Origin of the sequence: Bordetella genomosp. 5 (assembly GCF_002261315.1) — a bacterium.
Lineage (GTDB): Bacteria > Pseudomonadota > Gammaproteobacteria > Burkholderiales > Burkholderiaceae_B > Bordetella.
Genome location: NZ_NEVP01000011.1, coordinates 279511 through 337181, shown reverse-complemented (window position 1 = coordinate 337181; position 57671 = coordinate 279511). Strand labels below are relative to the sequence as shown.

General features: G+C 66.4%; 47 protein-coding genes and 1 tRNA gene (2 of these 48 only partly in view). 36 read left to right on the top strand and 12 right to left on the bottom strand.

Annotated features, from left to right (window positions below; genetic code table 11):
* The 7 genes from dnaX to CAL25_RS18640 all read left to right on the top strand — a co-directional run.
* Window positions 1-443 carry the end of a DNA polymerase III subunit gamma/tau gene (gene dnaX, locus CAL25_RS18670; RefSeq protein ID WP_094802757.1) on the top strand. It extends 1945 nt beyond the left edge of the window, so 443 of the gene's 2388 nt are visible here — the last part of the coding sequence; the start codon falls outside the window, past its left edge; it ends in the stop codon at window positions 441-443.
* A 39-nt stretch (window positions 444-482) separates the two neighbouring features.
* Entirely contained in the window at window positions 483-809 is a 327-nt protein-coding gene (locus CAL25_RS18665) for a YbaB/EbfC family nucleoid-associated protein (RefSeq protein WP_094802755.1), read from the top strand.
* Between the two features lie 64 nt (window positions 810-873).
* Complete coding sequence (gene recR, locus CAL25_RS18660; protein ID WP_094803285.1) at window positions 874-1485, top strand: recombination mediator RecR; 612 nt, start codon at window positions 874-876, stop codon at window positions 1483-1485.
* A gap of 187 nt (window positions 1486-1672) precedes the next feature.
* Window positions 1673-2953 (top strand): CaiB/BaiF CoA transferase family protein, encoded by a 1281-nt coding sequence (locus CAL25_RS18655; RefSeq protein ID WP_094802753.1) that lies wholly within the window; start codon window positions 1673-1675, stop codon window positions 2951-2953.
* Between the two features lie 111 nt (window positions 2954-3064).
* Window positions 3065-4105: an ABC transporter substrate-binding protein gene (locus CAL25_RS18650; protein ID WP_094802751.1), complete on the top strand. Its 1041-nt coding sequence runs from the start codon at window positions 3065-3067 to the stop codon at window positions 4103-4105.
* A complete protein-coding gene (locus CAL25_RS18645) occupies window positions 4098-4907 on the top strand; it encodes an ABC transporter ATP-binding protein (protein ID WP_094802749.1) in 810 nt (269 codons plus the stop codon). Before CAL25_RS18650 ends, CAL25_RS18645 begins: the two co-directional genes overlap by 8 nt.
* A 3-nt stretch (window positions 4908-4910) precedes the next feature.
* Window positions 4911-5705, top strand: coding sequence for an ABC transporter permease (locus tag CAL25_RS18640; RefSeq protein ID WP_094802747.1), 795 nt, complete (start codon window positions 4911-4913; stop codon window positions 5703-5705).
* Between the two features lie 93 nt (window positions 5706-5798).
* Here CAL25_RS18640 and CAL25_RS18635 read toward each other — a convergent pair whose 3' ends face one another.
* Window positions 5799-7298 (bottom strand): amino acid permease, encoded by a 1500-nt coding sequence (locus tag CAL25_RS18635; RefSeq protein WP_094802745.1) that lies wholly within the window; start codon window positions 7296-7298, stop codon window positions 5799-5801.
* Window positions 7299-7583: 285 nt separating this feature from the next.
* A complete protein-coding gene (gene tal / locus CAL25_RS18630) occupies window positions 7584-8543 on the bottom strand; it encodes a transaldolase (RefSeq protein ID WP_170948534.1) in 960 nt (319 codons plus the stop codon).
* A gap of 312 nt (window positions 8544-8855) precedes the next feature.
* Here tal and carA point away from each other — a divergent pair, with 312 nt between their 5' ends.
* The 4 genes from carA (at window position 8856) to CAL25_RS18610 (ending at window position 15089) form a co-directional block, all read left to right on the top strand.
* Window positions 8856-10010, top strand: coding sequence for a glutamine-hydrolyzing carbamoyl-phosphate synthase small subunit (gene carA, locus CAL25_RS18625; protein ID WP_170948533.1), 1155 nt, complete (start codon window positions 8856-8858; stop codon window positions 10008-10010).
* Window positions 10011-10020: 10 nt separating this feature from the next.
* Window positions 10021-13254, top strand: a complete 3234-nt coding sequence (gene carB, locus CAL25_RS18620) for a carbamoyl-phosphate synthase large subunit (RefSeq protein ID WP_094802739.1) — start codon at window positions 10021-10023, stop codon at window positions 13252-13254.
* A 68-nt stretch (window positions 13255-13322) separates the two neighbouring features.
* The gene (gene lpxO / locus CAL25_RS18615; protein ID WP_094802737.1) at window positions 13323-14219 is read left to right on the top strand and encodes a lipid A hydroxylase LpxO; all 897 of its coding nucleotides are present in this window, start codon (window positions 13323-13325) and stop codon (window positions 14217-14219) included.
* Window positions 14220-14321: 102 nt separating this feature from the next.
* Window positions 14322-15089: an SDR family oxidoreductase gene (locus tag CAL25_RS18610; protein WP_094803283.1), complete on the top strand. Its 768-nt coding sequence runs from the start codon at window positions 14322-14324 to the stop codon at window positions 15087-15089.
* 87 nt (window positions 15090-15176) lie between these two features.
* On the opposite strand, the gene CAL25_RS18605 is transcribed toward CAL25_RS18610, so the two are convergent.
* The 5 genes from CAL25_RS18605 to CAL25_RS18585 all read right to left on the bottom strand — a co-directional run bounded on the left by CAL25_RS18605 (window position 15177) and on the right by CAL25_RS18585 (window position 20990).
* Complete coding sequence (locus tag CAL25_RS18605; RefSeq protein ID WP_094802735.1) at window positions 15177-15818, bottom strand: histidine phosphatase family protein; 642 nt, start codon at window positions 15816-15818, stop codon at window positions 15177-15179.
* The gene (locus CAL25_RS18600; RefSeq protein WP_094802733.1) at window positions 15811-16728 is read right to left on the bottom strand and encodes a LysR family transcriptional regulator; all 918 of its coding nucleotides are present in this window, start codon (window positions 16726-16728) and stop codon (window positions 15811-15813) included. Before CAL25_RS18600 ends, CAL25_RS18605 begins: the two co-directional genes overlap by 8 nt.
* A gap of 55 nt (window positions 16729-16783) precedes the next feature.
* On the bottom strand, window positions 16784-17869 hold the full coding sequence (locus CAL25_RS18595) for an ABC transporter ATP-binding protein (RefSeq protein WP_094802731.1): 1086 nt from the start codon (window positions 17867-17869) through the stop codon (window positions 16784-16786).
* Window positions 17866-19575: an ABC transporter permease gene (locus CAL25_RS18590; RefSeq protein WP_094802729.1), complete on the bottom strand. Its 1710-nt coding sequence runs from the start codon at window positions 19573-19575 to the stop codon at window positions 17866-17868. The genes CAL25_RS18595 and CAL25_RS18590 overlap by 4 nt, the downstream gene beginning before the upstream one ends.
* Window positions 19576-19667: 92 nt before the next feature.
* On the bottom strand, window positions 19668-20990 hold the full coding sequence (locus CAL25_RS18585; RefSeq protein ID WP_094802727.1) for an ABC transporter substrate-binding protein: 1323 nt from the start codon (window positions 20988-20990) through the stop codon (window positions 19668-19670).
* 185 nt (window positions 20991-21175) lie between these two features.
* Between CAL25_RS18585 and CAL25_RS18580 the strand changes: the two genes are divergently transcribed.
* Together CAL25_RS18580 and greA are read left to right on the top strand one after the other, a co-directional pair.
* Window positions 21176-22501 carry a solute carrier family 23 protein gene (locus CAL25_RS18580; RefSeq protein ID WP_094802725.1) on the top strand — a complete coding sequence of 442 codons (1326 nt, stop codon included), beginning with the start codon at window positions 21176-21178 and terminating at the stop codon, window positions 22499-22501.
* Window positions 22502-22879: 378 nt separating this feature from the next.
* On the top strand, window positions 22880-23356 hold the full coding sequence (gene greA, locus CAL25_RS18575; RefSeq protein ID WP_094802723.1) for a transcription elongation factor GreA: 477 nt from the start codon (window positions 22880-22882) through the stop codon (window positions 23354-23356).
* 476 nt (window positions 23357-23832) lie between these two features.
* On the opposite strand, the gene CAL25_RS18570 is transcribed toward greA, so the two are convergent.
* Window positions 23833-24450 carry a YhbY family RNA-binding protein gene (locus CAL25_RS18570; RefSeq protein WP_094802721.1) on the bottom strand — a complete coding sequence of 206 codons (618 nt, stop codon included), beginning with the start codon at window positions 24448-24450 and terminating at the stop codon, window positions 23833-23835.
* Window positions 24451-24468: 18 nt separating this feature from the next.
* Here CAL25_RS18570 and CAL25_RS18565 point away from each other — a divergent pair, with 18 nt between their 5' ends.
* From CAL25_RS18565 to CAL25_RS18545, 5 genes are all read left to right on the top strand, one after another.
* The gene (locus tag CAL25_RS18565; RefSeq protein WP_094802719.1) at window positions 24469-25101 is read left to right on the top strand and encodes an RlmE family RNA methyltransferase; all 633 of its coding nucleotides are present in this window, start codon (window positions 24469-24471) and stop codon (window positions 25099-25101) included.
* A gap of 278 nt (window positions 25102-25379) precedes the next feature.
* Window positions 25380-27263 (top strand): ATP-dependent zinc metalloprotease FtsH, encoded by a 1884-nt coding sequence (ftsH, locus tag CAL25_RS18560; protein ID WP_094802717.1) that lies wholly within the window; start codon window positions 25380-25382, stop codon window positions 27261-27263.
* A 39-nt stretch (window positions 27264-27302) separates the two neighbouring features.
* Window positions 27303-28145, top strand: a complete 843-nt coding sequence (gene folP, locus CAL25_RS18555) for a dihydropteroate synthase (protein WP_094802715.1) — start codon at window positions 27303-27305, stop codon at window positions 28143-28145.
* Window positions 28142-29488 (top strand): phosphoglucosamine mutase, encoded by a 1347-nt coding sequence (glmM, locus tag CAL25_RS18550; protein ID WP_094802713.1) that lies wholly within the window; start codon window positions 28142-28144, stop codon window positions 29486-29488. The genes folP and glmM overlap by 4 nt, the downstream gene beginning before the upstream one ends.
* 231 nt (window positions 29489-29719) lie before the next feature.
* Window positions 29720-30541, top strand: a complete 822-nt coding sequence (locus tag CAL25_RS18545; RefSeq protein ID WP_094802672.1) for a GNAT family N-acetyltransferase — start codon at window positions 29720-29722, stop codon at window positions 30539-30541.
* Window positions 30542-30606: 65 nt separating this feature from the next.
* Here the strand turns inward: CAL25_RS18545 and ppx are convergent, their stop codons facing one another.
* Window positions 30607-32094, bottom strand: a complete 1488-nt coding sequence (gene ppx / locus CAL25_RS18540) for an exopolyphosphatase (protein ID WP_094802670.1) — start codon at window positions 32092-32094, stop codon at window positions 30607-30609.
* A gap of 257 nt (window positions 32095-32351) precedes the next feature.
* Here ppx and ppk1 point away from each other — a divergent pair, with 257 nt between their 5' ends.
* The 8 genes from ppk1 to CAL25_RS18500 all read left to right on the top strand — a co-directional run bounded on the left by ppk1 (window position 32352) and on the right by CAL25_RS18500 (window position 41981).
* Window positions 32352-34427: a polyphosphate kinase 1 gene (gene ppk1, locus CAL25_RS18535; protein ID WP_094802668.1), complete on the top strand. Its 2076-nt coding sequence runs from the start codon at window positions 32352-32354 to the stop codon at window positions 34425-34427.
* Between the two features lie 318 nt (window positions 34428-34745).
* Complete coding sequence (pstS, locus tag CAL25_RS18530; protein WP_094802666.1) at window positions 34746-35792, top strand: phosphate ABC transporter substrate-binding protein PstS; 1047 nt, start codon at window positions 34746-34748, stop codon at window positions 35790-35792.
* 141 nt (window positions 35793-35933) lie between these two features.
* Complete coding sequence (pstC, locus tag CAL25_RS18525) at window positions 35934-36944, top strand: phosphate ABC transporter permease subunit PstC (RefSeq protein ID WP_094802664.1); 1011 nt, start codon at window positions 35934-35936, stop codon at window positions 36942-36944.
* Between the two features lie 25 nt (window positions 36945-36969).
* Window positions 36970-37824, top strand: a complete 855-nt coding sequence (gene pstA / locus CAL25_RS18520; protein ID WP_094802662.1) for a phosphate ABC transporter permease PstA — start codon at window positions 36970-36972, stop codon at window positions 37822-37824.
* Between the two features lie 59 nt (window positions 37825-37883).
* Window positions 37884-38660 carry a phosphate ABC transporter ATP-binding protein PstB gene (gene pstB / locus CAL25_RS18515; protein ID WP_094802660.1) on the top strand — a complete coding sequence of 259 codons (777 nt, stop codon included), beginning with the start codon at window positions 37884-37886 and terminating at the stop codon, window positions 38658-38660.
* A 45-nt stretch (window positions 38661-38705) separates the two neighbouring features.
* Window positions 38706-38782 (top strand) — tRNA-Pro (locus tag CAL25_RS18510).
* Window positions 38783-39214: 432 nt separating this feature from the next.
* Complete coding sequence (locus CAL25_RS18505; RefSeq protein WP_094802658.1) at window positions 39215-40225, top strand: Bug family tripartite tricarboxylate transporter substrate binding protein; 1011 nt, start codon at window positions 39215-39217, stop codon at window positions 40223-40225.
* 19 nt (window positions 40226-40244) lie between these two features.
* A complete protein-coding gene (locus tag CAL25_RS18500; protein ID WP_094802656.1) occupies window positions 40245-41981 on the top strand; it encodes an IlvD/Edd family dehydratase in 1737 nt (578 codons plus the stop codon).
* 2 nt (window positions 41982-41983) lie between these two features.
* On the opposite strand, the gene CAL25_RS18495 is transcribed toward CAL25_RS18500, so the two are convergent.
* Both CAL25_RS18495 and CAL25_RS18490 read right to left on the bottom strand, forming a co-directional pair.
* A complete protein-coding gene (locus CAL25_RS18495) occupies window positions 41984-42877 on the bottom strand; it encodes a LysR family transcriptional regulator (RefSeq protein ID WP_094802654.1) in 894 nt (297 codons plus the stop codon).
* Between the two features lie 202 nt (window positions 42878-43079).
* Window positions 43080-44636 carry a sensor domain-containing diguanylate cyclase gene (locus tag CAL25_RS18490; protein WP_094802652.1) on the bottom strand — a complete coding sequence of 519 codons (1557 nt, stop codon included), beginning with the start codon at window positions 44634-44636 and terminating at the stop codon, window positions 43080-43082.
* A 254-nt stretch (window positions 44637-44890) separates the two neighbouring features.
* Between CAL25_RS18490 and CAL25_RS18485 the strand changes: the two genes are divergently transcribed.
* The 9 genes from CAL25_RS18485 (at window position 44891) to CAL25_RS18445 (ending at window position 55961) form a co-directional block, all read left to right on the top strand.
* The gene (locus CAL25_RS18485; protein WP_094802650.1) at window positions 44891-45397 is read left to right on the top strand and encodes a sigma-70 family RNA polymerase sigma factor; all 507 of its coding nucleotides are present in this window, start codon (window positions 44891-44893) and stop codon (window positions 45395-45397) included.
* The gene (locus tag CAL25_RS18480; protein ID WP_094802648.1) at window positions 45394-46374 is read left to right on the top strand and encodes a FecR domain-containing protein; all 981 of its coding nucleotides are present in this window, start codon (window positions 45394-45396) and stop codon (window positions 46372-46374) included. Before CAL25_RS18485 ends, CAL25_RS18480 begins: the two co-directional genes overlap by 4 nt.
* A 124-nt stretch (window positions 46375-46498) precedes the next feature.
* Entirely contained in the window at window positions 46499-48976 is a 2478-nt protein-coding gene (locus tag CAL25_RS18475) for a TonB-dependent siderophore receptor (RefSeq protein ID WP_094802646.1), read from the top strand.
* A 2-nt stretch (window positions 48977-48978) separates the two neighbouring features.
* The gene (locus CAL25_RS18470) at window positions 48979-50856 is read left to right on the top strand and encodes a PepSY-associated TM helix domain-containing protein (protein WP_094802644.1); all 1878 of its coding nucleotides are present in this window, start codon (window positions 48979-48981) and stop codon (window positions 50854-50856) included.
* Entirely contained in the window at window positions 50853-51212 is a 360-nt protein-coding gene (locus CAL25_RS18465; RefSeq protein ID WP_094802642.1) for a DUF3325 domain-containing protein, read from the top strand. Before CAL25_RS18470 ends, CAL25_RS18465 begins: the two co-directional genes overlap by 4 nt.
* 132 nt (window positions 51213-51344) lie before the next feature.
* Window positions 51345-52271 (top strand): DUF6963 family protein, encoded by a 927-nt coding sequence (locus tag CAL25_RS18460; RefSeq protein ID WP_094802640.1) that lies wholly within the window; start codon window positions 51345-51347, stop codon window positions 52269-52271.
* A complete protein-coding gene (locus CAL25_RS18455; RefSeq protein WP_094802638.1) occupies window positions 52258-52893 on the top strand; it encodes a TetR/AcrR family transcriptional regulator in 636 nt (211 codons plus the stop codon). Before CAL25_RS18460 ends, CAL25_RS18455 begins: the two co-directional genes overlap by 14 nt.
* 42 nt (window positions 52894-52935) lie before the next feature.
* Window positions 52936-54525, top strand: coding sequence for an ABC transporter substrate-binding protein (locus CAL25_RS18450; protein ID WP_094802636.1), 1590 nt, complete (start codon window positions 52936-52938; stop codon window positions 54523-54525).
* Window positions 54522-55961: an N-acyl-D-amino-acid deacylase family protein gene (locus CAL25_RS18445; RefSeq protein WP_094802634.1), complete on the top strand. Its 1440-nt coding sequence runs from the start codon at window positions 54522-54524 to the stop codon at window positions 55959-55961. The genes CAL25_RS18450 and CAL25_RS18445 overlap by 4 nt, the downstream gene beginning before the upstream one ends.
* Here the strand turns inward: CAL25_RS18445 and CAL25_RS18440 are convergent.
* Window positions 55958-57181 (bottom strand): MFS transporter, encoded by a 1224-nt coding sequence (locus CAL25_RS18440; protein WP_249279143.1) that lies wholly within the window; start codon window positions 57179-57181, stop codon window positions 55958-55960. The two genes, CAL25_RS18445 and CAL25_RS18440, sit on opposite strands and share 4 nt — an antisense overlap.
* A 94-nt stretch (window positions 57182-57275) precedes the next feature.
* Between CAL25_RS18440 and CAL25_RS18435 the strand changes: the two genes are divergently transcribed.
* A protein-coding gene (locus tag CAL25_RS18435; protein ID WP_094802632.1) for a helix-turn-helix transcriptional regulator crosses the window boundary here: on the top strand, window positions 57276-57671 show its 5' portion. 414 nt of this gene lie beyond the right edge of the window; only the first 396 of its 810 coding nucleotides appear in the window; it begins with the start codon at window positions 57276-57278; its stop codon lies beyond the right edge, outside the window.

Below are 57671 nucleotides of genomic sequence, written 5' to 3'. Positions count from 1 at the left end.
CGCCCGCGCCGCGCCGCGCGCGCGGGGGTTCGCGCACCCGCGTCACCGACATGTCGTCCGAGGCCTGGCCCGATCTCGCCGCCAAGCTGCCCGTCACCGGGCTGGCGGCCGAGCTCGCGCGCCAGAGCGAATGGGCGGGCGTGCAGGGCGACGCCGTGCTGCTGCGCGTGGCCGTGCGCACGCTGGCAGAGAGCGAGAGCCGTGTGCGCCTCCAGACCGTGCTGTGCGAGCACTTCGGCCAGGGCCTGCGCCTCGAGATCGAGGTGGGCGCCACCGGCGATGCCACGGCGCACGCCGTCGCACAGATCGAACGCGCGGCGCGCCAGCAGGCCGCCGAAGACGCGGTTCAGGTCGATCCTTTCGTACAAGCCCTGGTTGCCGATTTCGGCGGCCAGGTGGTGCCCGGCTCGGTGCGCCACGTCGACAATCCGCCGGCCGCCTGAGGCGCCGGCTTTTTCACCCGAACACAGGAAGACTCCATCATGATGAAAGGTCAATTGGCCGGCCTGATGCGCCAGGCGCAGCAGATGCAGGAAAACATGAAGAAGGCCCAGGAAGCCCTCTCCGAGGTCCTGGTCGAAGGCGAATCCGGTGGCGGCCTCGTCAAGGTCACCATGACCGCCCGCAACGACGTCAAGCGCGTCGCGATCGATCCCAGCCTGCTGGCCGACGACAAAGACATGCTCGAAGACCTGGTCGCCGCCGCGTTCAACGACGCGCTGCGCAAGGCCGAAGCCACCGCTCAGGAAAAGATGGCGGGCGTCACCGCCGGCATGCCGCTGCCCCCGGGCATGAAGCTGCCTTTCTGAGTCTGGCGTTTTTCGGCCGCCCGCGGGCGGCCGTCCTCAGCGCCCCTGGCGGCGCATGGTCACGATGGACAACTCGCTTCCCGAACCCGAACCGCTCGTCACGCTGATCGAGGCGTTGCGGCGCCTGCCCGGCGTCGGCGTGCGCTCGGCGCGCCGCATGGCCTATCACCTGCTGCAGCATGATCTGCAAGGGGCCGACATGCTCGGCCGCGCGCTCACCGGCGCCTTGCAGAACCTGCGGCATTGCGTGCGCTGCAACAGCTTCACCGAAGAAGAAATCTGCCACGTCTGCGCCAACCCCAAGCGCGATGGCGCGGTGCTCTGCATCGTCGAGACCCCGGCCGACCAGAACGTCATCGAATCCAGCCATGGCTATCGCGGGCTGTATTACGTGCTGATGGGCAGGCTGGCACCTCTCGAAGGCGTGGGGCCGCGCGAGCTGGATTTTCAGCGCGTGTTCGATCGCGCGAGCGATGGCGTGGTGCAGGAGGTCATCCTGGCCACCAACTTCACCGCCGAAGGCGAGACCACCGCGCACTTCCTGGGCGAAGCCCTGGCCGAGCGCGGCCTCAAGGTCACGCGTCTGGCGCGTGGCGTGCCGGCCGGCAGCGAGCTCGAATACGTCGATGCCGGCACGATCGCCTGGGCATTGATGGAGCGGCGCAGCGCCAGCTAGCCGCGGCGTCCAGGATCCGGTCACTCTCCCTGCATGCCCTGGGCGAGCCGCAAAAAAAGGCGTAGTCTGACGGCTCCTGGCGGGTTCGCCCTCGTGGCGCCGACCAGGATGCAGCCGTTGCGTCATCCGAGGGTTTCGAGTCCCGGCGCCGGCCGAGTCTAAAAAAGAAACTGGAGGAAGACTGCGCATGTCAGCCCTGAACGGTCTGAAAGTGCTGGAATTGGGCACGTTGATCGCCGGGCCGTTCGCGGCCCGCATGTTCGGCGAGTTCGGCGCCAGCGTCATCAAGGTCGAGACCCCGCATGGTCCCGACGGCAAGGGCGGCGGTGATCCGATCCGCAGTTGGCGCCACCTGCACGAGGGCAACTCGCTGTGGTGGACCGTCCAGGCCCGCAACAAACAATCCATCGCGCTCAACCTCAAGCATCCCGCAGGCCGCGAGATCGCGCGCAAGCTCGCGCTCGAAGCCGACGTGGTCGTCGAAAACTACCGGCCCGGCGTGCTCGAGAAGTGGGGCCTGGGCTACGAAGACCTGCGCGCCATCAACCCGGCCATCATCATGGTGCGGCTCTCCGGCTACGGCCAGACCGGCCCCATGCGCGATCAGCCCGGCTTCGGCGCCATCGGCGAATCCATGGGCGGCCTGCGCTACGTCTCGGGACATCCCGACCGGCCTCCCGTGCGCGTGGGCATCTCGATCGGCGACTCGATCGCCGCGCTGCACGGCGTGATCGGTGCCCTGATGGCGCTGCGCCATCGCGACGCCACCGGCGGACGCTGGAACGGCAAACTCGGCGCGGACTGCGTGGCGGGGCAGGGCCAGATGGTCGACGTCGCGCTGTACGAATCGGTGTTCAACCTCATGGAAAGCCTGGTGCCCGAGTACGACGTGGCCGGCGTGATCCGCGAGCGCACCGGCGGCGCGCTGCCCGGCATCGTGCCCTCCAACACCTACACCACCAACGACGGCCAGAACATCGTGATCGCCGGCAATGGCGATGCGATCTTCCATCGCCTGATGCTGGCCATGGGCCGCGATGACCTCGCCCACGATCCCGATCTGGTGCGCAACGACGGCCGGGCGCGCCGCGCGGCCGAGATCGACGGCGCGATCCAGGCCTGGTGCGACGGCCGCCCGATCGACGAGGCGCTCGCCACGCTGCGCGCCGCCGATGTGCCGGTGGGCAAGATCTACAGCGTGGCCGATATGTTCACCGACCCGCAGTTCATCGCGCGCGGCATGATCGAGCAGCACGCCTTCCCCGATGGCCGTCCGGTCAAGCTGCCGGCCGTGGTGCCCAAGCTCTCCGAGACCCCTGGCGGCACGCGCTGGCTGGGCCCGCGCTTAGGGGAACATACCGAGGAAGTCCTGAAAACGCTGGGGTATGATGCAGCGGCGATTGCGGAACTGGCTCAGACCGGCGCGATCAGCCTGGGGATCACACCAGAATCTTCGCCGCGCTCCTGAGGGGGCTGCCACAGGCAGTCCGGGAGCACGGCGTAATGCCTATTGCCGGCGCGGCGTCATGGTCCGCGCCGCCGACATTGCCGTCATTCGACGGCGCCAGAGGAGACACCCATGTCAGTCACGCGTCGTGATTTGCTCAAATTTGCCGGTGCCGCCGGTGCCCTGAGCATGGCCCCCGCCTTCGTGCGGGCACAGAAGCTCGAACGGGCCAAGGTCCAGATCGCCGTGGGCGGCAAGGCCCTGGTCTATTACCTTCCGCTGACCATCGCCGAAGTGAAGGGCTTCTTCAAGGACGAAGGCCTGGATGTTTCGATCGCCGACTTCGCGGGCGGCTCCAAGGCCCTGCAGGCCGTGGTGGGCGGCAGTGCCGACGTGGTGTCGGGCGCCTTCGAGCACACGCTCGCCATGCAAGGCAAGGGCCAGATGTACCGCGCCTTCGTGCTGCAAGGCCGCGCGCCGATGATCGGCGTGGGCGTGTCCAAGAAAAACATGCCCAACTACAAGGGCCCGGCCGACCTGAAGGGCAAGAAGATCGGCGTGACCGCGCCGGGATCGTCCACCAACATGGTGGTCAACTTCTTCCTGGCCAAGCACGGCCTCAAGCCCAGTGATGTGTCCATCATCGGCGTGGGCGCCGGCGCGGGCGCCGTGACCGCGCTGCGCAGCGGCCAGATCGACGCCATCTCCAATACCGACCCCGTCGTGTCGATGCTCGAGCTCGCCGGCGACATCCAGACCATCGTCGATACGCGCACCCTCAAAGACACGCTCGACATCTTCGGCGGCAACATGCCCGCCGGCTGCCTCTACGCGCCGCAGAAGTTCGTCGAAGCCAATCCCAACGTCGTGCAGGCCCTCACCAATGCCATGGTGCGCGCCGACAAGTGGATCCAGAAGGCCGGCGTCGACGAGATCGTGAAGGTCGTGCCCGAATCCTATCTGCTGGGCGATCCCACCGTGTACAAGGCCGCCATCGCCAAGAGCATGGAAGGCCTGTCGCCCGATGGCCTGATCCCCGACGACGGCGCCGCCACCGCGGTCAAGGCGCTGGCCGCATTCTCGGCCGAGTTCGATGCAGGCAAGATCGATCCGGCCAAGGCCTGGACCAACGACTTTGCGCGCCGCGCCAACGAGAAGTATCCCAATGTCTGAAGCTGCACTGACGCTGGAAAACATTACTTGCACGTTCGTCGCGCGCGACGATCGCAGCAAGCGCTACACCGCGGTGCAGGACACCACGCTGTCCATCGCGCCGGGCGAGTTCGTCTCCGTGGTCGGTCCGACCGGCTGCGGCAAGTCCACGCTGCTCAACGTGGGGGCCGGCCTGCTGTCCCCCTCGTCGGGGCAGGTCAAGGTGTTCGGTCAGCCGCTCACCGGCATCAACGAACGCGCCGGCTACATGTTCCAGGGCGAAGCGTTGCTGCCCTGGCGCAGTGCGCTCGAAAACGTGATGGCGGGTCTCGAGTTCGCGGGCGTTGCGCGCCCCGAACGCGAGGCCAATGCCCGCGAATGGATGCGCCGTGTGGGTCTGGGCGGTTTCGAAGATCGTTATCCGCACCAGATGTCCGGTGGCATGCGCAAGCGCGTGATGCTGGCCCAGACGCTGATCCGCGATCCCGACATCATTCTGATGGACGAGCCGTTCTCGGCACTCGACATCCAGACGCGCCAGCTCATGGAAAACGAAGTGCTCGAACTCTGGATGGCTAAGCGCAAGGCCGTGCTCTTCATCACGCACGATCTCGACGAAGCCATCGCCATGAGCGATCGCGTCGTGGTGCTGTCGGCCGGTCCGGGTACCCACCCGATCGGCGAGTTCCAGATCGATCTGCCGCGTCCGCGTGACGTGGCCGAGGTGCGCGTGCACCCGCGTTTCGTCGAGCTGCATGCCGCCATCTGGGGCGTGCTGCGCGAAGAAGTCCTGAAGGGCTATGCCCAGCAGAAGCGAGCCTGAACCATGTCGAAGCTGATCAAACCGGGCTCCGCGAGCCTGCGCCTGTGGCAATTGTTGCTGCTGGTCATCATCCTGGCCGTGTGGCACATCGCCACCCGTGATTCTCAAATTGCCTTCTTCTTTGGCGAGCCGCTCAAGGTGGCGGGCCGGATCTGGGCGTGGTTCGTCACCAACGGCGATATCTACGGCCATCTTTGGGTCACCCTCACCGAGACCGTGCTGGCGTTCGTGATCGGCACCGTCGCCGGCCTGGGCTTCGGCCTGTGGCTGGGGCTCTCGCCGGTGGCCAGCGCCATCCTCGATCCCTACATCAAGGCGGCCAACTCCATGCCGCGCGTGATTCTGGCGCCGATCTTCGGCATGTGGTTCGGCCTGGGCATCTGGTCCAAGGTCGCGCTGGCCGTCACGCTGGTGTTCTTCATCGTGTTCTTCAACGTCTACCAGGGCGTGCGCGAGGTGAGCCCCACGCTGCTCGACAACGCCCGCATGCTGGGCGCGCGCCGCCGTCAGTTGCTGCGCCACGTCTACCTGCCGTCGGCCACCAGCTGGGTGTTCTCCAGCCTCCACACCTCCGTCGGCCTGGCCTTCGTGGGTGCCGTGGTGGGCGAGTACCTGGGCTCGGCCAGCGGCGTGGGCTACTTGATCCTGCAGGCCGAAGGCACGTTCGACGTGAACACGGTGTTCGCGGGCATCGTGGTGCTGACCGCCTTCGCGCTCGTCCTCGATTACGTCGTGGGCGTGGGCGAAAAGCGCCTGATGAAGTGGCAGCCCAAATCGGGCGAGACCGAGAAGCTCTAGCGCGCCTTCGGGCTCCGCGGCTTCAAAAATAGAAGAGCCAGGGCGATGCCCTGGCTCTTCTGTTTTGTGCGCCCGGCGGGGCGTCGGCGATGCCTATCCGCCGTTGCGCGCGGGCTCGTGGCGGATCTCCGTGGGCTCGAAGCGCATGGCGTCGTACGGAACCCAGGTCGGGCCATTAATCAGCCGGTAGCCCAGCCACATCAGCAGGAACATCGGGATGCCGATGTAGGTCGCCGCCGCGCCGATCCAGTCGATCCGATCCTGCACGAAGGCCTGGTAGTTCTGGCCCAGCGTCACGACCAGGCACAGCACGAAGGCGAGAATCGGCGCCACCGGAAACGCGCCGGCGAGATAGGGCAGGCGCGCCAGGTCCAGGCCGTGGCGCACGTAGCCGCGGCGAAATCGATAATGGCTGACCACGATGCTCAGCCACACGATGAACTCCGTCATGCCGGCCAGATTCAGCAGCCAGATGTACACGGCGGCCGGGCTGTAGATCGCGCTCGCCAGGCACAGGCAGGCCAGCGCGGTGGTGCCCAGCAGCGCATAGAGCGGCACGCCCGCGCGCGTCACGCGCGCGAAGATGCGCGGCGCCTGGCCTTCGGTGGCCATGTTGTAGAGCATGCGCGTGGCCGCATACATACCGGAGTTGCCGGCCGACAGCACCGAGGTCAGGATCACCGCGTTCATGACCGAGGCGGCGGCCAGCAGGCCGGCGTGTTCGAACACCAGCGTGAACGGACTCACCGCGATGTCGCTGACCTTCGAGCGCAGCAGCTGCGGGTCGGTGTACGGGATCAGAAAGCCGATCACCACGATCGACAGCACATAGAACAGCAGGATGCGCCAGAACACCTGGCGGATCGCGCGCGGCACGTCGCGCTGCGGGTTCTCGGACTCGCCCGCCGCCACGCCGACCAGCTCGGTGCCCTGAAACGAATAGGCCACGATCATCGCCACGCCCACCAGCGTCGCGAGGTTGCCCACGATCGGCGCATCGCCCACGGTCCAGTTCTGGAAGCCCGGCATGTGGCCGGTGTGCAGAATGCCGGTGATGATGGCGACGCCGGTCACCAGAAAGCAGATGACGGCGATCACTTTGATCAGCGCGAACCAGTACTCGGACTCCGCGAAGCCCCTTGCCGAGAAGGCGTTGAGCCCGATCATCAGCAACAGAAACAGGCCGCTCCACAGGATGCCGGGTATATCGGGCAGCCAATATGCCATCACGATCTGGGCCGCGACCAGGTCCACGGCGACCACGATGGCCCAGCTGAACCAGAAGTTCCAGCCCAGCGCGAACCCGAAGCCGCGATCCACGTAGCGCGCCGCGTAAGTGGAGAACGACCCGGCCACCGGCATGAAGGCCGCCAGTTCGCCCAGGCTGGTCATGATGAAGTACACCATCAGTCCGATGACGAGGTAGGTGAGGAGCGCGCCGCCCGGCCCGGCCTGGGCGATGGCCGATCCCGATGCCACGAAGAGCCCGGTGCCGATGGCCCCGCCGATGGCGATCATGTTCAGGTGGCGGGTTTTCAGCACGCGGCGCAAGCCCTCGGGGGCGCCCTGCGTGGGGCCAGACGGTTCGGCCATGGATGTTCTCCTCAATTCGATAGCGGTGGTGCGGGCGTGGCGTGCGGGAGCATGCGATGCCCCGCGCGGTCCGCCGGGCGCAAGTGTACGACTCGCGCCCGCCCGGCCGCGGCGGGCGCGCCAACGCCGGGCGCCGGCTCACCGTGCGCGCGGGCGGGTCCGCCTCGGGCGCGTGGGTGGTGAGCACGTTCCATACCGGAAGCGCGCCACATCGGAAGAGAGGGAACAATAGGACAGCGGCGTGGGCCGCTCGGCCACGGCGGGGCGCCGTGGCCGGGGGCGGGCTCAGCGGCCGGCCTGTGCCTCGAGCAGGGCGTCGAGCTTGCGGCCATCGGCCACGAACGCGCGGATGCCTTCGGACAGCTTTTCGCTCGCCATCGCATCTTCGTTGAGCAGCGTGCGGAAGCTCACTTCGTCGGCGGGCACCACGGCCGGCACCTCCTGAGTGGCCTGCGCCGGGTCGAGGCGCGCGGGCGCGTCGCCCTGCGCCTGCGACAGTTCCGTGAGCAGCTCCGGACTGATGGTGAGCAGGTCGCAGCCCGAGAGCGCGAGGATCTGACCGCTGTTGCGGAAGCTGGCGCCCATGATCTCGGTGGCGATGCCGTGTGCCTTGTAGTAGCGGTAGATGCGCGCCACCGACAGCACGCCGGGATCACGCTCGCCGCTGTTCGAGGCTTCGTCCCAGGCGGTGCCGGCGCTCTTCTTGTACCAGTCGTAGATGCGGCCCACGAACGGCGAAATCAGTTGCACGCCGGCCTGCGCGCAGGCCACGGCCTGGGGCAGCGCGAACAACAGGGTGAGGTTGCAGCGGATGCCTTCCTGCTGCAGCACGCGGGCGGCTTCGATGCCTTCCCAGGTGGACGCGATCTTGATCAGGACGCGCTCGCGCGGCACGCCCGCCGCCTGATACAGGGCGATCAGCCCGCGGGCCCGCTCGACGGTGGCGCGCGTGTCGAACGACAGGCGCGCATCGACTTCGGTGGACACGCGGCCCGGCACGATGCCGAGGATCTCGCGGCCGAACGCGACCAGCAGCCGGTCGGTCTGCTCGGCCAGGCTGGCGCCGCGATGGTCGCGCACGGTCTGCTCGAGCAGCGGCCGGTAGGCGTCTTTCTGGACGGCCTTGAGAATCAGCGAGGGATTGGTGGTGGCGTCGGTGGGGCGCAACGCGCGCATCGTTTCGAAATCGCCGGTGTCGGCGACGACGGTGGTGTGGCGGCGCAGGGCATCGAGCTGACTGGTCATGACGGGACGGCGTGCCTTCAAAGGTTGGGAAGAGGAATCTCCCAAGCGTAGCATCGGCCCGGCGACAGCCGGCCCTGGCGGGCGGCTACAGAGCGCAACAATATGGGGACAAAAGATGCGGGGGGCGGGGCAGGCGCGGCGAGGCGGGCAGGGCGCGGAGGAGGAATCGGACCGAAACCTGGACGGCCGCGGGGTGGGTTCGCCCCCCCAAAACGGGCGTTTCAGCCTTTAACGGCGCGGTTTTTACGGGAAGATGACCGGTCGAGGTATAATCTGAAAGTTTGATTATCGATTCAGAAACCGGGGTTTACTGTGCTGCCGCAACTTTTTCCCGAGGGGATCAACCGCTTCCCTCCTGCAATTCTGGCTTTGGCGGACGGTACCATTTTTCGGGGCGTATCGATAGGCGCGCCGGGTCATACCGTGGCCGAGGTGGTGTTCAACACCTCCATGACGGGCTACCAGGAAATTCTCACTGATCCCAGCTACAGCGAACAGATCGTCACGCTGACCTATCCCCACATTGGCAATACCGGCGTCAACACCGAAGACGTCGAAGCCAACCGTGTGTACGCCTCCGGTCTGGTGGTGCGCGACTGTCCCGCCCGAGTGTCCAATTTCCGTTCCACCCAGTCCCTGCCCGAGTACCTCGCGGCCCAGGGCGTGGTCGCCATCGCGGGTATCGACACCCGCAAGCTCACCCGCATCCTGCGCGACAAGGGCGCCCAGGGCGGGTGCATCTTCGTTGGTGATGATGCCGAACGCGCCGTCGAGCTGGCGCGCAGCTTCCCGGGCATGTCCGGCCAGGATCTGGCCAAGGTCGTTTCCCAGAAAGACACCACCTCCTGGACCCAGGGAACCTGGGAGCTCGGCAGCGGTTTCTCCGCGCCGTCCCAGGACCAGTTCCATGTGGTCGCCTACGACTACGGCGTGAAGCAGAACATCCTGCGTCTGCTGGCCGACCGCGGCTGCCGCATCACGCTGGTGCCCGCCCAGACCAGCGCCGACGAGGTGCTCAAGCTCAATCCCGACGGTGTGTTCCTGTCCAATGGCCCCGGGGATCCCGAGCCCTGCGACTACGCCATCGCCGCGACCAAGGTGTTCCTCGAGCGCAAGCTGCCGGTTTTCGGCATCTGCCTGGGTCACCAGATCATGGGCCTGGCCGTCGGCGGCAAGACCGTCAAGATGAAGACCGGTCACCACGGTGCCAACCACCCGGTCCAGGACATGCAGTCCAAGCGCGTCTTCATCACCAGCCAGAACCACGGCTTCGCGGTCGACGCCGCCAGCCTGCCGGCCAACACCCGCGTGACCCACGTGTCGCTGTTCGACGGCACGCTGCAAGGCTTCGAACTCACCGACCGTCCCGCGTTCTGCTTCCAGGGCCACCCCGAAGCGAGCCCCGGTCCGCACGACATCATCGTGCTGTTCGACAAGTTCATCAGCCTGATGGCCGGCCAGAAATAAAGATTCCACCATGCCCAAGCGTACAGACATAAAGAGCATCCTCATCATCGGCGCCGGCCCGATCATCATCGGGCAGGCCTGCGAGTTCGACTATTCGGGCGCGCAGGCGTGCAAGGCGCTCAAGGCCGAGGGCTATCGCACCATTCTGGTCAACAGCAACCCGGCCACCATCATGACCGACCCGGAGACGGCCGATGTCACGTACATCGAGCCCATCACCTGGCAGGCGGTCGAGAAGATCATCGAGCGCGAGAAGCCCGATGCGCTGCTGCCCACGATGGGCGGCCAGACCGCGCTGAACTGCGCGCTCGACCTGGCCCACAACGGCGTGCTGGCCAAGCACAACGTCGAACTGATCGGCGCCAACGAGCATGCCATCGAGAAGGCCGAAGACCGCCAGAAGTTCAAGCAGGCCATGACCGACATCGGTCTCGAGTCGGCCAAGTCCGGCGTGGCGCACAGCATGGACGAAGCCTGGGAAGTGCAGCGCCGCATCGCGGCCGAAGTCGGCACCTCCGGCTTCCCGGCGGTGATCCGCCCCAGCTTCACGATGGGCGGTTCGGGCGGCGGTATCGCCTACAACGCCGAAGAATTCGAAACCATCTGCCGCCGCGGCCTCGAGGCTTCGCCGACCAGCGAACTGCTGATCGAAGAATCGCTGCTGGGCTGGAAGGAATTCGAGATGGAAGTGGTCCGCGACAAGGCGGACAACTGCATCATCGTCTGCTCGATCGAAAACCTCGATCCGATGGGCGTGCACACCGGTGACTCGATCACCGTGGCGCCGGCCCAGACGCTGACGGACAAGGAATACCAGATCATGCGTGACGCCTCCATCGCGGTGCTCCGCGAGATCGGCGTCGACACCGGCGGCTCGAACGTGCAGTTCGCGGTCAATCCGCAGAACGGCCGCATGATCGTCATCGAAATGAACCCGCGCGTGTCGCGTTCGTCGGCGCTGGCCTCCAAGGCCACCGGCTTCCCGATCGCCAAGGTCGCCGCGCGTCTGGCCGTGGGCTACACGCTCGACGAGCTCAAGAACGAAATCACCGGCGGCGCGACCCCGGCCTCGTTCGAGCCCACGATCGACTACGTCGTCACCAAGGTGCCGCGTTTCGCCTTCGAAAAATTCCCGCAGGCCGATGCGCGCCTGACCACCCAGATGAAGTCGGTGGGCGAAGTGATGGCGATCGGCCGCACGTTCCAGGAATCCTTCCAGAAGGCCCTGCGTGGCCTCGAGGTCGGCGTCGACGGCCTCAACCAGAAAACCACCGATCGCGAAAAGCTGCAGGTCGAACTGGGCGAGCCCGGTCCCGAGCGCATCTGGTACGTGGGCGATGCCTTCGCCCAGGGCTTCTCGCTCGACGAAGTGCACAACATCACGCACATCGATCCGTGGTTCCTGGCTCAGATCAAGGAAATCGTCGACATCGAGCTCGCGCTCGAACAAAAGACGCTGGCCGATCTCGACTACGCCACGCTGTTCGAACTCAAGCGCCGCGGCTTCTCCGATCGCCGTCTGGCCTTCCTGCTCGACTCGTCCGAGTCCGAAGTGCGCAAGCTGCGTCATCAGCTCAACGTGCGCCCGGTCTATAAGCGCGTCGACACCTGCGCCGCCGAGTTCGCCACCCGCACCGCGTACATGTACTCGACCTACGAGGAGGAGTGCGAGTCGCAGCCGACCGATCGCAAGAAGATCATCGTGCTGGGCGGTGGCCCCAACCGCATCGGCCAGGGCATCGAGTTCGACTACTGCTGCGTCCACGCCGCGCTGGCGCTGCGCGAAGATGGTTACGAAACCATCATGGTCAACTGCAACCCCGAAACGGTTTCCACCGACTACGACACCTCCGACCGCCTGTACTTCGAGCCGCTCACGCTCGAAGACGTGCTCGAGATCGTCCACAAAGAAAACCCCGCCGGCATGATCGTGCAGTACGGTGGCCAGACCCCGCTGAAGCTCGCGCGCGCCCTCGAGGCCAACGGCGTGCCCATCATCGGTACCAGCCCCGAGTCGATCGACGTCGCCGAAGACCGCGAGCGCTTCCAGAAGCTGCTCAACAAGCTCGGCCTGCGCCAGCCGCCCAACCGCACGGCCCGTACCGAAGGCGAAGCCCTCGCGCACGCCGCCGAGATCGGCTACCCGCTGGTGGTGCGTCCGAGCTACGTGCTCGGCGGCCGCGCCATGGAAATCGTGCACGAACAGCAAGACCTCGAGCGCTACATGCGCGAAGCGGTCAAGGTGAGCAATGACTCGCCCGTGCTGCTCGACCGCTTCCTGAACGACGCCACCGAAGTCGACGTCGACTGCCTGTCCGACGGCGAAACCGTCTTCATCGGCGGCGTCATGGAACACATCGAGCAGGCTGGCGTGCACTCGGGCGACTCCGCCTGCAGCCTGCCGCCGTACTCGCTGTCGGCCGAGGTCATCGCCGAGATCAAGCGCCAGACCGCCACCATGGCCAAGGCGCTCAACGTCTCCGGCCTGATGAACGTGCAGTTCGCCATCCAGGGCGGCGACGTCTACGTGCTCGAAGTCAATCCGCGCGCCTCGCGCACGGTGCCTTACGTGTCCAAGGCCACCGGCCTGCAGCTCGCCAAGATCGCCGCGCGCGCCATGGCCGGCCGCACGCTGGCCGACCAGGGCATCACCAAGGAAGTCGTGCCCTCGTACTTCTCGGTCAAGGAAGCCGTGTTCCCGTTCGTCAAATTCCCGGGCGTGGACACGATCCTCGGCCCCGAGATGAAGTCGACCGGTGAAGTCATGGGCGTGGGCCAGAGCTTCGGCGAGGCCTTCGTGAAGTCGCAACTCGCGGCCGGCGTGCGCCTGCCCGAGGGTGGAACCGTGTTCATCAGCGTGAAAAACCAGGACAAGCCCCGCGCCGTCGAAGTGGCCCGCGGTCTGTTCAACCTGGGCTTCTCGCTGGTCGCCACGCGTGGCACCGCGGCCGAGATCCAGGCTGCCGGCATCCCGGTGCAGGTCGTCAACAAGGTCACCGAAGGCCGTCCGCACATCGTCGACATGGTCAAGAACGGCGAGATCTCGCTGGTGATCAACACGGTCGAAGAGCGCCGCAACGCCATCGTCGACTCGCGCACGATCCGTACGCAGGCGCTGGCCAACCGCGTGACGTTCTTCACCACGATCGCCGGTGCCCGCGCCGCGGTCGAGGGCATGCAATACCTGCGCCAGGGCCTCGGCCTGCAGGTGTATCCTTTGCAGGAGTTGCACGCCGCGCTCTAAGGCGTGATGCAGGACCACCCCCCGGGTGCGTGCGCGCCACGCACCCGGGGCATTCGGAGACTCATCCCATGAAGTGGATCATTCTCGCGATTTTCGTTGCCACCGCAGTGGTGGTGCATTACCGCGGACGCGTGCGCCATCGGTTCGCGCGCCAGGCGTTGGATCACTCCACCTTCACCGCCCCGCTCAACGTCTTCATGTACGCCTTCTCTGGCGTGCCCAATCAGCCTTATCTCGATCTGCAGTCGTTTCCGCAACTCAAGGTGTTGCAGGAGCGCTGGGAAGAGATTCGCGCCGAGGCCGAGCAGTTGTTCGGCGATGGCCACATCAAGGCCTCGGGCAAGTACGACGACGCCGGCTTCAATTCCTTCTTCAAGAGCGGCTGGAAGCGGTTCTACCTGAGCTGGTACGACCAGGCCCATCCCTCGGCCAAGGCGCTCTGTCCGGTCACCACCGAGCTGGTCAGCCAGATCCCCGGCATCAAGGCCGCGATGTTCGCGGCGCTGCCCCCGGGCAGCCGCCTGCCGCGTCACCGCGACCCCTATGCCGGTTCGCTGCGCTATCACATGGGCCTCATCACCCCGAACAGCCCGGACTGCTACATCAACGTCGACGGCCAGGACTACTACTGGCGCGACGGCGAAGCGGTGATGTTCGACGAGACCTACATTCATTACGCCGAGAACAAAACCGACCAGAACCGCATCATTCTGTTTGCCGACATCGAGCGGCCGATGCGATATCGCTGGGCCCAGGCCATCAACGCGTTTTTCGGCAAGCTGCTGCTGAAGGCGGCCGCCTCGCCCAACCAGGACGGCGATCGCACCGGCGGCATCAACCGCATCTTCGGCACGGTCTATGCCGTGCGGCGCTTCGGCAAGCGCCTCAAGAAGAAAAGCAAGCCGCTGTACTATGCGTCGAAGTGGTTGCTGGTCATCGGCATCTTCGCGCTGATCTTTTTCTGATCGGGCGCCTGCCCGGCCGGTGCGCGCCCGCCACGGAGGCCTCCGTCGCGGGCGTTTTCATTGTCGTGTCCTTCAGGAGTGCTCCGGCCCATGCCGCATCCCGTGCAGAATGTCTTCATCACCGGCGCCAGCAGCGGTCTGGGCGTGGCCCTGGCGGAACGCTATGCCGCCGCGGGTGCCCGGCTGGCGCTGGTCGGCCGGCGCGGAGAGGCCCTGCGCGCGCTGGCCGATCGGCTGCCCGGAGACCATCGTTGCTACGCGCTCGACGTGCGTGATCGCGCCGCCCTGCATGCGGCGGCGCACGATTTCATCGGGGTGTGCGAAGGCCGGGTGGACGTGGTCATCGCCAGCGCGGGCATCAGCGCCGGCACCGTCACGGGCGAGGCCGATGACTACACCGTGTTCAAGGCCATCTTCGACACCAATGTGCTGGCCATGTTCGCGACCTTCGAGCCGTTTGTCGAACCTATGCGCGAGCGGGGCGCCGGCCGGTTGGTGGGGATCGCCAGCGTGGCGGGGATCCGGGGGCTGCCGGGCGCCGGTGGCTACAGCGCGTCGAAATCGGCGGTGGTGAGTTATTGCGAAAGCCTGCGGCTCGAGCTGTCGGGATCGGGCGTGGAGGTGGTCACGATCGCGCCGGGCTACATCAAGACGGCCATGACGGCCAAGAATCCCTATCGCATGCCGTTTCTGATGCCGGCGGAGCGCTTCGCCGAACGGGCCTACGAGGCCATCGAGCACGGCGTGTCGTACACGGTGATTCCGTGGCAGATGGGCATCGTGGCCAAGCTCATGCGCCTGCTGCCCAATGCGCTGTACGACAGGCTCGCCCGCAACGCGCCGCGCAAGCCCCGGCACGGCGCCGACTGAGCCGCGGCCCGCGTGCGGGCCACGAGCCGCCCCACGTCGATGGCGCCGCAGCGGTCGGACCGGCCCAGGCGAGACAGCGGGACAGGCTCAGGGCGTGACGTCGTCGCCCACTTCGTCAAGCACGTGGCTCACGTCGCCCCAGTCGATCACGCGCCACTGACGCGGCGCCACCTCGACCCGATTGATGCTGACGTTCAGCAGCGCCGCGTCGCGCGGGCCATTGAGCGGCACGCCGCTGGCGTGGCGCCAGATGATGTCCAGCACGCCGCCATGCGTGAACGCGAGAATGCGTTCGCCATCGTGACGCGCGGCGATGTCTTCGACGGTGGCGATGATGCGCGACTGGAACTGGCCGAGCGTTTCGCCGCCTTCGAGGGCGCGCAGGGGATCGCGGCTCTTCCAGGCCGCGGCGGCCTCGGGTGCCTTGGTGTCGAGCGAGTCGTAGTCCAGGCCTTCGAGCACGCCGAAGCCGCGTTCGCGCAGCCCGGGCTCGGTGCGCACGCGCAGATCGAGCACCGCGCTGACCGGTTCGGCGGTGTGCAGCGCGCGCTGCAGATCGCTGCTGTAGATGGCCGCGAAGCGCGTGTCGTCGAGCTGGCGCATGCGATGGGCCAGCAGGCCGGCCTGGTTGCGGCCGTTGTCGTTCAGCGGGATGTCCTGCCAGCCCTGCAGGCGGCGCTGGTGATTCCAGTCGGTTTCGCCGTGGCGGATGAACCAGATTTCAGTCATGAGATGCGAGAGCCAGTGCGGAAGCCGGTCCCGGCTTCCAGATTTTGCGGATCATGGAGCTTAACGCCACCATCAAGGCTTCGCCAGCCCGTTCCGGCGGCACGATGAAGCCCAGGGTCGCGTCGGCGCGCGCCTGGCCCCAGACGATGAACTCGCGCGAGGCGGCGCCCGCCAGCGCGGTTTCTTCGCGCAGCAGCGCGCACCCGGCGCCGGCGCGCACGAGCGCGTCGATGTTGGCCTGGTCGTCGTTCTGCATCACGACGCGCGGCGTCAGCCCATGGCGCTCGAACATATCGCGCAGCAGCAGATGCGTGTGGCTGCCCGCCGGGCCGTCGAGCCAGGGCAGCTGCGCGATATCGCGCCAGCCCGCGCGCTTGAGCGTGTCGCCCAGCGCGTTGGGCAGCGCGATGCGATAGCGCACGCTGCGCAGCGCCAGCCATTGCACGCCTCGCGGCGGATTGGCCACGATGGCGAAGGCGGCCGCGAGCTTGCCCGTGCCGACCTGCTCGAGCAGTTGCGCCGCGGGCAGGACGTGGGTCTTGAGCTCGACCAGGGGCAGGCGCTGCGTCAGCGCGGCGGCCAGCTCTCCCAGCCGCAGAAAGTCGGGCTGCTCGCTCGGCACGCCCAGGTCCACCGCGCCCTGCAGCGCGCCCTGCATCTGTTGCGCTTCGGACTTGAGCTGTCCGCCCAATACGAGCAGGGATTCGGCGGTGGGCAGCAGCAGCTCACCCGACTTCGACAGTGTCATGCGCCCGGCCGCGCGCTCGAAGAGCGCCACGCCCAGGCTCTGCTCCAGGGCCTTGATCTGCGCCGTGACGGCGGGCTGGGTCAGCGACAGGGCCTCGGCCGCGCGCGTGAGGTTGCCCAGCCGCGCGACGGTCACGAAAGCCCGGATCTGATAGATTTCCATGGCGTAAGGGTAGGGTCGACCCGTTGCGTGCGCAACGGGTCTTACCCCGAGGACATCAGGCCGCGAGCAGGCGGATCTGCGTGGGCTCCAGGCCCACCGATACCGGCGCGCCGACCGGGAACGGCGAGAGCCCGGCCAGATGCGTCTGGTCCGCCGTCAGGCGTTGCTCGCCCACCTGTACCTGATAGCGCGTGAACTCGCCCAGGAACTCGCTGGCCTCCACCACGCCGGGCAGCCACACGTAGCGCGCGTCGCCCAGGCCGTCGGCCATTTCGATCTGCACGGTGTGGGGCCGGAAGCTGGCCGCCAGTCGCGGCGCATCCGGAATCTCGCCCGCCACCGGCAGATGCAGTTCGCCCACGCCCTCGACGCTGAGCAGCACGCCGCCGCGTCCGCGCTCGCGCACCGCGCCCTCGAGCACATTCATCGTGCCCACGAAGTTCGCCACGAAGCGGTTCACCGGATAGTCGAACAGGGTGGTGGGCGAGCCGATCTGCTGCACGACGCCGTGATCCAGCACGGCCATGCGGTCGGCCGTGGTCATGGCCTCCTCCTGATCGTGCGTCACGAAGATCGTGGTGATGCCGAGACGACGCTGCAGCGACAGCAGGTCCTGGCGCATCTGCACGCGCAACTTCTTGTCGAGGTTGGAGAGCGGCTCGTCGAGCAGCAAGACCTGCGGCTCGATCACGATGGTGCGCGCGAGCGCCACGCGCTGCTGCTGCCCGCCCGAGAGCTGGTTGGGCCGGCGTTTGCCGAACGCCGACAGGCCGACCAGATCGAGCGCGGCCTGCACCTTGGCGCGGATTTCCTCGCGGGGCAGCTTGCGCTCGACCAGCCCGAAGGCCACGTTGTCCCACACCGTCATGTGCGGCCACAGGGCATAGTTCTGGAACACCATGCCGATGTTGCGCTTCCAGGGCGGGGTGCCCGAGACGTCGCGGCCATCGATCAGCAGCTCGCCGTGGCTGTGCTGATTGAAGCCGGCGATCAGGCGCAGCAACGTGGACTTGCCCGAGCCCGAGGGGCCGAGCAGGGCGAAGAACTCACCCGGCTCGATGTCGATGTTCACATCCTTCAGCACTTCGTTCTTGCCGTAGGAGAGCCGGATATTGCGGCATTGGACGCTGACTTTCTTCATGCGGATTCCTCGTTGCGTGCGGGGCGCTGCCGGACGGAGGCGCGCTCGACCAGGAGATGCGAGATATAGGTGCCGATGCCGACCGCCACGACGGCCAGAACACCGAGGGCGGCGCCGGGCCCGCGGCCCGCGGCGCTCTGCATATAGAGATAGATGCCGTAGCTCATGGGAGCCTGGCTGTCGCGCGTGACGAGCATGATGGTGGCCGACAGCTCCACGGCCGCGGTCACGAAGCTCGTGACGAAGCCGGCCAGCATGCCGCCCGCCATGAGCGGAATCACGACCCGCCGGATCGTGCTCATCCGGTTCGCCCCGAGCGACTGGGCGGCTTCCTCGAGCGACACGTTGATCTGCTGCAGCGCGGCCACGCACGACCGCAACGCATACGGCAGTCGCCTGACCGAGTACGCGATCATGATCACGATCCACGACGAGGTGAGCAGCGTGCCGGTGCCCGGGATCTCCACGCCGCGGAAGGTGCGCAGGAAGCCGATCGCCAGCACGATGCCTGGGATCGCCAGTGCGGCGGATGCGAGGAAGTCCAGCCATTGCCGCGCGGGCAGCCGCGTGCGCAGCATCAGGTAGGCGATCGCGGTGCCCAGGATGACGTCGATGCCGGCGGCCAGGCCGCAATAGAGCAGGGTGTTACCGATCATGCCCTGCGACTCGCTGAACACGGCCGTGTAGTGCGCCAGCGTGTAGCCGTCGGGCAGCGGAGCAAAGCTCCACACGCTCGCCAGCGACAGCAGCAGCACGCCAAGGTGGGGCGACAGCACGAGCAGCAGAACGAGGCCGATCCAGCCATAGGCCAGCACCGACTCCGCGGGGCGCAGCTTGCGCTTCTGGATCGACGAGCCGCCTTTCTGCAGCGTGGAGTAGTCTTTGCCGCGCAGGACGCGGGCGGACAGCCACAGCGCCAGAATCGAGAACGCGATCATGATCACGCTGATCACGTAGCCCAGCGGATCCTCCAGCCCGACCTGCGTGATGCGCAGATAGGCTTGCGGCGCCAGCATGTTGGTGGTGCCCAATACCAGCGGCGTGCCCAGATCGTCGAACACCTTCACGAACACCAGCGAGGTGCCCGCCACATAACCGGGCAGTGCCAGCGGGAAGATGACCCGTCGGAACAGACGAAAGCCGCGCGATCCCAGATTGAACGCCGCCTCTTCCATCGAGCCGTCGATATTGCGCAGCGCCACCACCAGGTTCATCAGGATGAACGGGAAGTAATGCAGCGCCTCGACGAAGATCACGCCGTTCAGGCCATCCATGAACGGAATCGTGAAGCCGAACCACTCATCGAGCAGCAGGTTGACCGTGCCCGAGCGGCCGAACAACAACTGCATCGCGACCGCGCCGACGAAGGGCGGCATGATGAGCGGCAGCACGCCGAGGGTCTGGATCAGCAGCGCGCCGCGGAAATCGAAGCGCACCGTGAAGTATGCGAGCGGCACCGCGATCAGCGAGGCCAGCAGTGCCGACCACCCGGCCACATACAGGCTGTTGAAGAACGCCTCGCGCATCAGCGGCTGCGCCGCGAAGGCGCCGAAGTGCCCGAGCGTGAAGCTGCCGTCGGCGTTGACGAAGGCACTGTAGAAAACGGTGCCCACCGGGAACACCAGGAACAGGCCGAGAAACCCCAGCACCAGCAAGGCGGCGAACAGGGGACCGGCAGGCAAGCGGGAAGAGCCCGATAGCATCATGGACCATCCAGGAAAAAAACGGGAAAGAGTAGGGGGAGCGGGCGGCCAGAAACCTGGCCGGCCGCTCCAAGCCGGTCGTTGCCGGCCCTCGATCAGAGCGCGGCGGCCTGGCGGGCCAGCTTCACCGCTTCTTCATAGTTGGCGCGGGCCTTGCCGTTCCATTCGCCTTCCATCTGCGTGATCTGCTGGTTCACCGCGGCATCTTTCTTGTTGCCGGCGAAGATCTTCAGGAACGCGGGATCGGCGGCGCGCTTGCCGTCGACCAGCGGTGCCCAGGCGAGTTTGCGCGCCTGCGCCAGCAGCTCGGCCGGCTTGCCGCTCTTGGCCTTGTCGCCCAGCTTGGCTTCCGCCTCGTAGATGGCGCGCGTGGCGGCCTGCAGCTCCTTCAGGCGGAACGTGATGGTCTGGTCGTACAGGCTCTGCACCACGTAATAGCGCGACTGCGACAGGTCGGCGTCGAAGTGCACCTTGCTGCGCTTGGCGATCTCGGCCGGATCCGGGTAGCCCTCCGGAATCTTGCCCTTCATCTGGTCATAGGGCAGCACGGGCAGGCGCGAGATCTTGGGTTCGAGCAGCAGCTCCTGACCGGCTTCGCTCAGCGTGAAGGCGATGAACTTCTTGCCTTCCTCGCTATTCTTCGCGCCGTCGATCAGCGCGATGTTGGCCGGCACGATCGCGGTCTCGGAGGGATACACGAACTCCACCGGGAACTTCGAATACTTGCTCGACAGGCCGAAGAAGTCGATCACCGGGCCGGCGGCAAACTGGCCGTTGTTTACGCCATCGGGCACGCCGAACGAGCGTTCGGTGACCGCGCTGGCGTTGCCCGACATGCGCAGCAAGGTCTGCCAGCCTTCGTCCCAGCCCTCGCCCTGCAGAATGGTCTCGACCGTGAGATGCATCGTGCCGGAGCGCGACGGCGCCGTGATGCCGACGTGGCCGAACCATTGCGGCGCGAGCAGATCCTTCCACTCGACCGGCGGCGTCAGCTTGTGCGCCTTGAGATAGCGGGTGTTGTACATGATGCCGTAGCCGGCCAGGGCCTGGCCCATGTACATGCCCGAGGGGTCGTTGATTGGGTAGCTGCCGATCTTGTCAGGCACATTCTTGTTCAGCGCGTCCGGCGCCTTGGCGAGCAGCTTGTCGCGGTTGAGCACCTCGAACGCGTCGGGCGCGCTGGCCCAGAACACTTCCGGGCGCTGGCCGGCGGGCGTCTCGCGCACGAACGCGATGCCCGCCACGGTGTTCTTGTTGAGGATTTCCAGCGTGATGCCGGGATTGGCCTTCTCGAAGGCCGTTTTGTAGGCCTGGGTCAGGTCCTTGGGAAAGGACGTGATCACCGTCACGGTGCCGGCCAGGGCCGGCCCGCAGGCGGCCAGCAACGCGGCTGCCAGCGTGGGACGCAGGATGCGCATGGTCTGTCTCCTCTTGTATTGGATTTGTAGGACGACCATAGACGCGCCCCCGCGGACCGTCCAATCACAAATTCTGATGTGCCCGATCATTGCGAACGCGCGCCCATCGGCATAAATCCCGTTGCAGGCTGTTTGCCGTGGCCCTTACACTTGCGCCCGCCTATCCCTTCCTGAGTGGAATTTCCATGTCCGACTCCTATTTCCCGCGCTGGCGTCAGGTCGACGACTCGGTCCCCGGCACCATCATCGCGCCCGACGAGCGCCTGTCCTGGCCCAAGAACGTGGCCATGGGCGCGCAGCACGTCGTCGCCATGTTCGGCTCCACCGTGCTCGCCCCGCTGCTGATGGGCTTCGACCCGAACGTGGCGATCCTGATGTCGGGCATCGGTACCCTGATCTTCTTCCTGTTCGTGGGCGGGCGCGTGCCCAGCTATCTCGGCTCGAGCTTTGCCTTCATCGGCGGCGTCGTCGCCGTCACGGGCTACGCCGGCTCGGGGCCCAACGCCAATATCGGCGTGGCGCTCGGCGCGATCATCGCCTGCGGCCTCGCTTACACGCTCATCGGCGTGCTGGTCTGGTTCGTCGGTGACCGGCGGGGCGGCGGCGCGCGCTGGATCGAAGCGCTGATGCCTCCGGTCGTGACCGGCGCGGTCGTGGCCGTGATCGGGCTGAACCTGGCGCCGATCGCCGCCAAGGGGGCGATGGGCACGTCCACGTTCGATGCCACCATGGCCATCGTCACCATGTTCTGCGTGGGCGGGATTGCCGTGGCCACGCGCGGCATGGTGCAACGCCTGCTGATCCTGGTGGGCCTGATCCTGGCCTGCGTGATCTACGCGATCTGCGCCAACGGGCTGGGCCTGGGCAAGCCGATCGACTTTTCCGGCGTGGCCGCCGCGGCCTGGGTCGGTCTGCCGACCTTCGCCGCGCCGGTGTTCAAGGCCGAGGCCATGGGCCTCATCGTCCCGATCGCGATCATCCTGGTGGCCGAGAATCTCGGCCACGTAAAGGCGGTGAGCGCCATGACCGGCCGCGACATGGACCGCTACCTGGGCCGGGCCTTCGTGGGCGACGGCGTGGCGACCATGGTCTCCGGCGCCGTGGGCGGCACGGGCGTCACCACCTACGCCGAGAACATCGGCGTCATGGCGGTCACGCGCATCTATTCCTCGCTGGTGTTCGTGCTGGCCGCGCTCATCGCCATCGTGCTGGGCTTCTCGCCCAAGTTCGGCGCGCTCATCCAAACCATCCCCGGTCCGGTGCTGGGCGGCATGTCGGTGGTGGTGTTCGGTCTGATTGCCATCGCCGGCGCGCGCATCTGGGTGGTCAACCAGGTCGACTTCGCCGATAACCGCAACCTGATCGTGGCGGCCGTCACGCTGGTGCTGGGCGCGGGCGATTTCACCCTCAAGATCGGCGACTTCCTGCTCGGTGGCATCGGGACCGCCACGTTCGGCGCCATCATCCTGTATGCGGTGCTGGGCCTGCTGCGCCGGCCCGCGCGCCGTTGAGGGTTCTGTGGCGATACGACGATAACGACGGCGAAATCATGCCGAAATAGGGTCGAAATCGCAGCAACATCGGCAGCCGGTGGGGCCACTTGCATTTTCTTTCGGCTTTGACCACAATGATGACTTGATTGCCCCGGTTCCGACCCGAGCCGGGGTTTTGTTTTGGTCGAAGCCTCGCCGCATCACGACGGCAGTGCCGGCCCAGGAGACAAAAAAGGGGAGCGTGGGCTCAGGCCCTCGAACTCTCCCGGGTCCCCCTTGCTCGCCTCGCCCGGCCGTGCCGTTTGCTCAAGCATCGGACGCGGGGGTGCAGCTCGGCCTAGACCTTCACCGAAGCGCTCCATCGGAGCGTTTTCATTTTTTTGTTTGGGAAACGACATGTCTGCCATTCCGTTGACAGTGCGCGGGGCCGAGCGCTTGCAGGCCGAGTTGCACCGCTTGAAAACCATCGAACGCCCGTCCGTGATCAATGCGATCGCCGAAGCGCGTGCGCAGGGTGATCTGTCGGAAAACGCCGAATACGACGCCGCCCGCGAGCGTCAGGGTTTCATCGAAGGCCGCATCGCCGAACTCGAGGGCACGCTCTCGAACGCCCACTTGATCGACCCCACGGCGCTGGACGCCGAAGGCCGTGCCGTGTTCGGCGCGACCGTCGACATCGAAGACCTGGATTCGGGCGACCGCCTGACCTACCAGATCGTCGGCGACGTCGAAGCCGATATCAAGTCCAACCTCATCTCCGTCTCGAGTCCCGTCGCGCGCGCGCTGATCGGCAAGAGCGAAGGCGATGTGGTCGAAGTGCAGGCCCCGTCGGGCGTGCGTGAGTACGAAGTCCTCGGCGTGCGTTACCTCTGACGCCGATTCCGCCCCCGCGGAGCCCGGCCGCAGTTTCCTGCGCGCCACGCAACGGCAGCCCGAGCGGCGCCGTCGATCCAGGCACCTGAGCGGTGCCGCCCTTTCCAGCCCGGCTAGTGGCCAGGAACGGGTACAAAGCGTGGTTCCGAGCTCCAGGCCCAGGGTATGCCAGACGCAGGTCTGGTCGTCCCGATCCGGGTTGGGGGCGCGGTTTTATCTTCTTGGAAGTTTCCCTGCGAGTCCCGGCCGCGCGCCCGGGTGCCGTCCTTAAGGCTGGGCACCAGGTGCCGTCCTGACAGGCCGTGCCCGACAGCTCGTGCCTGAGCGGCAGTGCGCCTTACAGGCCGTGCGTTACCGGCCCTGCCTTACGAGCGCACGCAAGCGTGCCATCTGCATGGGCAGATCGCAAAGGACGGACAGGGGAAAAAAGAAAACGCAGCCGGCGCCGCATGAGCGGCGACGGCTGGTAGAGAGACTTACTTGCGGCCCGTGCGGGTCGTCTTGCGAACGGCGCCGGTGCGCACGCCGCCGCCCGAACGGGCACCGGCTCGCAGGCTGAGCGCGCTGCCGGCGCGGCGCGGCACACCGTGCGGCGTGGCGGCGGCCTTGCGGTTGCTCGGGCGGGCCGGACGGCCGTTTTCGTTGAGCAGCTCGCGCGCCTTCGAATGGCCCAGCTTGTCGGGCACGGCGGCCTCGGGCTTGCTGCGGGCGGGACGGCTCTTGGTGAGCGTCTTGCCTTCGGCGGCGAGCTTCTTGGGCGTGTGCGGCTCGGACGCGCGGCGCTTGGTGCCGGTGCTTTCCGATTCGGCATGCGCGCGGGTATCGTGGCGGTAGAGGATGAACAGCTTGCCCAGGTGATGCACCGGGGCGCACGACAGCGTGTCGCAGATGGTCGCGAGCATGGCTTCGCGGGCCTCGCGGTCGTCGCCGCCAGCGCGAACCTTGATCAGTTCGTGGGCGTTGAGGGCGCGGTCGATTTCTTTGAGCACGGCCTCGGTCAGGCCGTTGTCACCGATGAGGACGACCGGGCGCAGGGCATGCGCGGCGGACCGCAGGTCGCCGCGTTCGCGAGAGGTGAGTTCTAATATAGGCATGCGTGGAATTGTACGGTAATGGCCAAGAATAAATTCTCCAAAGACTGGATTCACCAGCACATCAACGATCCTTATGTGAAGCTGGCGCAACAGAAGGGTTATCGCGCCCGGGCGGCGTTCAAGCTGATCGAGATCGTCGATGCCGAAAAGCTGCTGCGCCGCGGCGACGTCGTCGTAGATCTGGGGTCGGCCCCCGGTAGTTGGTCGCAGGTCGCGCGCGAGCGTCTGGCCGGACCCGGCGGCGTGGTCGACGGCCGCATCATCGCGCTCGACATGCTGCCGATGGAGCCCATCGCGGGCGTCGAGTTCTTTATCGGCGACTTCCGCGACGACGAAGTCCTGCACGAGCTCGAAACCCGCGTCGGATCGCAGGCGGTAGACCTTGTAATCTCCGACATGGCCCCCAACTTGTCCGGGGTAGGCTCTGCCGACTCGGCGCGCATTGCGCACTGTTGTGATCTGGCCCTTGAATTCGCCCGGTCGCACCTGAAGCCCAATGGCGCCCTGATCGTCAAAGCCTTCCATGGCAGCGGGTTTTCTCAGATCGTCCAGTCGTACAAGCAGGTGTTCAAGCGGGTCGTCGAGCGCAAGCCCAAGGCTTCGCGCGATCGGTCCTCCGAAACTTTCCTGGTGGCACGCGATCTGAAATAGCCGTTTTGTCGCAGTAACGCCCCGCAGTACCGTCCAAAGGGGGGCGCCCGCCTTCTGCACGATCCGCTCTCACGGCCTGCGCCCTGGGCCGCAGACCGGCAAATGTCACTGGCAAATCCCTACGGCAAAAGTCTTACACCAAACGAAACCGTCCGGTCCCGGGCGGCGTCCCACGCGAACCGCTCTGACAGGGTAGAATGGGCCATTGACAAATTTGTTGGCTGGGTTTTCTCGCGGGAAGCCAGCCACCGGTCGGAATCGATAGCAGGAGATCGACCTTGAACAATTCGTTTTCTAAAGTCGCGGTCTGGATGGTGATCGCACTGGTCCTGTTCACGGTATTCAAGCAGTTTGATGGCCGTGCACAAAGCCAGGACGGTGTGTCGTACACCCAGTTCATGGACGACGCCAAGGCGGGTCGTATCCGCAAGGTCGATGTGCAGGGCGACGTGCTTTACGTCACGCCCGACTCCGGCCGTTCGTACACCCTGACGTCGCCCGGCGACCTCTGGATGGTGTCCGATCTGCTCAAGTACGGCGTGCAGGTCTCCGGCAAGGCGCGCGAAGAGCCGTCGCTGCTGATGAGCATCTTCGTGTCGTGGTTCCCGATGCTGCTGCTGATCGGCGTGTGGATCTTCTTCATGCGACAGATGCAGGGGGGAGGCCGTGGCGGCGCGTTCAGCTTCGGCAAGTCGCGCGCTCGCATGCTCGACGAAAACACCAATCAGGTCACCTTCGCCGACGTCGCCGGTTGCGACGAAGCCAAGGAAGACGTGCAGGAGCTGGTGGATTTCCTGCGCGACCCCAGCAAGTTCCAGAAGCTCGGCGGCCGCATTCCCCGCGGCGTGCTGATGGTCGGTTCGCCCGGTACCGGCAAGACCCTGCTCGCCAAGGCCATCGCCGGCGAAGCCAAGGTGCCGTTCTTCAGCATCTCGGGTTCCGACTTCGTTGAAATGTTCGTCGGCGTGGGCGCGGCCCGCGTGCGCGACATGTTCGAAAACGCCAAGAAGCACGCGCCTTGCATCATCTTCATCGACGAAATCGATGCGGTGGGCCGTCAGCGCGGCGCCGGTCTCGGCGGCGGCAACGACGAACGCGAGCAAACCCTCAACCAGATGCTGGTCGAGATGGACGGCTTCGAGTCGGGCCAGGGCGTGATCGTGATCGCCGCCACCAACCGTCCCGACGTGCTGGATCCCGCGCTGCTGCGTCCGGGCCGCTTCGACCGTCAGGTCGTGGTGCCGCTGCCCGACATCCGCGGCCGCGAGCAGATCCTCAAGGTGCACATGCGCAAGGTGCCCCTGTCGCCCAACGTCGACGCCACCATCCTGGCGCGCGGCACCCCTGGCTTCTCCGGCGCCGATCTGGCCAACCTGGTCAACGAAGCCGCGCTGTTCGCCGCCCGCCGCAATGGCCGCACGGTCGATATGTCCGACTTCGAAAAGGCCAAGGACAAGATCATCATGGGTGCGGAACGCCGCTCCATCGTGATGCCCGAAGAAGAGCGCAAGAACACCGCTTACCACGAGTCCGGCCATGCCATCGTGGCGCGCATGCTGCCCAAGACCGACCCCGTGCACAAGGTCACCATCATCCCGCGCGGTCGTGCGCTGGGCGTGACCATGCAGTTGCCCGAGGGTGACCGCTACAGCATGGACAAGGAGCGTCTGCTCAGCACCATCGCCGTGCTGTTCGGTGGCCGTATCGCCGAAGAGATCTTCATGAACCAGATGACGACCGGCGCCTCGAACGACTTCGAACGCGCTACCGCCATCGCTCGCGACATCGTGACCCGCTACGGCATGACCGACGAGCTGGGCCCGATGGTCTACGCCGAAAACGAAGGTGAAGTGTTCCTGGGCCGCAGCGTGACCAAAACCACGCATGTGTCCGAAGCCACGATGCAGAAGGTCGACAGCGCGATTCGTCACATCATCGACGAGCAGTACGGCGTAGCCCGCCGCATCCTCGAAGACAACCGTGACAAGGTCGAAGTCATGACCAGCGCGTTGCTCGAGTGGGAGACGATCGACGCCGACCAGATCGACGACATCATCTCGGGCCGCCCGCCGCGTCCCCCGAAGACCCCCCAAGGTCCGTCCGACACGCCGGATTCGCCCGCGTCGGGCGTGGCGTCGGGCAGCACGCCTGCCGCGGTCTGATCCCGATCAGACCGCCTTCGCGGCCCCACTTGCAGTTCCATGGCCAGTAACCTTCTTTGCGGGCGTTTCGAGTTGGATCTCGAACGCCCGCTTGTCATGGGCATCGTCAATTGCACGCCGGACTCGTTTTCCGATGCCGGTGAGCACCCCGATGCCGATGCCGCCATCGCGCACGCGCGTCAGCTCGTCGCCGAAGGCGCCCATATTCTCGACCTCGGTGGCGAATCCACCCGGCCGGGCGCCGATCCGGTGCCGGCCGACGAAGAGCTGCGCCGGCTGCTGCCGGTGATCGAGGCGATGCGCGACTGCGGCGTGCCGGTGTCGGTCGACACCTTCAAGCCCGAGGTCATGCGCGCCGTGCTCGACGCCGGCGCCGACATGATCAACGACATCTACGGCTTCCGGCAGCCCGGCGCCATCGAGGCGGTGGCGCAATCGCGCTGCGGCCTGTGTGTCATGCACATGAAGGGTGAGCCGCGCACCATGCAGACGGCGCCCGAGTACACCGACCTGATCGGCGAGATCGGCGTGTTCCTGGGATCCCGGGCGCAGCGTCTGCGCGCCGCCTGGGTCGACCCGAAGCGCATCGTGCTCGATCCCGGTTTCGGCTTTGGCAAGACGCAAGCCCAGAATTATGAATTGCTGCGCAGGCTTCCCAGCCTGCGGGCATCCGGATATCCGCTGTTGATCGGCGTTTCACGTAAATCCATGATCGGGGCGGCGACGGGCCGTCCGGTGGAGGAACGCCTGGCGGGAAGTATTGCCGCCGCCCTGGCAAGCGTGGCTCGGGGTGCCGCGATCGTGCGTGTGCACGACGTGGCGGCCACGGTAGATGCCCTGAAAGTGTGGCAGGCGGCCGAACAAGGAGGACTACCTTTATGAGTCAACGCAAGTATTTCGGCACCGACGGCGTGCGCGGCGAAGTGGGTGGGCAGGTCATCAATGCCGCCTTCGCCCTGCGCCTCGGCTATGCCGCGGGCCGGGTGCTCGCCAAGCGGCACGCGGGCAAAAGCACGACGGGTCGTCCGACGGTCGTGATCGGCAAGGACACGCGGATCTCCGGCTACATGCTGGAATCGGCGCTGGAAGCAGGGCTGTCGGCCGCGGGGATCGACGTGCTGCTGGCCGGCGTGATTCCGACGCCGGCGGTCGCCTACCTCACGCGCGCATTGCGTCTGGTGGCGGGCATCGTGATCAGCGCCTCGCACAATCCCTACCAAGACAACGGCATCAAGTTCTTCTCGGCCGAGGGCACCAAGCTGCCCGATGACGTCGAAGCAGAGATCGAGGCCGCGCTGGAAGGCGAAGTCGGCTGCGTCACGTCCGAGCATCTCGGCCGCGCCCGCCGCATGTCCGACTCCCAGGGCCGCTACATCGAGTTCTGCAAGAGCACGGTGCCGCACACGCTCGACCTGGACGGTTTCCGTCTGGTGGTGGACGCGGCCAACGGCGCCGCGTATCACATCGCCGCGCATGTGTTCCGCGAACTCGGTGCCGAGGTTCACGCCATCGGCGTCTCGCCCGATGGCTTCAACATCAACAAGGGCGTGGGCGCCCTGCACCCCGAGGCGCTGGCCGCCGAGGTCCAGGCCCGCGGCGCGCAGCTGGGCATCGCGCTCGACGGCGACGCCGACCGTCTGCAGATGGTCGACAGCACCGGCCGCATCTACAACGGCGACGAGCTGCTGTACGCCATCGTGCGCGAGCGCATGCAGCGCACCACCGTCGAAGGCGTGGTGGGCACGCTCATGACCAATTACGGTTTCGAGCGCGCCATGGAAGAACTCGGCGTGGGCTTCGAGCGCGCCAACGTGGGCGACCGCTACGTGCTCGAGCAACTGCAGGCGCGAGGCTGGCTGTTCGGCGGCGAGAGCTCCGGGCATCTGCTCTGCCTGGATTGCCACACCACGGGCGACGGCATCATCGCCGCGCTGCAGGTGCTGGCGGCGCTGCGCAAGAGCGGCCGCACGCTGGGCCAGTGGGTGGCCGAACTGCGTCTGTACCCGCAGGTCATGATCAACGTGCCGCTCAAGCCGGGCCAGGACTGGCAGTCGCACGAAGGTCTGGCGCAGGCCCGTAAAGAGGTCGAGGCCGAGCTCGCCGGCCGCGGCCGGGTGCTGATCCGGGCATCGGGCACCGAGCCGAAGCTGCGGCTCATGGTCGAGGCCGAGGACGAGGCGCTGGCACAATCCAACGCCCAAAAGCTGGCCGATAGTCTGGCCTGAGCCTATCGTTCCCTAATTTGTCGGCTCGCCGGCAAATTGCCCGAAGGCCCGCCTCGCGCGGGCCTTCGGCATTCAGGCATGTGAAGTTATGCAAAGCGTCGTCGTTTTTTTGCGCCGCAACAAAGCGGCCGTCCGACGGCCGGCGTAAACTTCATGGTCACGTAACATATCGGTCAGATTACTGACATGACGCTGGGCCACACTTGCGCCACGTCTTAGGAGTTTCCCGCAATGCTCGAACTAGTTCGTTTGGATTCCAGCGGCAAGGGCTCGGCCAATTGGGCAGGTGCAACAGCCCCTGCGCTCGCTGTGGGACTGGCACGAACGGCCGACGAGGTCGAGCAGAGCCAGCGTCTGCGCTACCAGGTTTTCACGGAAGACATGGGTGTGGTTTTCCCCGACGCCCAGGACGGCATCGAGCAGGATCGCTTCGACCGCTGGTGTGAACACCTGATCGTGCGCGAGCTGGACTCCGGCCGCGTGGTCGGCACCTACCGCATCCTCACGCCCGAGAAGGCACGCGAGGCGGGCGGCTACTACTCCGAATCCGAATTCGACCTCTCCGGCCTGGGCGCCATGCGCGACCAGGTCGTCGAGCTGGGCCGCTCGTGCACCCACGCCGACTATCGCGGCGGTGCGGTCATCATGCTGCTGTGGTCCGGCATCGCCAACTTCCTGCACCGCAACGGCTACCGCTACGCGCTCGGATGCGCCAGCGTAAGCCTGCGCGACGACGGCGTCACGGCGGCCGAGGTGTGGCGCACGGTGGCGCGCCAGATGCCCGCCGACGGCGAGCTGCGCGTGGCGCCGCTGCACCGCTATCCCGTCGAAAAGCTCGACAGCACGCTGCCTGCGCGCGTGCCGCCGCTCATCAAGGGCTATCTGAAGGTGGGTGCGCGCGTGTGCGGCGAGCCGGCCTGGGATCCCGATTTCAATGCGGCCGACTTTCCGGTGCTGCTCGACATGGAAGCCATGGACGAGCGCTACCGCCGCCACTTTGGCCTGGACGAGCCGGGCGCCGCGGCGCCGCTGGCCGCGACCGGGACGCGCTGATCATGCGCCGGTTACTGCGTCGCATGAAAGTTCGCTTCGTGCGACGCGTAACCCGGCAAATACGTTTAGAGCTCAAGCAGCTCGAACGAGAAACCGATCTTGCTCCATTCTGATTCTTCGCCCCGCAGGGTGAAGTCGGAGAGCGGATGGCTGTCGAGCCAGCTGCGCTCGGCCTGAACCACGATCGACGTGCCCTTGACCGACACCTTGATCGGCAGGGGATCCACGTCTTCGCGACGGCGCAGCAGCAGGGCCGCCAGCCTGAGGCAGAGAATCGCGATCCACTGCTCACGCGAGCGGACCATGCCCTCGACCTTGCCGAGTTTGCCCTGGTGCGTGAGCGCGAGCAGGGCCATCAGCTGCTGGTCGGCGCGCGAGAAGCCCGGCATGTCGGCATTGTCGAGCACGTAGGCCGTGTGCTTGTGATACGCGTTGTGCGCGATGGACAGGCCCAGCTCGTGCAGGTCGGCGGTCCAGCCGATGGCGTTGCGCAGCTCGGCGCGCTCGGCGCCCTCGGGCATCAGCTCATCGAACAGCGCGAGGGCCGTGTTGCGCACGCGCTTGGCCTGGTTCACGTCGACGTGATAGCGCTTCATGAACTGCCGCACCGACTCGTAGCGCTTGTCGTGTTCGTCGTCGCGGCCCAGCAGGTCGTACAGCACCCCCAGGCGCAGGGCGCCGTCGCCCGTGTGCATGGTGTCGATGTTGAGCTCGTCGAACAGCGCGCTCATGATGGCCAGGCCGCCGGGCAGCACGTCGGCGCGCTCGAGCTTGATGCCGGGCAGCTCGCTCGGCACCACGCGGCCCGAGCGGATGATGCGGTCTTTCAGCTTGGCCAGGCCGGCGCGCGTGATGCCGCGGTCGGAGAAGCCGCATTCGGTCAGGATGGCGTACAGCGCCTTGGCGGTGCCGGAGGACGCGTAGGCTTCTTTCCAGCCCGTCTTGCGATACTGCTTGGCGATGACTTCGATCTCGCGGCGCGCCGCGAGCTCGGCCAGCTTCATCTGATAGGCGTCGACCGAGCCGTCACTGAAGAACTGGCGGCTGTAGCTCACACAACCCATGTACAGCGAAGACATCAGGTTGGGCTCGAAGCCCTTGCCGATGATCACTTCGGTGGAGCCGCCGCCGATGTCGATGACCAGGCGCTTGTTGGGCGAGGGCGGCAGGCTGTGCGCCACGCCCGAGAAGATCAGGCGGGCCTCTTCGCGGCCGGCGATGACTTCGATCGGGAAGCCCAGCGCGGCTTCGGCGCGCGGCAGGAATTCCGGCGTGTTGCGCGCCACGCGGAACGTATTGGTGGCAACGGCGCGTACGCGATTGGGATGGAAACTGCGCAGTCGCTCGCCGAAGCGCTCGAGCACGGAGACGGCGCGGTTGATCGCGTCGTCGTCGAGGCGGCGGTCGCTGGACAGGCCGGCGGCAAGACGTACGGTTTCTTTGAGGCGGTCGATCTGGTAGATCTGAGCCACGCCGTTCTCGAGAACGACGCGGCCGATGGACAGGCGAAAGCTATTGGACCCGAGGTCCACGGCAGCCAGTAGATGATCCATGCGGCGTGTGGGTGAGGCTTGATGACTTGAAGTGCCGGCCATTATAGAGACCCCATATGACAGCTCCGTCCGTAGATGCGATTTCCATGACAAGAAAAACGTAACTGTCATATGTCCCGCATTTGGCGTACGCTAGATGCGCGCAGACATATCATGACGCAACTCCGAAGGCCCCGCGAGCCGCGGGTGCAGTGTCATGGAACCGTCACGAATTTGCAGTAAAAACCGAAGCTGCTATTTTTGCCATGGAATCCGGTATGTCCACTCGTTCGTCCACCGAGCCGCTGCTCCTCAATCGTGAACTCTCGCTGCTGAAATTCAACGAACGGGTGCTGGCGATGGCCGAAAACCCGCGGACGCCGTTGCTCGAACGCCTGCGCTATGTGTGCATCGTCAGCTCCAACCTCGACGAGTTTTTCGAGATCCGGATTTCGAGCCTGAAAGAGCAGAAGCGCCAGGATCCGGACGTGGTCGGCGTGGACGGCCGCACGCTGCGCGAGGCGTTCAACGAGGTGCAGAGCGGGGTGCACGCGCTGGTGCAGCGCCAGTACGACCTGCTCAACGATCAGATCCTGCCGCGTCTGCAGGCCGAAGGCATCGTGCTGCACCACGCCTCGGAGTGGAACGAGGCACAGTCGGCGTGGGCGCTCGAGGTGTTCAACCGCGACGTGATGCCGCTGCTCACACCGATCGGTCTGGACCCGGCCCACCCGTTTCCCCGCGTCTACAACAAGAGCCTGAACTTCATCGTTGCCCTCTCGGGTGCCGATGCCTTTGGCCGCCAGGCCTCGATCGCCGTGGTGCAGGCGCCGCGCGCGCTGCCGCGCCTGATCAAGATGCCGCCGGAAATCTCCGGCCATCCCGATGGCTACATCCTGCTCACTTCGCTGCTGCGCGCCTTCGTGGGCGAGCTGTTTCCGGGCCTGGAGATGCTGGGCTGCTATCAGTGGCGCGTCACCCGCAACAGCGACCTGTTCGTCGACGAGGAAGAAGTCACGAACCTGCGTCACGCGCTGCAGGGCGAGCTGTCGCAGCGCAACTTCGGCGCCGCGGTGCGCCTGGAGATCGACAAGCTCACGCCGCCCGATCTCGAGGCCTATCTGCAACGCGAGTTCTCGCTCAAGCCCGAAGACACCTATCGCGTGAGCGGCCCGGTGAATCTGTCGCGCCTGATGCAGATCTGCAATACCAATACCCGGCCCGACCTGCTGTTCCCGTCGTACCACGCGCCGGTGCCGGCGCCGTTCGACGAGGTGAGCGACAAGCCCGCCGAGTTGTTTGCCGCCGTGGCCGAGCGCGATCAGCTGCTGCACCATCCTTATCAATCGTTCCAGCCGGTGATCTCGTTCCTGACCGCCGCCGCGCGCGATCCGGATGTGATGGCCATCAAGCAGACCATCTACCGCACCGGCGAAGACTCCGAGCTGATGCAGATCCTGCTGGCGGCCGCACGTGCCGGCAAGGAAGTGACGGTGGTCGTGGAGCTGATGGCGCGCTTCGACGAGCAGACCAACATCAACTGGGCCGCCCGCCTCGAAGAGGTGGGCGCGCATGTGGTGTACGGGGTGGTCGCGCACAAGACCCACGCCAAGATGGCGCTGGTGCTGCGCCGCGAAGGTGGCCGCCTGCGGCGTTACGCGCACTTGGGCACCGGCAACTATCATCCCCGCACGGCACGGCTTTACACCGACTTCGGCCTCATCACCGCCGATCCGCGTCTGTGCGAAGACATGGACAAGGTCTTCGGCCAGCTCACCGGCCTGGGCGCGCGGCGTCAGCTCAAGTCGCTGCTGCAGTCGCCGTTCTCGCTGCACGAAGGCATGGTGCACCTGATCCGCGCCGAGGCGAAGGCGGCCAAGGCCGGCAAGCGGGCCCGCATCATGGCCAAGATGAATTCGCTGCTGGAAGAGCAGGTGATCGAAGAGCTCTACAAGGCCAGCCAGGCCGGGGTCAAGATCGATCTGATCGTGCGGGGCGTGTGCGCGCTGCGCGCCGGTGTGCCCGGCCTGTCGGAGAACATCAAGGTGCGTTCCATCATCGGGCGCTTCCTCGAACACTCGCGCGTGTTCTATTTCTACGCGGACGGCGCGGAGACGGTCTATCTTTCGTCGGCCGACTGGATGGACCGCAACTTCTTCCGCCGCGTCGAGATCGCGTTCCCGATCTACGACAAGACGCTCAAGAAGCGCGTGATCGACGAGGCCTTCACGTATGCCCTGCGCGACAACCAGCTCTCCTGGCAGGGACTGCCGGACGGCAGCTACGCCCGCGTGCGCAGCCGCCGCGAGCCGTTCGATCTGCACGATCATCTGATGCACAAGCTCGGCGGCTGACCGCCGCGCGAGCGCAAAAAACCGGGCCGGCATTGCCGGCCCTTTGTCATTGAAGTGAATAGGGGCGGATCGGACGCCGCCGCTCGGGCGGGCCGCTTTCTTGCGCGGATTTGCCTGAAATTGCGCGTAATTCGGCGCTTTTTACCCGCGCGCCGCATGTGGCCCCGGGCTGCGAATGAAAATTTTCATTCATTTTGACCGCCGTTTATGACTGTCACTATCCCGTCATATTGAGGCTCTACCATTCGTTCCGTGCCCAGACAGGCGACCTCAGAAAGCCTGCAGGACCTCTTTAAACGAGCACAGAAGGAACCCTCAATGTTCAACCGTGTCTTCAAGCAAGTTTCCCTCGGCGTCGCCCTGAGCGCCGCTGTTTTCGCCGTGCAAGCCGCCGACATCACCGGCGCCGGCGCATCGTTCCCGTACCCGATCTACGCCAAGTGGGCGTCGGATTACAAGGCAGCCACCAACAACGCCGTGAACTATCAGTCGATCGGTTCGGGCGGTGGCCAGCAACAGATCAAGGCCAAGACGGTCGATTTCGGCGCTTCGGATGACCCCCTCAAGGCGGAAGACCTCGAGAAGAGTGGTCTGCTCCAGTTCCCGGCCGTGATCGGTGGCACCGTGGCCGTCGTGAACGTCGACGGCGTGGCCCCGGGCCAACTGAAGCTGTCGGGCAAGGTTCTGGCCGACATCTACCTCGGCAAGGTCAAGAAGTGGGACGACGCGGCCATCAAGTCGCTGAACGGCGATCTGAAGCTGCCCTCGACCGACATCGTCGTGGTGCACCGTTCGGACGGTTCGGGCACGACCTTCGGCTGGACGAACTACCTCTCGAAGGTGTCGCCCGAGTGGAAGTCGCAAGTCGGTGAAGGCAAGGCCGTGAAGTGGCCCACCGGTCAGGGCGGCAAGGGCAACGAAGGCGTCGCCGCCTACGTCGGCCAGCTGAAGAACTCGATCGGCTACGTCGAATACGCCTACGCCAAGCAGAACAAGCTGGCCTGGACCCAACTGCAGAACGCCGATGGCAAGTTCGTGCAGCCCGAGCAGAAGGCCTTCGCCGCCGCTGCCGCCAACGCCGACTGGAAGAGCGCGCCTGGCATGGGTGTGGTCCTGACCAACGAGCCGGGTGCCGAGTCGTGGCCCGTCACCGCCGCCACCTTCATCCTGATCCACAAGAATCAGGACAAGCCGGCGCAAGGCAAGGCCGTGCTCGAGTTCTTCGACTGGGCCTTCAAGAATGGCGCCAAGTCGGCTGAAGCGCTCGACTACGTGCCGCTGCCCGACGCCGTGACGAACCAGATCCGTACCGCCTGGCAAGAAGTGAAGGGCGCCGACGGCAAGCCGGTCTACACGTCGAAGTAATACCCGCGTGACCGGCCGCCCTCGGGCGGCCGGCACGAAATGCCGGCCGGGTCACACCGGCCGGCGTGCCCAGAAGACCTTGTCGCTGTTCCTTGTGCAGCGCGTGCAGCAACGACAGAGCAACTACAGGAAAGCCTTTCCATGAGCGCGGTAATGGATAATAGTGTGCCGCTGTCCAAACGGGCGGACTCCACAACCGGTACGCCTTCGCCTATGAAGCCTAGCAATAACGCGCTGATGGATGCGCTTTTCAAGAACCTGACCCGCCTGTTCGCCTTCCTGGTGTTCATTCTGCTGGCGGCGATCATGGTCTCCCTGATCTACGGTAGCCGCGAATCGCTCGCCAAGTATGGCCTGTCGTTCCTGTGGCTCAACGACTGGGACCCCGTCAATCAGAACTTCGGCGCGGTCGTGCCGATCATCGGCACGCTGCTGACCTCGGCCATCGCGCTCATCATCGCCGTGCCCGTGTCGTTCGGCATCGCCGTCTTCCTGACCGAACTCTCGCCCACGTGGCTGCGCCGTCCGCTCGGCACCGCCATCGAAATGCTGGCCGCCATCCCGTCGATCATCTACGGCATGTGGGGCCTGTTCGTGTTCGTGCCGGTGTTCCAGGTCTACGTGCAGCCCTATCTGATCGCCACGCTCGGCAGCCTGCCGGTGATCGGCGGCCTGTTCGCGGGGCCGCCGTTCGGTATCGGCATCTTCACCGCCGGCCTGATTCTCTCGATCATGATCATCCCGTTCATCGCGGCGGTCATGCGCGACGTGTTCGAACTGGTGCCGCCGCTGCTCAAAGAGTCGGCTTACGGCCTGGGCAGCACGACCTGGGAAGTGATGTGGAAAGTGGTGTTGCCGTTCACGCGTTCGGGTGTCATCGGCGGCATCATGCTGGGCCTGGGCCGCGCGCTCGGCGAAACGATGGCGGTCACGTTCGTGATCGGTAACGCGTTCCGCTTTTCCGAGTCGCTGTTCTCACCGGGCAACTCGATCGCCTCGGCACTGGCCAACGAATTCAACGAGGCCGGTGGCATTCAGAAGTCCGCGCTGCTCGAGCTTGGCCTGATCCTCTTCCTGATCACGACCGTCGTGCTGGCCATCGCCAAGGTGATGCTGGTTCGCCTGTCGGCCAGCGAAGGCACCAAGACCTGACGCCCACGTACCGAGAAGACGACTCATGGCTTACTCCGCCCTCTCCATGCACAACAGCGTGTACCAGCGCCGCCGCATCATCAATCGCCTGATGCTGACGGTCTCGCTGGGCGCGCTCGTGTTCGGCCTGTTCTGGCTGTTCTGGATCATCCTGACGCTGCTGACGAAAGGCGCGCCCGCGCTGTCGTTCGCGCTCTTCACCGAGATCACGCCGCCGCCGGGCCAGACCGGTGGTCTGCTGAACGCGGTGGTGGGCAGCCTGATGATGGCCGGCATCGGCACGCTCATCGGCACGCCGATCGGCATCCTGGCCGGCACCTACCTGGCCGAGTACGGCCAGCGCGGCTGGCTCGCGCCGGCCACGCGCTTCCTGAACGACGTGCTGCTGTCGGCGCCGTCGATCATCATCGGTCTGTTCATCTACGCCGTGTATGTGGCGCAGGTGGGCCACTACTCGGGTTGGGCCGGTGCGCTGGCGCTGTCCATCCTGGTGATTCCGGTGGTGGTGCGCACGACCGACAACATGCTGCTGCTGGTGCCCAACAGCCTGCGCGAGGCGACCGCCGCGCTGGGCTGCCCGAAGTACCGCATGATCACGCTGGTGTGCTACCGCGCTGCCCGCAGCGGCATCATCACCGGCATCCTGCTGGCGGTGGCCCGCATCTCCGGCGAAACCGCGCCGCTGCTGTTCACCGCGCTGTCCAACCAATTCATGTCCTGGAACATGAACGCGCCGATGGCCAACCTGCCCGTCGTGATCTACCAATACGCCGCCAGCCCCTTCAAGGACTGGAATGACCTGGCCTGGGCCGGCGCCACGTTGATCACGCTGCTGGTGCTTGGCATCAACATCCTGGCCCGTAACCTGTTCCGCAAGTAATTCATCGACGCCCGCCGGCGGGGGCAACACGACCCGCCGCCGGCACCAAGGAAAGTCAAATGGAAAACACCGCTACCGCCGTCAAATCCAAGCTTGAGGTCAAGAACCTCAACTTCTACTACGGCAAGTTTCATGCGATCCGCAATGTGAACATGTCGATCCGCGAAAACAAGGTCACGGCCTTCATCGGTCCGTCCGGCTGCGGCAAGTCGACACTGCTGCGCACCTTCAATCGCATGTTCGAACTCTATCCGGGCCAACGCGCCGAGGGCGAAATCCTCCTCGACGGCGAGAACCTGCTCACCTCCAAGACCGATATCTCGCTGATCCGCGCGAAGGTCGGCATGGTGTTCCAGAAGCCCACGCCGTTCCCGATGAGCATCTACGACAACATCGCCTTCGGCGTGCGTCTGTTCGAGAAACTGAGCAAGGGCGAAATGGACGAGCGCGTCGAATGGGCGCTCACCAAGGCCGCGCTCTGGAACGAAGTGAAGGACAAGCTGCACCAGAACGGCAACAGCCTGTCGGGCGGCCAGCAACAGCGTCTGTGCATCGCGCGCGGCGTGGCCATCAAGCCCGAAGTGCTGCTGCTCGACGAGCCCTGCTCGGCCCTGGACCCGATCTCGACCGCCAAGATCGAAGAGCTGATCGCCGAACTGAAGCATGAATACACCGTGGTCATCGTGACCCACAACATGCAACAGGCTGCGCGCTGCTCCGACTACACCGCCTACATGTACCTGGGCGAGCTGATGGAGTTCGGCGCGACCGACCAGATCTTCGTGAAGCCCTCGCGCAAAGAAACCGAGGACTACATCACAGGCCGCTTCGGCTGATCGCAGTACAGCCGCCCACCCCGATCTGGTATAGTTTCGGTCCTTCGGGGCGTAGCGCAGCCTGGTAGCGCATCTGCTTTGGGAGCAGAGGGTCGTGAGTTCGAATCCCACCGCCCCGACCAATAAAATCAAAGGGTTAGCTCAATGTTGTTGAGCTAACCTTTTTTTTTGCTGGGCATATGGGACAACATATGGGACAACGAACTTGCAGTTGGGGTGAGCAAGTTCAGGCGGCATCAAGGCAAGGATGTGCACTCGGTGGCAGCAGCGCATTTCGGGACTTGCCGGGTCTCTGCCGGGTTCGGGTGGGCGGGCGCTTTCGCTGCGCTTCGGGCCCATCAGGCCCATCCCGTGGGTTGGGGGCTGACATCGGCCCGCGGTTGGTCGCGTTGGCCCGGGAAACGGAAAGATTGCTGGGACTTGCCTGACCGGCTCCGCCTCCGAGCGTAGAGATTTTTTGGACAGAACATAAATTTTTTTTTCTTTTCCCGGACGATAGTTTGCGAACATGCGCCTAGAGCTTTAAGGCCATAAGAACGCATCGGGAGACAAAAATGTTCTGTAAGAATGCCGCGCGCAAGCGCATACACATCGCGGCGGCTGCGTTCATCGCGGCCGCTGCGTTCACCGTTTCCGGTCATGCATCCGCGCAGGCTGCCGACACCTATCCCAGCAAGCCCATTCGCCTGATCATCCCGTACCCGCCCGGCGGCGCGACCGACGTCATCGGACGTATCGTAGGCCAGCGCCTGAGCGAGCAGATCGGGGGCCAGGTCGTGATCGAGAACCGGGGCGGGGCGGGCGGCAATATCGGCGCTGCCGAAGTGGCGCGCGCGCAGCCTGACGGGTACACCCTCCTGATGGGGGCGCTGACCTCGCACTCGGTCATGGCGACCCTGGAAAAGGACACCATTGCTTACGACCTGCGCAAAGACTTTGCGCCGGTCGGGGTAGTTGGTTTCGTCCCGCTGGTGGCGGTGGTCAATCCCGAGCTGCCGATCAAATCCTTGGCCGAGCTCGTGAGCTACGCAAAAGCCAAACCCGGAAAACTCAACTTCGCCTCATCGGGCGCCGGCGCTCCCCAGCGCATGGCCATGGAACTGTTCAAGCAGATCACGGGCGTCAACATCGTGCACGTGGCTTACCGCGGCAGCGGCCCGGCCATGACCGACCTGGTCGGTGGCCAGGTGGAGACGATGACGGAGACGGTCCCGGCCGCGATCTCCTTTATCAAGTCCGGCCAGCTGCGTCCGCTGGCCGTGTTGACGCCGCAACGCGTGTCGATGCTGCCGGACGTCCCGACCGCAGAGGAGCAGGGCTTCAGCGGCTTCAACGTCAGTTCGCTCTTTGGCGTCATGGCGCCGGCGGGCACGCCGGCTCCCATCGTCGCCAAGATCAACAAAGCGCTGGTGACTGCGCTGGCCAAGGACGATGCCAAGGCCCAGCTGCTGCAGCAAGGCGTCTACGCCGACGCGCTCGACGTCGATGCCTCCAAGGCGCGCCTGAACGCGGAAATCGAGCAGTGGGCCAAGGTCATCCGCGACGGTGGCATCACCGCAAAGTAACTGGAAGCAGCCGAACAAGATGAGCAAGAAAACTAACGGGGCGGCGCAGGACGAGGCTAGCGGCCTGCGCAAGGGCCTTACCAGCTACGGCGACAGCGGATTCTCGCTGTTCCTGAGAAAGGCCTTCATCAAAGGTGCGGGGTATACGGACGGGGCGCTGGATCGGCCCGTCATCGGCATCGCCAACACGGGCAGCGCCTACAACCCCTGCCATGGCAATGCGCCGCAGCTGCTGGAAGCGGTCAAGCGCGGCATCATGTTCGCCGGCGGGCTGCCGATGGACTTCCCGACCATCTCCATCCACGAGAGCTTCTCCTTTCCCACGAGCATGTACCTGCGCAACCTCATGTCCATGGACACCGAGGAGCTGATACGCGCGCAGCCCATGGATGCGGTGGTGTTGATAGGCGGATGCGACAAGACCGTGCCCGCCCAGCTGATGGGCGCCGCCTCCGCGGACATTCCTGCGATCCAGCTGGTGACGGGATCGATGCTGACGGGGTCGCATCGCTCTGAACGAGTCGGCGCATGCACGGATTGCCGCAGGTACTGGGGCAAGTACCGGGCCGAGGAGATCGACGACCAGGAGATCGCCGACGTCAACAACCAGTTGGTGGCCAGCGTGGGCACCTGTTCGGTCATGGGTACCGCAAGCACCATGGCGTGCATCGCCGAAGCGCTGGGCATGACGGTGCCTGGCGGCGCCTCGCCTCCCGCAGTGACGGCGGACCGAATGCGCATCGCCGAACTCACCGGCGCGCAGGCCGTCGAAATCGCGAGGCAACGCCTGCGCATCTCGAAGATCCTTACCGCGGATGCGTTCGAGAATGCGATGCGGGTGCTGTTGGCCATAGGAGGATCGACGAACGGCATCATCCATCTCACCGCCATCGCCGGGCGGTTGGGCCTGGACCTGGACCTCAAAGCGCTGGACCGCATGGGCCGCGAGACGCCAGTTCTGGTGGACTTGAAGCCTTCCGGCCAGCACTACATGGAAGACTTTCACAAGGCTGGCGGCATGGCCACGCTGCTGCGCGAGCTCAAGCCCTTGCTGAAGCTCGATGCGCTGACGGTGACCGGCAGGACGCTTGGCGAGGAGATCGAGCGCGCGGGACCGGGGTTCACGCAGAGCGTGGTCAAGACAAGGCAGGACCCGATCTATCCGCAGGGAGGGATCGCCGTGCTGTCGGGCAACCTGGCGCCCGAAGGCGCCATCATCAAGCAGTCGTCTGCCAATGCCGCGCTGATGGAACACGAAGGGCGCGCCGTGGTGTTCGAGAACGCCGAGGACCTGGCGAGCCGTATCGACGCCGCGGACCTGGACGTCACGCCGCAGGACATACTGGTACTGAAGAACATCGGGCCGAAGGGGGCGCCCGGCATGCCGGAGGCGGGCTACATCCCTATCCCGAAGAAACTGGCGTCTCAGGGCGTGAAGGACATCATCCGGATATCGGACGGCCGCATGAGCGGCACCGCCTTCGGCACCATTGTGCTGCACGTCACGCCGGAAGCCGCCATAGGCGGGCCGCTGGCCTATGTGCGCAACGGCGACCGCATACGGCTTAGCGTCAGCCAGCGGGAAATTTCCCTGTTGATCCCCGAAGAAGAGCTGGAACGCCGCCGCCGCGAGCAGCCCGTCACGCCTCCCACGGCCGAGCGCGGCTACAAAAAGCTCTTCCTGGATACGGTGACTCAGGCCGACAAGGGCGTCGATTTTGATTTCCTGCGCGGCGTGCCAGCCAAACCGAAGTAGGGCTACTCCTTTGCCTCGCGTTCTTCCAGGCCCCCGAAAATGGCGCGGGCGTCCTGGGAAATCGACGCGGCCATCTTGGCGTGATGGCCGCGGGTGTTCCAGATCAGGCCGTTCCTGCGCACGGGAGCGCGGTTGGGCAGGGGGATGCGCGCCACATCCAGCGACTTCCACATGGAGGACCAGTCCGGAATCAGCGCGACGCCCAGGCCTTCGTGCACCAGGGCGACGATGGCAAGCAGGCCGTCGATCTCCAGGCGCTGTTTCGGCCAGATCTGATGATCGCGCAGATAGCGGTCCGCCAGCTGACCGCCATAGATATTCCGGTCATAGCGTATGAAGGGTTGGGTCGACAGCAGGGTGTGGGCGTCCTGCCCGGCAAGATGGGAAGGGGCCACGACGACCAGCGGCTCTTCCATGAACGGCTGCCAGAGACAGCTTTTAGGCACGGAGAACTGGGGCTCCACCACGATCGCCGCATCGAGCTCTCCGTTGACCACCTTGGCGCACAGGTCGATGGAGCCGCCCGGCGTAACGAACACCGATGCATCCGGATGCCGGCGGTACAGGGACTTGAGGATGTGGGGCAGCACGTTCGTGAGCGCCGAGACGAAGCAACCGATGCGGAACTCGCCGGGCTGGTCCCCATCGATGGCAATGGCGCGCAGGTCACGGATATTCCGGATGGCCGCCTTGGTGCCTTCCAGAATCCGCATGCCGCTTTCGGTTGGCCTGACCGAGCGGCCCGATCGCTTGACCAGTGCTACGCCCAGGTCCATCTCCAGCGCCTTGATGCGGGCGGCGATGGCGGCCGAGGTCAGGTCGAGCTTGCGCGCCGCTTCGGCGAACGAACCGGCTTCGACGACCTCGACGAAGCTTTGCATGCACTTTATGTCCATGATGCGCCGGGCTCTCGCCCTGGAGGGAGTAACTTCAGATTGAAGATCGCACGAACCGCTACGAGCCCGGCCGCGAAAGCTGCAGGCTTGTCGCGCCAATTGCCCCTATGCTAAAGCATCGAGGCTGAAACCCATGATGGCCCCTGAACTGGCTGCAGCGCGCCAGGAAACAGAAAAAGCCCCTGTGGATGGAAGCAGCGGCTCACCCTTCCACGCGATTGCGGCCCTGGCGCTTGGCCTCGTACAGGTGCTCGTCGGCCCGCTTCAGGATAGCGGCCGCCGCCGGCGTGCCGGCCGATGTGGCGGCCACGCCGATCGAGATGGTCAGGTTGCCCACGCCCTCGATCGGCATGTCGGCGATGCGCGCGCGAATGCGCTCCGCGATGCGCCGGGCGGCGTCCAGGTTGGCATTGGGCAGCAGCAGGCAGAATTCCTCGCCGCCCGCGCGACAGGGCAGGTCGTTGTCGCGGGCGCTGTCGGCGATGGCAGCGGCCACATGCTGGAGCGCGACGTCGCCGACGTCGTGGCCGAAGGTGTCGTTGACGCGTTTGAAGTGATCGATGTCGAGCGCGAGCAGGGCGTACGGCTGACCGTTGTCATCCCACTGCGCCAGCGCCGCATTCATGGCGCGGCGGTTCGCGAGTCCGGTCAGCGGGTCGGTGTCGGCGGCCCGTCGCAGGCCGGTGATCTTCTGGTGCAGTAACTGGACGCCGGCGATCAGCGCCTGCCGGATCGCCGCCGCCTCGGCGTACCAGGCGCGGATCGCGTTGATGCGCGTGGCGGCCTCGGGATCGGCCAGATGCGTCGCCTGATCGGACAGCTGGCGCAAGGGGCGCGTGATCAGCATTGCGCCCAACAAGATCACCGCCAGGCCGACCACACCGGCCGGAATCATGCCGATCAGCATGTCGCGCATCATCACCTTCACCGGAGCCAGCGCTTCCTCGCGCGGCTGTTGCGTCACGACGGCCCAACGCGCGTTCGGCACCTCGGCGAAGCCGGCCAGCATGGGGATGCCCTGGTAGTTGATCGCTTCCATCCCGCCCGCTTCGCCGCGCAGGGCGGCATCCACCGTAGCGCTCGAGGACAGCACTTCACCGATCCGTCGATGATCCGGGTGGTAGAGCAGGCGGTGATTGTCGTCGGCCACGAAGGCAAAGGCGGTCTGGAACTGGTGCTCGCCGATCAGCGAGTGCAGCACGCCGTGCTGTTCGAGATAGACGGAGCCACCGACTACGCCCAGGAACTCGCCGGTGGGACTGTGGATGGGCCACGACACGAAAACGAGCAGGTTGCCGGTCTGGCCGCGGTAGGCGTGACTGATCGCGGGCTTGCGCTCGCGCAGGGCCTGGGTCAGCTCGGGGGAGCGGATCACGGTGCCTTGCAGCGTGGGCAGGGCAGGATAGGTTTGCACGACGCGCCCCTGCGCGTCGATGATCACCACCGAATCCAGCTCGGAATCCTGAATCTGCAGCCGCCTGGCCTCGGTCTCGCGCAGCGCCGCGTTGGAAAAGTCGGCGCCCAGCAACGCGCTGCTGAAGGCGAGACGCTCCTGCACCGAACTGAGGAACTTGCTGATGCTGGAGGCCGTCTTGAACGCGTAAGCGCGATTGGCGTCGATCGCCGAACGGACCAGGGCATCGCGTTGCACGCTGTAGGCGACGGAAAGGCAATTGGCGAGGGTGGCCAGGACGGCGACCAGCACCAGACTCAGCATGAGCCCTCGCAGGCCCACGGACTTGACATCGAATCTGTGCATGAGCCTGCTGTTTCCTCTGCGCTGGAATGTGTCTGAGATCGATCTCTGGCAGGCAGCGTAGCGCACATTCATGTCGGTCAATTTGGGCAATTACCCTAGCCCAAGGCCGTTCAGCCGCGTTTGTGCGAGACCGCCGGCGGCCGTCGTCGCTTCGACTTCCGGTAGCGCGTAGCGCGGCGGCACCGCGCGGATGCCTTGCCTGCGTCCGGTCTCTTCACTAAAATTAATAATAATTATCATTTGCAAGCGCTGCGATGCCCCCCACGACGCAAGACCGAGTCGAGACGCTGTATGCGGACCACCATGGGTGGTTGCAGGGTTGGTTGCGCCGCCAACTGGGCAATTCGTGCGAAGCCGCCGATCTGGCGCACGATGTGTTCGTGCGGCTGCTGCGCCGGCCGGCCGCGGTCGAGACACGCGAGCCGCGGGCGTATCTGAGCACGATCGCCCGCGGCTTGCTGGTCGACCACTGGCGCCGCCGTGAGCTCGAGCGCGCCTGGCTCGATGTGCTGGCGCGCACGCCCGAAGAGCTCGCGCCGTCGCCCGAGAGCCGGATGCTGGTGCTCGAGGCGCTCATCAAGATCGACCAGATGCTGGATGCGCTCAAGCCCAAGGTGCGGGAGGCGTTTCTGTGGGCGCAACTCGAAGGCATGAGCTGCCCGCAGATCGCGCAGCGGCTAGGGGTGTCGCTCGCCACGGCCGAGCGCTATGTGGCGGCGGGCCTGCGGCAGTGCTATGCGTATCGGTTCGGTGAAGCATGAGCGAGCTCGCGCCCATCCCGTCCGCGGTCGTCGACGAAGCCATCGCCTGGTCGGTGAAGCTCCATTTCGGTACCCCTGATTCCGCCACCTGTGCGGCCTTCGAGCGCTGGCGCAAGGCGGCGGCGGTGCACGAGCGCGCGTGGTCGCGCATGCAATCCCTGAACGCCGATTTCGCCGCCGTGCCGCAGCGCCTGGCGCTCGACACCCTGACCGCCATGGGCGGCGCGCACGCGGCGCGCCGGCAGCAGCGGCGCGCGGTGCTCAAGGGCCTGGTCCTGGCGGGCGGGTTGCTCGGCACCGGCTGGGTGGTGCGCGAACAGACGCCCTGGCAGCGCGTGCTGGCGGACGTCAGCACGGGGGTGGGCCGTCGCGAGCGGCTGACGCTCGCCGACGGCACGCTGCTCGTGCTCAACACGGACAGCGCGGTCGGCGTGGAGATGGGGGGCGCCGAACGGGTGCTGACCCTGCATCGCGGCGAGGTCTACATCGAGACCGGCGCCGACGCGGCCTCGCCGCAAAAGCGGCCTTTCCTGGTACGCACGCCGTTCGGCGTGGTGCAGGCGCTGGGCACGCGTTTCGTGGTGCGGCTGGACGACGATAGCGCCCGCGTGAGTGTGCAGCAGGATGCCGTGGCCCTGCGGCCCGCGGGAGGCGGCGAGCCGGTGGTGGCCCAGGCCGGACAGGCCTGGCGTCTGGCACGCATGGGCGCGCATCAGGAGGCCGCGCCGGTGATGGCGCCCGACACCTGGGTGGACGGCGCCATCGTGGGCAAGAACATGCGGCTGGCCGATCTGCTGGCCGAGCTGGGGCGGTACCGCCACGGGCGCATCCGCTGCGCGCCGGAGGTGGCCGATCTGCGCGTCTCGGGCACGTATCACGTCAACGACGTCGATCAGGCGCTGCAATTCCTGGCCCAGACGCTGCCGATCCGCCTGCGCTACTGGACGCGCTACTGGGTCACGGTGATGCCGGCCTGACATCGGCGCATGCGGGGCAGCGCAGCCCTGCGAAAAATATTTTCGGAAAAAGTGAGGGGATCCGAGTTCTTGACCGGCCTACAGGGAAAGAAGTCTCTCAACCTGGCCCTTTCAAGAAGAAGCAATGACCTCCGCTCGTCTCCATCCGCTGGCACGCCGTCTGCCCGTCCCGACCGTTTTGTCTGTCGCGCTGTCCACGGCGCTGTGCGGCGCCGCCGCCCTCTGGCATGCCCCCGCGGCACATGCCCAGGCCACGGCGGCCACGCAGGAAGCCGAGCATGTTTTCGCCATCGGCGCGGGGCCGCTCGATCAGGTGCTGAACCAGTTCGCCCGTGTCGCGGGCGTGAATGTGTCGTTCGACGCGGGCCAGGTCGACGGCCTGCGCAGCCCCGGGCTGCAGGGCCGGTGGACGGCGGGACGCGGCCTCGGCGCACTGCTCGCGGGCACCGGCTTCGAGGGGGCGCGTCTGGCCGGGGGCGGGTTTGCCGTGCGGCGCGCGGCGTCGGGCGGTGCGGCCACGCTGGAGCCGGTCACGGTGACCGGCCAGGAATTCCGCCTGATGACCGAGGGCACGGGCTCGTACACGACGCCCGCCGTCACCATCGGCAAGGGCGAGACCACCTTGCGCGAGCTGCCGCAGTCGGTCAGCGTGGTGACGCGTCAGCGCCTGGATGAGCAGAACCTCACTTCGGTGTACGACGCGCTCGAGAACACGACCGGCGTCACGCTGCAGCAAAGCCCGCAAGGCGGCAAATACTTTTATTCGCGCGGCTTCGAGGGCAGCGTCATCCAGTACGACGGTGTGCCGCTGGAACGCAGCATGTACGGCCGCGCCAGCAACTACTCGGGCGGCACGGCGTTCTACGACCGTGTCGAGGTCTTGCGCGGCGCGGCCGGCTTGCTGCAGGGGTCGGGCTCGCCGGGTGGTGCGGTCAACCTGGTGCGCAAGCGTCCGCTCGCCGAAGATCGCTTCATGGTCGAGACCAAGGCCGGCAGCTGGGACCGCTACGGTCTGCAGCTCGACGGCAGCGGCGTGCTCAACGAAGAGGGCAGCCTGCGCGGCCGTGCGCTGGTCGATCGCCAGGACAACCGCTCGTTCGTGGATCGGGTGGACATGCAGAACACCACCTTCTACGGCACGATCGAGTACGACATCACGCCGCGCACGCAGATCAATCTGGGCTATAGCCACGAAGACCTGCGCGGCCGGCCGTCGCTGTCGGGCCTGCCCCGCTACGCCAATGGCGAGGAGGTCGGCTTCAAACGCTCCACCAGCTACGGCGCCAACTGGAACCGGCAGGAGACGCGCAACGATGGCTTCTACGCCGACTTCACGCATGCCTTCAACGACGATTGGCGCGTCAAGGTGACCGGCGCCTATGTGAAGGAAAAGCAGTATCTCAAGTACACGACCTCGAGCCGCGCCGTGAATCCGGTCACGCAGATGGCGCTGGTCAATGTGGCCCGCACGGTGGCCGACATCGACACCTCGGGCCTGGACGCCAACCTGGTGGGCAAGGTGCATGCGTTCGGCCGCGCGCACGAGGTGGTGCTGGGCGCCAATTACTCGCACAACCGCATCGATACCGGCTACTCGTACCTGCTGAATTACCACAGCTTCAACGCGTTTCGCTTCGATCCCGATCTGCCGGAGCCGTCGAGCGACGCGATCCGGGCCGGCACCAACGAGCTGCGCATCGGTTCCGCGCGAGAGCTGGGCTTCTACGGTACGACGCGTCTGCATCTGGCCGACCCGCTCAAGCTGGTGCTCGGCGGCCGCTTCAGCCGCTCCGCGCGCTTCTGGGATACCGACACGACCACCGGCGGCGTGCTGACGCGCGGTCAGACGGCCCAGAAGAACACGCATTTCACGCCCTATGCCGGCGTGCTGCTGGACCTGACGCCGCAATGGACCGCGTACGCCAGCTACACCGACATCTTCCAGCCGCAGAGCGCGGTGAATGCGGCCGGCCAGAGCCTCAAGCCCATCATCGGCGAGAACTACGAGCTGGGCCTGAAGGGCGAGCTGCTGGACGGCCGGGTGAACACCGCGTTCGCCATCTTCCGCATCGACCAGAGCAATCGCGCGCAGGTGGACTTCAACAGCAGTCCCACCTGCGCGGCCGATTACTACTGCTATACCGACTCGGGCAAGGTGCGCAGCCAGGGCTTCGACGCCGAGATCAGTGGCGAGCTCACGCGCGGCTGGAATCTCTACGCCGGCTACACCTTCAACACCACCAAGTACATCAAGGATGAAAGCAGCGAGGGCATGTCGTTCGCCTGGTACACGCCCAAGCACATTTTCCGGCTCTGGAGCACCTATCAGCTGCCGGGCGAGTGGAACGCGTTCACGGTGGGCGGCGGCGTGAATGTGCAGAGCGGCCAATCGCGTCAGGTGGGCGCGCTCACGGCCAATGCCAGCGGCCGTGCCGTCTGGAATGCCTACGCCAAGTACCAGATCAACCGCAACTGGGCGGCCACGCTGAACGTCAACAACCTGTTCGACAAGACCTATTACGCGGCAGTGGGCAACATGGTCAACGGCATCCATTACGGCGAGCCGCGTAATGCGATGCTGACCTTGCGCGGCACGTTCTGACGATGAAGGCGGGCCTGCGCCAGCGCATGAGCTGGCTGCATACCTGGTGCGGACTGGTGTGCGCGTGGCTGCTGTGCCTGATTTTTCTGGCGGGCAGCATCAGCGTCTTTCGCGCACCGATCACCGCGTGGATGAGCGCCGAGCCGGCGCTGCCCGAGGCGTCGGCAACGCTGTCCCGGGATGCCGTGCTCGCGGCGGCCTCGCGCCACCTGGCCGCGCAGGATCCGAGTCCGCGCTTCTGGCGCATCGAGCTGCCCGGCGAGTCCGGGCAGGCGATGCGCCTGTTCTGGCGCGGCCAGGATGGCGTCACGCACGACGCCGCCATGGATCCGCGCAGCGGCGAACTGTTGCAGGGGCCGTGGGGCCGCAAGACGGAGGGCGGCCGGCACTTCATGACCTTGCACTACACGCTCTATGGCGGGGGGTTCGGCTTCTGGCTCGTCGGCTGGCTGACCGTCGGCATGCTGGTGGCCTTGATCTCCGGCGTGGTGGTGCACAAGCGCATCTTCAAGGACTTCTTTCTGTTCAGGCCGGGCCGGGGGCAGCGCGCCTGGCTCGACGGGCACAATGCGTCGGCGGTCTTGACGCTGCCGTTCCAGTTGATGATCGCGTACACCGGGCTGGCCGTTTTCTATACGAGCTACATGCCGGCGCCGCTACAGACCCTGTACGGCGAGAACGGGGCGGGGCGATGGGCGGCCGAGCTGGCGCTTGCGGTTACGCCGGACGCGTCCGAGCCGTTGCCGGCGCGGCCCGCCTATGTGGCGGGCACGCCGGTGCGCGAACAGCTCGGCGTGGTGCTGGATGCCGCCGAGCGGGCGATCGGCAGCCCGGCGCGGATGGTCATGGTCGAGCGGCCCGGCCAGGCACGCGAACGCGTCGGCGTGTATGCGCGTCCCGACCCCGCGGCCGAGCTCCGGCAACTGAGCGGTGCGGCGGGGCGCGCCTTCCTCGATGGCGGGGGCGGCGCCTTCACGGCCGTGCAGCGTGCCGGGGCCGAGCCCGCGGATGCCGCGCACGAGGTGATGGAACGCCTGCATCTGGCGCGCTACGGCGGCTGGACCATCCGATGGCTTTACTTTCTGTGCGGACTGGCGGGCACGCTGATGATGGCGACCGGCGCCGTGCTGTACACGCTCAAGCGGCGCAACCGGGGCGAGAGCGAGTTCGGGGTGTTCACGCCCGTCTTCTATCGCCTGACCGAATCTCTCAACGTGGCCGCGATCGCGGGGGCGTGCCTTGCCTGTATCGGCTATTTCCATGCCAATCGTCTGCTGCCCGCGGCGCTGCCCGGCCGCGACGCCTGGGAGATCAAGGCCTTCTTCGCGCTGTGGCTCGCGAGCCTTGTGCATGCTTTGCTGCGGCCCGTGCAGCGCGCCTGGGTTGAGCAGTTCGCGGTAAGCGCATTGCTGTGTCTGCTGCTGCCGCTGGTGAATGCCGTCACGACCGGCCAGCACGCGTTCGCGTATGCGCTGGCGGGTCAGTGGCCGTCCGCGATGGTGGAAGTCACCGTGGTGCTGTTCGGCGCAGGCTTCGCGCTGCTCGCGCGCCGTCTGCGGCGAGGGGGCTGGGTGCCGCCCAAGGCCGGCCGCATCGTGGCGGCCCCGGCCGGGCACCGTTGGCGCGTGGCGGGGCGTGTGGTCTGCGCCATCGTCGGCGGGTACGGCTGCTCGGCGGTGGCCGCGACGGCGCTGGCACAGGCCATGGCACGCCTCGGCGTGGTGACGCCGGCGCTCGGCGTGGTCGTGGGCAGCCTGCTGAGCTTTTTGTTGTATGCGCTGGCGGCGCTGTGGGTCTTCGGCGCGCGCCGCGGCTGGCTGGGCGTGCTGGTCTCGACCGCCGTGCTGGCGCTCGCCGTGCGGCTCATGGGGGCGGCATGAATACCTCGATCGCCGCGCTGAGCACCCTGATGTGGTGCTTCGCGGGCTTCAGCTGTCTGGCGCTTGCCATGGACAGGCATTACGAGCAGGTGAGCGGCGAGCCCAGCACGACCCCGACGCTGAGGCTCACCTTGCGCGTCGGCGCCGCCGTCCTCGGGATGGCGGGCCTGGCGGCCTGCCTGCAGGGCTGGGGCACCGCCGTAGGCAGCCTGGTGTGGCTGGGCATGCTGTCCTGCGGCGCGCTCGGCGTGGCCATGATGCTGAGCTATCGGCCGAACCGCCTGGTCGGCACGGCCTGCGCGGCGGCGGTCACGGGGCTGGCGCTCGCCGTGGTGGCCCGCTTCGTAGCGACTTGAGGCGCGGCCGAGTCCGATATAGGGCATGGTGATCGATGCCGCGCCTCCCGAACGGGTTTTCCCTCTCTTTTCCGCGGCAAGGGCCCGCACTAGCATCGGCGTGTGACCACTCGGTCACATTGCGGAGGCCTTATGACCATCGGGGTAGCCGCCGCCGGCCCTCACGCGGGCGCGGCGGTTTATGACGCAGTGTTGACCGCAGAGCTGTTGGGCCGCGGCGCCATCGGCGGCTTCGCCGTGCTCGCGGTGTTGCTCGCCGACGGCCGGCTCGAATACCGCACGACGCAGCGCGAGGGCATCAGCAGCCTGGACCTGCCCGCGGCGTGGCGCGATGCGCCGTACGCCGCCGTGATTTCCAGCGGGCCGGACCGGCCCGAACCCCTCACCCAGTTCCTTGCCGGAGAGGCCGGCGTGGGGCTGGTCACGGGCCATCGGCTGCCGAATCTCGCGGGCACCGATGGTGTGCCGCTGAATCAGTCGGTGCTGCGCCGGATGGCGCAGGGTGAGGCGCCGCAGGCCGCCGTGGATGCGGTGCTGGGGACACACGCGCAGTGGGATGCGGGCCTCCTCGCGCTCGATACCGGTGGCCGCATCGGCCTGGCCGACACCGCGCGCGTGCTGCGCCGGAACGACCTCGGACGCTTCGAGCGGCGGACCCCTGCGGCGAGTCTGGCGCTGTTGCACAACTCGATTTACGCGCGCGGCGACCTTGCCGCGCAGGTGGGCGAACGAGCGTGGTGCACGCTGACCGGGGCGCCGGCCGCGCTGCGGTTCGTGACGCTCACGCGTGCCACGACGCTCGGCACCGCGCCGCACGATCGGGTCGACATCGATGCCCAGGGCCACATCACCGCCATCGCAACCGCCAATCCGCGTCTGGCGCGTCTGGATCGGCGCGGCACCGTGATTTATCTCGGTACCGAAGTCTGGAGCGAAGGGGCGATGGTGGGGCACGCCACGACCGAGCTCTACGTCGAGGTTCGGGATGGCCGGGTGCTGCCGGCCAGCCTGGCGGCGAACAACACCTTACTGATGCGGAGTGCCCATGTCGCGCCGTGAGCAGACCGAGCGCCAGATCATGCAGGCGCTCGAAGACCAGATTCGCGAGACCGGCATGGCCGGCGCCGGCATCAACGCCATCGCCAAGCGCGCCGGCGTGAGCAAGGAGCTCATTTACCGCTATTTCGACGGCATGCCGGGCCTGCTGCTGGCGTGGATGCGCGAGCAGGATTACTGGACGGGCCGCGCCGACCTGCTCAAGGGCGGCGAATCGAGCGAACAGACCCCCGCCGAGCTCATCCTGGGCATGCTGCGCGCGCAGACCGAGGCTTTGGCAAACAACGAGGCATTGCGCGAGATCCGGCTGTGGGAGCTCGTCGAGCGCAACGAAGTCACCGCGCAACTGGCCGATCGGCGCGAGCGCACGGCGCGCGCCTTCATCGACCGCGTGGACGGCCTGACCCGTGACGCCGATGTGCCGGCGCACGTCAGCATCATGCTGGCCGGCGTGCTGTACCTGTCCTTGCGCGCCAAGACCGAAAGCCATTTTCTGGGCGTGCCGCTGCGGACGCCGGAAGGCTGGCAACGCATCGATGAGGCGCTCACACGGATGGTGCACGACCTGCCCGAGGCGCTGCGCAGCGAACCGCTCAGCGCGCTGGAGTCCGGGCGCGCCGACTAGACCACAACAAGCTGTATCCATAACGACTCAAGGGAAAACGACATGAACCTCAGCAAACGCATGCAGGCAGTCCTGGGCAGTTGTTTCGTGGCGGCGGCACTGGGCGCCGGCCTGGCGCCGCAGGCCCGGGCGCAGACGGTAACGGTAGTGATGCAGGCCGGGCTGCGGGTCCTCGATCCCGTGATGACCACGGCATTTCTCACGCGCGATCATGGCTACATGATCTACGACACCCTGCTGGGCACCGACGCGCAGTTCAAGGTGCAGCCGCAGATGGCGAGCTGGACGGTGTCGGAAGACAAGAAGACCTACACCTTCACGCTGCGCGACGGGCTCAAGTGGCACGATGGCGGCCCGGTCACCGCGGAGGATTGCGTGGCCTCGCTCAAGCGCTGGGCCGACGTGGATGCCACCGGGCAGGTGTTGATGCGCATGACCGACAGCATCGACGTGATCGATGCGAAGCAATTCCGCATCGTGCTCAAGCAGCCGACCACACTGTTGCTGGAAGGCCTGGCCAAGCTCAGCTCGCGCCCCGCCTTCATGATGCCCAAGCGTATCGCCGACACGCCCAGCGCCCAGCCCATCAAGGAGTTCGTGGGTTCCGGCCCGTTCAAGTTCGTGGCGGACGAATTCAAGGCCGGTCTGAAGGTCGTGTACGCGAAGAACACCGACTACGTGCCGCGCGCGGAGCCGCCCAGCTGGACCGCCGGCGGCAAGGTGGTGAACGTGGAGCGGGTGGAGTGGGTGGCGATGCCCGACCAGATGACCGCGGTGAGCGCGCTGCAGAGCGGCGAGGTCGACTATCTGCAGCAGGTGCCGTTCGATCTGCTGCCCATGGTGCAAGGCCAGGATAACTTGCAGGTCAAGGTGCTGGACACGCTGGGCGCCTGGACCTACTTCCGCATGAATCATTTGCATCCGCCGTTCGACAACAAGCTGGTGCGTCAGGCCGCGATCGCGGCGGTGAGTCAGGAGGATGTGCTGAAGTCGCTGGTGGGCGATCCCAAGTACTACAAGACCTGCGCCGCCGTGATGGGCTGCGGCAATCCGCTGGGCGACAACTACGGCGAAGACTGGGTCGTGCCGGCGCGCCTGGAGCGCGCGCAGGCGCTGCTGAAAGAGGCCAAGTACGACAACACGCCGGTCATCGTGCTGCAGCCTTCCGACCTGGCGATGGTGGCCGCGCAGCCCGTCGTCGTCGGCGCCGCGTTGCGCAAGGCCGGCTTCAACGTGGTCATGAAAGCGATGGACTGGCAGAGCGTGGTGTCGCAACAGGGCAACCAGAAGGCGCCGTCCGAAGGCGGCTGGAGCATCTTTTCCACGTACAGCATCCTGGCCACGAGTGGCGATCCGTTCGGCAACACGACGCTGCAGTCCAACGGTGTCAAGGCGTGGGCCGGCTGGCCCGACGTGCCCGAGATCGAAGCGTTGCGGCTCAAGTATGCGCAGGCCAACGACGCCGCCGAGCGCAAGCAGATCGCCACGCAGATCCAGAAACTGGCGATCGACGAGGGCGTGGTGGCGCCGCTCGGGCAATTCCAGATTCCGGCGGCTTACAGCACCCGCCTGACCGGCATCCTCGAAGCGCCCGTGACGCTCTTCTGGAACCTGAAAAAGGCCGCGCAATGAGCCCCGTGCACGATCTGGTGATACGCGGCGGCGAGATCGCCGATGGCAGCGGGGCGCCGCGCTTCGAGGCCGACGTGGCGGTCGATGGCGGACGCATCGTGCGCGTGGGCGATCTTGCCGGCGCCCGCGGCCGTGAAGAGGTCGATGCGCGCGGGCTGCTGATCGCACCCGGCTTCATCGACGCCCACACGCACGACGATCGGGCGCTGCTTTCCGACGGCGCCATGACACCGAAGGTGAGCCAGGGCGTGACCACGGTGATCGGCGGCAACTGCGGCATCTCGCTCGCGCCGCGTCCGCCCCGGATCGTCCCGCCGCTCGACCTGCTCGACAACGACGGCCAGTGGTTCCGTCATGCCCGCTTCGGCGACTATCTTCAGGCGCTGCGCGAACAGCCCGCCGCCACGAACTGCGCCATGCTGCTCGGCCACATCACGCTGCGCGTGCTGGCGGTCGACGACCTCGAGCGCACGGCCACGGATGCCGAGATCGCGCGGATGCGCGATCACGTGGACGAGGCGATGCAGGCGGGGGCGATCGGCGTGTCCACCGGGCTGGCCTACGGGCCGTCGCGCGCGGCGAGCACCGAAGAGGTCATCGACGTGTGCCGGCCGCTGCGTGCGCACGGCGGCATCTTCACCACGCATCTGCGCGATGAGGGCGATACGGTGATGGATTGCCTCGAAGAGACCTTTCGCATCGGGCGCGAGCTCGGCGTGCCGGTCGTGATTTCGCACCACAAGGTGGTCGGGCAGGCCAACCATGGCCGTTCGGTCGAGACGCTGGCGCGCATCGCCGAACAGATGCGGCAGCAGGCGGTGTGCCTCGACTGTTATCCCTACAACGCCTCGTCCACGATCCTGGAGCAGGAACTGGTGGATGGCGCGGCGCGCGTGATCGTCACCTGGTCCAAGGCGATGCCACGGTTTTCGGGACGCGACCTGTCGGACGTGGCACACGAACTCGGCTGCACGGTCGAGACGGCGGTCGAACGCCTGCAACCGGCCGGGGCGATCTACTTCCGCATGCACGAAGACGACGTGGCGCGCATTCTGCAGTTCGACGACACGATGATCGGCTCGGACGGGCTGCCGCACGACGAGACCCCGCACCCGCGGCTGTGGGGCAGCTTTCCGCGCGTGCTCGGCCATTATGCGCGCGGCATGGGGCTCTTTCCGCTCGAAAAGGCGATCCACAAGATGACCGGTCTCACGGCCGATCGGTTCGGCCTCGCCGACCGGGGGCACATCCGCGAGGGCGCCTGGGCCGACCTCGTGCTGCTCGACGCGGCGACCGTGGCCGACCGGGCGACCTTCGCGCAGCCGGTCCAGCCCGCGATGGGTATCGCGCGGGTCTGGACCAATGGCGTGGCGGTGTGGCGCGACGGCCGTACGACTGGAGAGCGCCCCGGCCAGGTGCTGCGGCGTCAGCCTTAGGCCGCGCGGGACCGCGCCGAACGACGCACCTGAAGCGCCTGCAACAGCGTGCCCGCCACGCCGAGCAAGGCGGCCGTGAAGGCCAGCCTGCCCACCGGCCATTGCAGCGCCAGCAGCAGGCCGCCCGCGGCGGCGCCGATGGCGCTGCCGAGATAGAGGGCCGATTCGTTCAGCGCCACGGCGAGATTGCCGTCGCCCTGCGCGGCGCGCGCTGCGATGAGCTCGCTGTTCTGCGGTACCTGCAACGCCCAGCCGGCGGCGCCCCACAGGGCGATCGGCGCGAGCGCAAGCCAGGGATGCAGACTCGAGGCCAGGGGCAGCAGCACCAAAGCCGCACTGAGCGCCGCCATGATCCAGAGGGCCAGCACCGGCCCGCGCATGCGGACCGCGAGCGGCGCGACGAGCACGCTGCCGGCGATGCCGCCCAAGCCCCACACCCACAGATAGGGCGCGATCGACGTGGCCGCGCCATGGTCCGGCGACTGCAGCAGCGGGGCGATGAAGGTGTACATGCCGAGGCTCGCCACCGCGGCCAGCAGGGACACCATCAGGATGGTGAGTACCCGGCCGTCGCCCAGCAGCGCGAGCTTGCGGCGCAGCGGCGCGTCGTCGGCGGGCAGCGGCGGCAGGCGTTTCGCCAGCCCCACGAGGGCGCAGGCGCCCAGCGCGGTCACGAGCCAGAGCGCGCTGGCCCAGCCCAGTTTCTCGGCCAGCAACAGCCCCATCGGCACGCCCAGCACGGTGCCGCTCGCCATGCCGCCCATGATGACGGCAATGGCCTTGCCCCGCAGCGCCGCGGGGCACACGGCCGCGCTGGCCGCGATGCCGGCCGCGAGATACACGCCCGAGCCGACGCCTGCCAACGCGCGAAACGCCAGCAGCCACGAGAAGCCGGTCGCCAGCGCGCTGCCTGCATTGGCCAGCACGAACAGCGCCAGTGCCGCGAGCAGCGCGGCGCGCTGGCGCCGGGCGGGGATCAGGGCCACGATCACCGGCGAGCCAAGGCCATAAGCGAGGGTGAAGGCGGTCACCAGCTGCGCGGCGAGCGCCACCGGCACGTCGAAGGCGGCCTGCACCAGGGGGATCAGACCCGCCATCACGTACGACGCCATGCCGAGCGCGAAGGCGCCGAGTGCCACGAGGTAGACCGTGCGCGGCAGGGTGGGGCGGGCATCGAGGCCGGACAGGGAAGGAGGGCAGGTGGATGAGACCGGATTCACGTAAGGCTCCTGATACGAAAGCGGCCATTCTCGTGCTCCCTTTAAGCCATTACAATTTAGCTGTTTATGCTATTACTAGAGGCAATCGGCTGCGATGCGTGATCTGAGTCGAACGCGGCACGAGCTGGCGGCTTTCCTGCGCGCGCGCCGGGAGCGGGTGTCGCCTCATGAGCTGGGCCTGCCCGTCGGCGGACGTCGGCGCACGCCGGGCCTGCGGCGCGAAGAGGTGGCCGCGCTCGCCGGCGTCGGCGTCACCTGGTACACCTGGCTCGAGCAGGGCCGCGACATCGGGGTGTCGGCCGCGTTCCTGGACAATCTGGCGCGCGTGCTGCGGCTCGATGCCGCCGAGCGGCGTCATCTCTTCCTGCTGGCCCATGCGCGGCCGCCGGCCGAGCCGGCCCGCACCTTCTGCGTGGTGCCGCCGATGGTGCGGCGGCTGATGCATGATCTGGCGCCGCACGCGGCCTACGTGCTCAATCTGCGCTGGGAT

Coding starts and splice junctions, on each gene's coding strand:
- CAL25_RS18545 (WP_094802672.1), top strand. CDS start 29,720: ATGCTCGAACTAGTTCGTTTGGATTCCAGCGGCAAGGGCTCGGCCAAT.
- CAL25_RS18450 (WP_094802636.1), top strand. CDS start 52,936: ATGAACCTCAGCAAACGCATGCAGGCAGTCCTGGGCAGTTGTTTCGTG.
- pstA (WP_094802662.1), top strand. CDS start 36,970: ATGGCTTACTCCGCCCTCTCCATGCACAACAGCGTGTACCAGCGCCGC.
- ppx (WP_094802670.1), bottom strand. CDS start 32,094: ATGGATCATCTACTGGCTGCCGTGGACCTCGGGTCCAATAGCTTTCGC.
- pstB (WP_094802660.1), top strand. CDS start 37,884: ATGGAAAACACCGCTACCGCCGTCAAATCCAAGCTTGAGGTCAAGAAC.
- CAL25_RS18650 (WP_094802751.1), top strand. CDS start 3,065: ATGTCAGTCACGCGTCGTGATTTGCTCAAATTTGCCGGTGCCGCCGGT.
- CAL25_RS18465 (WP_094802642.1), top strand. CDS start 50,853: ATGAATACCTCGATCGCCGCGCTGAGCACCCTGATGTGGTGCTTCGCG.
- CAL25_RS18580 (WP_094802725.1), top strand. CDS start 21,176: ATGTCCGACTCCTATTTCCCGCGCTGGCGTCAGGTCGACGACTCGGTC.
- ppk1 (WP_094802668.1), top strand. CDS start 32,352: ATGTCCACTCGTTCGTCCACCGAGCCGCTGCTCCTCAATCGTGAACTC.
- folP (WP_094802715.1), top strand. CDS start 27,303: ATGGCCAGTAACCTTCTTTGCGGGCGTTTCGAGTTGGATCTCGAACGC.
- glmM (WP_094802713.1), top strand. CDS start 28,142: ATGAGTCAACGCAAGTATTTCGGCACCGACGGCGTGCGCGGCGAAGTG.
- pstS (WP_094802666.1), top strand. CDS start 34,746: ATGTTCAACCGTGTCTTCAAGCAAGTTTCCCTCGGCGTCGCCCTGAGC.
- CAL25_RS18475 (WP_094802646.1), top strand. CDS start 46,499: ATGACCTCCGCTCGTCTCCATCCGCTGGCACGCCGTCTGCCCGTCCCG.
- CAL25_RS18485 (WP_094802650.1), top strand. CDS start 44,891: ATGCCCCCCACGACGCAAGACCGAGTCGAGACGCTGTATGCGGACCAC.
- carB (WP_094802739.1), top strand. CDS start 10,021: ATGCCCAAGCGTACAGACATAAAGAGCATCCTCATCATCGGCGCCGGC.
- CAL25_RS18605 (WP_094802735.1), bottom strand. CDS start 15,818: ATGACTGAAATCTGGTTCATCCGCCACGGCGAAACCGACTGGAATCAC.
- greA (WP_094802723.1), top strand. CDS start 22,880: ATGTCTGCCATTCCGTTGACAGTGCGCGGGGCCGAGCGCTTGCAGGCC.
- CAL25_RS18565 (WP_094802719.1), top strand. CDS start 24,469: ATGGCCAAGAATAAATTCTCCAAAGACTGGATTCACCAGCACATCAAC.
- lpxO (WP_094802737.1), top strand. CDS start 13,323: ATGAAGTGGATCATTCTCGCGATTTTCGTTGCCACCGCAGTGGTGGTG.
- CAL25_RS18455 (WP_094802638.1), top strand. CDS start 52,258: ATGTCGCGCCGTGAGCAGACCGAGCGCCAGATCATGCAGGCGCTCGAA.
- CAL25_RS18585 (WP_094802727.1), bottom strand. CDS start 20,990: ATGCGCATCCTGCGTCCCACGCTGGCAGCCGCGTTGCTGGCCGCCTGC.
- CAL25_RS18590 (WP_094802729.1), bottom strand. CDS start 19,575: ATGATGCTATCGGGCTCTTCCCGCTTGCCTGCCGGTCCCCTGTTCGCC.
- CAL25_RS18460 (WP_094802640.1), top strand. CDS start 51,345: ATGACCATCGGGGTAGCCGCCGCCGGCCCTCACGCGGGCGCGGCGGTT.
- CAL25_RS18655 (WP_094802753.1), top strand. CDS start 1,673: ATGTCAGCCCTGAACGGTCTGAAAGTGCTGGAATTGGGCACGTTGATC.
- CAL25_RS18665 (WP_094802755.1), top strand. CDS start 483: ATGATGAAAGGTCAATTGGCCGGCCTGATGCGCCAGGCGCAGCAGATG.
- CAL25_RS18495 (WP_094802654.1), bottom strand. CDS start 42,877: ATGGACATAAAGTGCATGCAAAGCTTCGTCGAGGTCGTCGAAGCCGGT.
- CAL25_RS18490 (WP_094802652.1), bottom strand. CDS start 44,636: ATGCACAGATTCGATGTCAAGTCCGTGGGCCTGCGAGGGCTCATGCTG.
- CAL25_RS18645 (WP_094802749.1), top strand. CDS start 4,098: ATGTCTGAAGCTGCACTGACGCTGGAAAACATTACTTGCACGTTCGTC.
- pstC (WP_094802664.1), top strand. CDS start 35,934: ATGAGCGCGGTAATGGATAATAGTGTGCCGCTGTCCAAACGGGCGGAC.
- CAL25_RS18505 (WP_094802658.1), top strand. CDS start 39,215: ATGTTCTGTAAGAATGCCGCGCGCAAGCGCATACACATCGCGGCGGCT.
- CAL25_RS18445 (WP_094802634.1), top strand. CDS start 54,522: ATGAGCCCCGTGCACGATCTGGTGATACGCGGCGGCGAGATCGCCGAT.
- CAL25_RS18600 (WP_094802733.1), bottom strand. CDS start 16,728: ATGGAAATCTATCAGATCCGGGCTTTCGTGACCGTCGCGCGGCTGGGC.
- CAL25_RS18570 (WP_094802721.1), bottom strand. CDS start 24,450: ATGCCTATATTAGAACTCACCTCTCGCGAACGCGGCGACCTGCGGTCC.
- CAL25_RS18470 (WP_094802644.1), top strand. CDS start 48,979: ATGAAGGCGGGCCTGCGCCAGCGCATGAGCTGGCTGCATACCTGGTGC.
- CAL25_RS18480 (WP_094802648.1), top strand. CDS start 45,394: ATGAGCGAGCTCGCGCCCATCCCGTCCGCGGTCGTCGACGAAGCCATC.
- CAL25_RS18595 (WP_094802731.1), bottom strand. CDS start 17,869: ATGAAGAAAGTCAGCGTCCAATGCCGCAATATCCGGCTCTCCTACGGC.
- recR (WP_094803285.1), top strand. CDS start 874: ATGGACAACTCGCTTCCCGAACCCGAACCGCTCGTCACGCTGATCGAG.
- CAL25_RS18640 (WP_094802747.1), top strand. CDS start 4,911: ATGTCGAAGCTGATCAAACCGGGCTCCGCGAGCCTGCGCCTGTGGCAA.
- tal (WP_170948534.1), bottom strand. CDS start 8,543: ATGACCAGTCAGCTCGATGCCCTGCGCCGCCACACCACCGTCGTCGCC.
- CAL25_RS18500 (WP_094802656.1), top strand. CDS start 40,245: ATGAGCAAGAAAACTAACGGGGCGGCGCAGGACGAGGCTAGCGGCCTG.
- CAL25_RS18635 (WP_094802745.1), bottom strand. CDS start 7,298: ATGGCCGAACCGTCTGGCCCCACGCAGGGCGCCCCCGAGGGCTTGCGC.